The 42,276-nt window shown below is 74.5% G+C and carries 41 protein-coding genes and 3 tRNA genes; 22 read left to right on the forward strand and 22 right to left on the reverse strand.

Annotated features, from left to right (window positions below):
* Nucleotides 1–274: 274 nt before the first annotated feature.
* Nucleotides 275–2,353: a molybdopterin oxidoreductase family protein gene (locus EF903_RS04040; RefSeq protein WP_125541193.1), complete on the forward strand. Its 2,079-nt coding sequence runs from the start codon at nt 275–277 to the stop codon at nt 2,351–2,353.
* Nucleotides 2,354–2,572: 219 nt separating this feature from the next.
* Nucleotides 2,573–3,676: an RNA polymerase sigma factor gene (locus EF903_RS04045; RefSeq protein ID WP_125541225.1), complete on the forward strand. Its 1,104-nt coding sequence runs from the start codon at nt 2,573–2,575 to the stop codon at nt 3,674–3,676.
* A gap of 59 nt (nt 3,677–3,735) precedes the next feature.
* On the opposite strand, the gene EF903_RS04050 is transcribed toward EF903_RS04045, so the two are convergent.
* From EF903_RS04050 to EF903_RS04065, 4 genes are all read right to left on the reverse strand, one after another.
* Nucleotides 3,736–5,658: an ABC transporter ATP-binding protein gene (locus tag EF903_RS04050; protein WP_125541194.1), complete on the reverse strand. Its 1,923-nt coding sequence runs from the start codon at nt 5,656–5,658 to the stop codon at nt 3,736–3,738.
* A complete protein-coding gene (locus tag EF903_RS04055; protein ID WP_125541195.1) occupies nt 5,655–7,388 on the reverse strand; it encodes an ABC transporter ATP-binding protein in 1,734 nt (577 codons plus the stop codon). The genes EF903_RS04050 and EF903_RS04055 overlap by 4 nt, the downstream gene beginning before the upstream one ends.
* Nucleotides 7,389–7,535: 147 nt before the next feature.
* Complete coding sequence (locus EF903_RS04060) at nt 7,536–8,990, reverse strand: FGGY family carbohydrate kinase (RefSeq protein ID WP_125541196.1); 1,455 nt, start codon at nt 8,988–8,990, stop codon at nt 7,536–7,538.
* Between the two features lie 75 nt (nt 8,991–9,065).
* Nucleotides 9,066–9,365, reverse strand: a complete 300-nt coding sequence (locus EF903_RS04065; protein WP_125541197.1) for a YtxH domain-containing protein — start codon at nt 9,363–9,365, stop codon at nt 9,066–9,068.
* A gap of 144 nt (nt 9,366–9,509) precedes the next feature.
* Here EF903_RS04065 and EF903_RS04070 point away from each other — a divergent pair.
* The 3 genes from EF903_RS04070 to EF903_RS04080 all read left to right on the forward strand — a co-directional run bounded on the left by EF903_RS04070 (nt 9,510) and on the right by EF903_RS04080 (nt 9,919).
* Nucleotides 9,510–9,582, forward strand: a tRNA-Asn gene (locus tag EF903_RS04070).
* Nucleotides 9,583–9,587: 5 nt separating this feature from the next.
* Nucleotides 9,588–9,660: transfer RNA gene (locus tag EF903_RS04075), tRNA-Asn, on the forward strand.
* Between the two features lie 185 nt (nt 9,661–9,845).
* Nucleotides 9,846–9,919: transfer RNA gene (locus tag EF903_RS04080), tRNA-Ile, on the forward strand.
* 106 nt (nt 9,920–10,025) lie between these two features.
* Here EF903_RS04080 and EF903_RS04085 read toward each other — a convergent pair.
* Complete coding sequence (locus EF903_RS04085) at nt 10,026–11,213, reverse strand: glutamate--cysteine ligase (RefSeq protein WP_185902511.1); 1,188 nt, start codon at nt 11,211–11,213, stop codon at nt 10,026–10,028.
* Between the two features lie 214 nt (nt 11,214–11,427).
* Here EF903_RS04085 and EF903_RS04090 point away from each other — a divergent pair, with 214 nt between their 5' ends.
* Nucleotides 11,428–12,696, forward strand: a complete 1,269-nt coding sequence (locus EF903_RS04090; protein WP_125541199.1) for an MFS transporter — start codon at nt 11,428–11,430, stop codon at nt 12,694–12,696.
* 24 nt (nt 12,697–12,720) lie between these two features.
* Here EF903_RS04090 and EF903_RS04095 read toward each other — a convergent pair whose 3' ends face one another.
* Nucleotides 12,721–14,073 carry a carboxyl transferase domain-containing protein gene (locus EF903_RS04095; protein WP_125541200.1) on the reverse strand — a complete coding sequence of 451 codons (1,353 nt, stop codon included), beginning with the start codon at nt 14,071–14,073 and terminating at the stop codon, nt 12,721–12,723.
* Nucleotides 14,074–14,416: 343 nt separating this feature from the next.
* Nucleotides 14,417–15,073: a LysE family transporter gene (locus tag EF903_RS04100; RefSeq protein WP_125541201.1), complete on the reverse strand. Its 657-nt coding sequence runs from the start codon at nt 15,071–15,073 to the stop codon at nt 14,417–14,419.
* A gap of 70 nt (nt 15,074–15,143) precedes the next feature.
* On the opposite strand from EF903_RS04100, the gene EF903_RS04105 reads away from it, so the two are divergent.
* Nucleotides 15,144–15,584 (forward strand): Lrp/AsnC family transcriptional regulator, encoded by a 441-nt coding sequence (locus EF903_RS04105; protein WP_125541202.1) that lies wholly within the window; start codon nt 15,144–15,146, stop codon nt 15,582–15,584.
* A gap of 125 nt (nt 15,585–15,709) precedes the next feature.
* Here the strand turns inward: EF903_RS04105 and EF903_RS04110 are convergent, their stop codons facing one another.
* A complete protein-coding gene (locus EF903_RS04110) occupies nt 15,710–16,747 on the reverse strand; it encodes a rod shape-determining protein (RefSeq protein WP_114057456.1) in 1,038 nt (345 codons plus the stop codon).
* Nucleotides 16,748–16,968: 221 nt separating this feature from the next.
* On the opposite strand from EF903_RS04110, the gene EF903_RS04115 reads away from it, so the two are divergent.
* Both EF903_RS04115 and EF903_RS34985 read left to right on the forward strand, forming a co-directional pair.
* On the forward strand, nt 16,969–17,538 hold the full coding sequence (locus tag EF903_RS04115; RefSeq protein ID WP_260614790.1) for a triacylglycerol lipase: 570 nt from the start codon (nt 16,969–16,971) through the stop codon (nt 17,536–17,538).
* Complete coding sequence (locus EF903_RS34985) at nt 17,496–17,663, forward strand: hypothetical protein (protein WP_260614791.1); 168 nt, start codon at nt 17,496–17,498, stop codon at nt 17,661–17,663. The genes EF903_RS04115 and EF903_RS34985 overlap by 43 nt, the downstream gene beginning before the upstream one ends.
* A gap of 21 nt (nt 17,664–17,684) precedes the next feature.
* Here EF903_RS34985 and EF903_RS04120 read toward each other — a convergent pair whose 3' ends face one another.
* Nucleotides 17,685–18,293 carry a hypothetical protein gene (locus EF903_RS04120; protein WP_125541203.1) on the reverse strand — a complete coding sequence of 203 codons (609 nt, stop codon included), beginning with the start codon at nt 18,291–18,293 and terminating at the stop codon, nt 17,685–17,687.
* 78 nt (nt 18,294–18,371) lie between these two features.
* Here EF903_RS04120 and EF903_RS04125 point away from each other — a divergent pair, with 78 nt between their 5' ends.
* Entirely contained in the window at nt 18,372–19,148 is a 777-nt protein-coding gene (locus tag EF903_RS04125) for a hypothetical protein (protein ID WP_125541204.1), read from the forward strand.
* Between the two features lie 35 nt (nt 19,149–19,183).
* Here EF903_RS04125 and EF903_RS04130 read toward each other — a convergent pair whose 3' ends face one another.
* Nucleotides 19,184–19,606: a MarR family winged helix-turn-helix transcriptional regulator gene (locus EF903_RS04130; RefSeq protein WP_125541205.1), complete on the reverse strand. Its 423-nt coding sequence runs from the start codon at nt 19,604–19,606 to the stop codon at nt 19,184–19,186.
* A 94-nt stretch (nt 19,607–19,700) separates the two neighbouring features.
* Between EF903_RS04130 and EF903_RS04135 the strand changes: the two genes are divergently transcribed.
* The 3 genes from EF903_RS04135 (at nt 19,701) to EF903_RS04145 (ending at nt 22,255) form a co-directional block, all read left to right on the forward strand.
* Nucleotides 19,701–20,720, forward strand: coding sequence for an NADP-dependent oxidoreductase (locus EF903_RS04135; RefSeq protein WP_125541206.1), 1,020 nt, complete (start codon nt 19,701–19,703; stop codon nt 20,718–20,720).
* Between the two features lie 63 nt (nt 20,721–20,783).
* Entirely contained in the window at nt 20,784–21,206 is a 423-nt protein-coding gene (locus EF903_RS04140) for an organic hydroperoxide resistance protein (protein WP_125541207.1), read from the forward strand.
* Between the two features lie 68 nt (nt 21,207–21,274).
* Nucleotides 21,275–22,255 carry an EI24 domain-containing protein gene (locus tag EF903_RS04145; protein ID WP_125541208.1) on the forward strand — a complete coding sequence of 327 codons (981 nt, stop codon included), beginning with the start codon at nt 21,275–21,277 and terminating at the stop codon, nt 22,253–22,255.
* Nucleotides 22,256–22,258: 3 nt separating this feature from the next.
* Here the strand turns inward: EF903_RS04145 and EF903_RS04150 are convergent, their stop codons facing one another.
* Nucleotides 22,259–23,143, reverse strand: coding sequence for an NAD(P)-dependent oxidoreductase (locus tag EF903_RS04150; RefSeq protein ID WP_125541209.1), 885 nt, complete (start codon nt 23,141–23,143; stop codon nt 22,259–22,261).
* A 96-nt stretch (nt 23,144–23,239) separates the two neighbouring features.
* Here EF903_RS04150 and EF903_RS04155 point away from each other — a divergent pair, with 96 nt between their 5' ends.
* Complete coding sequence (locus EF903_RS04155) at nt 23,240–23,587, forward strand: helix-turn-helix domain-containing protein (RefSeq protein ID WP_125541210.1); 348 nt, start codon at nt 23,240–23,242, stop codon at nt 23,585–23,587.
* A gap of 76 nt (nt 23,588–23,663) precedes the next feature.
* On the opposite strand, the gene EF903_RS04160 is transcribed toward EF903_RS04155, so the two are convergent.
* Nucleotides 23,664–24,383: a hotdog fold domain-containing protein gene (locus EF903_RS04160; RefSeq protein ID WP_125541211.1), complete on the reverse strand. Its 720-nt coding sequence runs from the start codon at nt 24,381–24,383 to the stop codon at nt 23,664–23,666.
* A 131-nt stretch (nt 24,384–24,514) separates the two neighbouring features.
* On the opposite strand from EF903_RS04160, the gene EF903_RS04165 reads away from it, so the two are divergent.
* The 3 genes from EF903_RS04165 to EF903_RS04175 all read left to right on the forward strand — a co-directional run bounded on the left by EF903_RS04165 (nt 24,515) and on the right by EF903_RS04175 (nt 28,768).
* On the forward strand, nt 24,515–25,120 hold the full coding sequence (locus EF903_RS04165; RefSeq protein WP_312845884.1) for a DUF1707 and DUF4190 domain-containing protein: 606 nt from the start codon (nt 24,515–24,517) through the stop codon (nt 25,118–25,120).
* Nucleotides 25,121–25,506: 386 nt separating this feature from the next.
* Nucleotides 25,507–27,162: a hypothetical protein gene (locus EF903_RS04170; RefSeq protein WP_125541212.1), complete on the forward strand. Its 1,656-nt coding sequence runs from the start codon at nt 25,507–25,509 to the stop codon at nt 27,160–27,162.
* A gap of 13 nt (nt 27,163–27,175) precedes the next feature.
* Nucleotides 27,176–28,768 (forward strand): DUF2142 domain-containing protein, encoded by a 1,593-nt coding sequence (locus EF903_RS04175; RefSeq protein ID WP_125541213.1) that lies wholly within the window; start codon nt 27,176–27,178, stop codon nt 28,766–28,768.
* A 16-nt stretch (nt 28,769–28,784) separates the two neighbouring features.
* Here the strand turns inward: EF903_RS04175 and EF903_RS04180 are convergent, their stop codons facing one another.
* Nucleotides 28,785–29,498: a carbon-nitrogen hydrolase family protein gene (locus EF903_RS04180; protein ID WP_125541214.1), complete on the reverse strand. Its 714-nt coding sequence runs from the start codon at nt 29,496–29,498 to the stop codon at nt 28,785–28,787.
* 139 nt (nt 29,499–29,637) lie between these two features.
* On the opposite strand from EF903_RS04180, the gene EF903_RS04185 reads away from it, so the two are divergent.
* A complete protein-coding gene (locus EF903_RS04185) occupies nt 29,638–30,288 on the forward strand; it encodes a hypothetical protein (RefSeq protein ID WP_125541215.1) in 651 nt (216 codons plus the stop codon).
* A 72-nt stretch (nt 30,289–30,360) separates the two neighbouring features.
* Here the strand turns inward: EF903_RS04185 and EF903_RS04190 are convergent, their stop codons facing one another.
* The gene (locus EF903_RS04190) at nt 30,361–31,260 is read right to left on the reverse strand and encodes an SGNH/GDSL hydrolase family protein (RefSeq protein ID WP_125541216.1); all 900 of its coding nucleotides are present in this window, start codon (nt 31,258–31,260) and stop codon (nt 30,361–30,363) included.
* A gap of 251 nt (nt 31,261–31,511) precedes the next feature.
* Between EF903_RS04190 and EF903_RS04195 the strand changes: the two genes are divergently transcribed.
* Nucleotides 31,512–32,006, forward strand: coding sequence for a DUF3145 domain-containing protein (locus tag EF903_RS04195; protein ID WP_125541217.1), 495 nt, complete (start codon nt 31,512–31,514; stop codon nt 32,004–32,006).
* Between the two features lie 69 nt (nt 32,007–32,075).
* Here the strand turns inward: EF903_RS04195 and fabF are convergent, their stop codons facing one another.
* The 5 genes from fabF to EF903_RS04220 form a co-directional block, all read right to left on the reverse strand.
* Nucleotides 32,076–33,341, reverse strand: a complete 1,266-nt coding sequence (gene fabF, locus EF903_RS04200) for a beta-ketoacyl-ACP synthase II (protein WP_125541218.1) — start codon at nt 33,339–33,341, stop codon at nt 32,076–32,078.
* A 79-nt stretch (nt 33,342–33,420) separates the two neighbouring features.
* Entirely contained in the window at nt 33,421–33,669 is a 249-nt protein-coding gene (locus EF903_RS04205) for an acyl carrier protein (RefSeq protein ID WP_114057440.1), read from the reverse strand.
* 55 nt (nt 33,670–33,724) lie between these two features.
* Nucleotides 33,725–34,729, reverse strand: coding sequence for a ketoacyl-ACP synthase III (locus EF903_RS04210; RefSeq protein WP_125541219.1), 1,005 nt, complete (start codon nt 34,727–34,729; stop codon nt 33,725–33,727).
* A 19-nt stretch (nt 34,730–34,748) separates the two neighbouring features.
* Complete coding sequence (locus EF903_RS04215) at nt 34,749–35,666, reverse strand: ACP S-malonyltransferase (protein WP_125541220.1); 918 nt, start codon at nt 35,664–35,666, stop codon at nt 34,749–34,751.
* 89 nt (nt 35,667–35,755) lie between these two features.
* On the reverse strand, nt 35,756–36,961 hold the full coding sequence (locus EF903_RS04220) for a CdaR family transcriptional regulator (RefSeq protein WP_125541221.1): 1,206 nt from the start codon (nt 36,959–36,961) through the stop codon (nt 35,756–35,758).
* 70 nt (nt 36,962–37,031) lie between these two features.
* Here EF903_RS04220 and EF903_RS04225 point away from each other — a divergent pair, with 70 nt between their 5' ends.
* Entirely contained in the window at nt 37,032–37,691 is a 660-nt protein-coding gene (locus EF903_RS04225; protein ID WP_125541222.1) for a pirin family protein, read from the forward strand.
* A 35-nt stretch (nt 37,692–37,726) separates the two neighbouring features.
* On the opposite strand, the gene EF903_RS04230 is transcribed toward EF903_RS04225, so the two are convergent.
* Complete coding sequence (locus tag EF903_RS04230; protein WP_125541228.1) at nt 37,727–38,554, reverse strand: serine hydrolase; 828 nt, start codon at nt 38,552–38,554, stop codon at nt 37,727–37,729.
* Between the two features lie 70 nt (nt 38,555–38,624).
* On the opposite strand from EF903_RS04230, the gene EF903_RS04235 reads away from it, so the two are divergent.
* Nucleotides 38,625–39,023: a MerR family transcriptional regulator gene (locus EF903_RS04235; protein WP_260614792.1), complete on the forward strand. Its 399-nt coding sequence runs from the start codon at nt 38,625–38,627 to the stop codon at nt 39,021–39,023.
* Nucleotides 39,020–40,036 (forward strand): aldo/keto reductase, encoded by a 1,017-nt coding sequence (locus EF903_RS04240; RefSeq protein WP_125541223.1) that lies wholly within the window; start codon nt 39,020–39,022, stop codon nt 40,034–40,036. Before EF903_RS04235 ends, EF903_RS04240 begins: the two co-directional genes overlap by 4 nt.
* Nucleotides 40,037–40,135: 99 nt before the next feature.
* Here the strand turns inward: EF903_RS04240 and EF903_RS04250 are convergent, their stop codons facing one another.
* Both EF903_RS04250 and EF903_RS04255 read right to left on the reverse strand, forming a co-directional pair.
* The gene (locus EF903_RS04250; RefSeq protein WP_125541224.1) at nt 40,136–41,005 is read right to left on the reverse strand and encodes a DUF4429 domain-containing protein; all 870 of its coding nucleotides are present in this window, start codon (nt 41,003–41,005) and stop codon (nt 40,136–40,138) included.
* Between the two features lie 66 nt (nt 41,006–41,071).
* A partial coding sequence (locus EF903_RS04255; protein WP_399420083.1) for an alpha/beta hydrolase occupies nt 41,072–42,276 on the reverse strand: 1,205 nt, incomplete at its 5' end.

Below are 42,276 nucleotides of genomic sequence, written 5' to 3' on the forward strand. Positions count from 1 at the left end.
CCGCCCGCGTCACCGGCGCCGAGCCGTCCGTCGGCCGGCGGCTGGACCGCCGGCCGACGGACGGCACACCTCGCCGGCGGCCGACCCGGCGGCCGGCACGGCCGATCCGGCGTCCGGCAGGGCCGACCGGGCGGCCGGCCGGCGGGCCGACCGGTCGGTCCGCCGGGGCCGGCGGTGGTCCTCACCGGGGGGCGGCGGGGGCGCTGAGGCGCCCGTACGGGAGGTGTAACCGGAGGCGGCGGCCTGTGTAACACCGCCGCCGCACGCTGGCCGCATGCACACGCCCGCCACCGCCACCGCCACGCACTGCCCCTACTGCGCCCTCCAGTGCGGGATGAACCTGCGCCCCGCGCCGGACGGGGCGGGGGTGGCGGTGGAGGAGCGGACGGAGTTCCCCGTGAACCGGGGCGCCCTGTGCGGCAAGGGCCGCACCGCGCCCGCCGTGCTCTCCTCCCGGGTGCGCCTGACCGAGCCGCTCGTCCGCACCCGCGCCGGGCGGCTGGAGCCGGCCACCTGGGAGGAGGCCCTCGACGCCGTCGCCGAAGGCCTCGCCCGGACCCGCGACGCCCACGGGCCCGACGCCGTCGGCGTGTTCGGCGGGGGCGGGCTCACCAACGAGAAGGCCTACGCGCTCGGGAAGTTCGCCCGCGTCGCCCTGCGCACCTCGCAGATCGACTACAACGGCCGGTTCTGCATGTCCTCGGCCGCGGCCGCCCACCAGCGGGCCTTCGGGCTGGACCGGGGGCTGCCGTTCCCGCTGGAGGACATCCCGCGCACCGGCTGCGTGATCCTCGTCGGCTCCAACCCGGCCGAAACCATGCCGCCGGCCCTGCGCTACTTCACCGAGCTCAAGGCCAACGGCGGCACCCTGATCGTCGTCGACCCCCGCCGCACCCGCACCGCCGAACAGGCCGACCTGCACCTGGCACCCCGCCCCGGCACCGACCTCGCCCTCGCGCTCGGCCTGCTGCACCTGGTCGTCGCCGAAGGCCGCACCGACGACGCGTTCATCGCGGAGCGCACCACCGGCTGGGAAGAGGCGCGGGCCGCGGCCATGGCGCACTGGCCGGAGCTGGTGGAGCGGATCACCGGCGTCCCCGTGCCGAAGCTCCGCGAGGCGGTGTCCCTGTTCTGCGCCCCGTCCTCGGCGATGGTCCTCACCGCCCGCGGCCCCGAGCAGCAGTCGAAGGGGACCGACACCGTCGGTGCCTGGATCAACCTGTGCCTGGCCACCGGCCGGGCCGGCCGCCCCCACTCCGGCTACGGCTGCCTCACCGGCCAGGGCAACGGCCAGGGCGGCCGCGAGCACGGCCAGAAGGCCGACCAGCTCCCCGGCTACCGCAAGCTGACCGACCCGGCGGCCCGCGCCCACGTCGCCTCCGTGTGGGGCGTCGACCCCGACAGCCTGCCCGGCCCCGGCCGCAGCGCGTACGAACTCCTCGACGCACTCGGCACCGACGTGCGGGCCCTGCTCCTGATGGGCTCCAACCCGGTCGTCTCCGCGCCCCGGGCCGCCCACGTCGAGGACCGCATCCGCTCCCTGGACTTCCTCGCCGTCGCGGACGTCGTCCTCTCCGAGACGGCCGCCCTCGCCGACGTCGTCCTCCCCGTCACCCAGTGGGCCGAGGAGACCGGCACCACCACCAACCTCGAAGGCCGCGTCCTGCTGCGCCGCCGCGCCCTGACCCCGCCGCCGGGCGTGCGCAGCGACCTGGAGGTGATGAACGGCCTCGCCGCCCGCCTCGGTGTGGAGAAGGGCTTCCCCACCGCCGCCGAGGAGGTCTTCGAGGAGCTCCGGCGCGCCTCCGCCGGCGGGCCCGCCGACTACTCCGGCATCTCCTACGCCCGCATCGAGGCCGAGCAGGGCGTCTTCTGGCCCTGCCCGGAGGGCTCCGCGGGGCAGCCCCGGCTGTTCCTCGACCGGTTCGCCACCGCGGACGGGCGCGCCCGCTTCGCCGCCGTCTCCCACCGGGACGCGGCCGAACTCCCCGACGCCGACTACCCGGTCCTGCTGACCACCGGCCGTGTCGTCGCCCAGTACCAGTCCGGGGCGCAGACCCGCCGCGTCGACGAGCTGAACGCCGCGGCCCCCGGCCCGTTCGTGGAGCTGCACCCGCGCCTCGCGGCCCGCCTGGGCGCCGTCGAGGGCACCCCGCTCGCCGTCACCTCCCGCCGCGGCAGGGCCGTCGCCCCCGCCCGCATCACGGACGCCATCCGCGCCGACACGGTCTTCATGCCGTTCCACTGGCCGGGAGAGGGCCGCGCCAACACGCTGACCAACCCGGCGCTCGATCCGACCTCCCGGATGCCCGAGTTCAAGGTGTGCGCGGTCCGCGTCGAGCCGCTCGGCTGACCCCGGTCCGGGGCCGGGGCCTGGCCTGGACGGCACAGGGGGCCGACGGGCGAGCGGGTCGGACATCAGTCCGATCCGCATCGGTGTTCCCCGCAGCGGGTAACCATCCGGTCACGCACCGGACTCAGAAAGTGCCCGCACGCCCCTCGTGGCGGCGATGTGCCGTACCCCACACTGAGGTGCGGTGCCACCGTCCTCGGAGCCCTGGAGGTCGCCCCCGTGCAGACCCGGATCCCGACCGTCAACGCGAGCCCGCCCGCCGGACAGACCGGGGCCCCCGCGGCCGAGGAGCCCGACAAGGAGCCGGCAGCCGGACCCGGCACCGGGTTCGAGGAAGCGGACGACGAGCCCGAGGTCCCCGACATCATCGAGCACGTCCCGGACCGGCGGCGCGCCGAGAGCGCCTCGACCGGGCCCTCCGCGGACCTGTTCCGCCAGTACCTCCGCGAGATCGGCAGGATCCCGCTGCTCACCGCGGCCGAGGAGGTCGAGCTGGCCCGGCGCGTCGAAGCCGGCCTGTTCGCCGAGGAGAAGCTCGCCGGCGACCCCGACCTCGACCTCCGGCTCGCCCTCGACCTGGACAAGCTCGTCGTCATGGGCCGCATGGCCAAGCGCCGCCTCATCGAGTCGAACCTGAGGCTCGTCGTCTCCGTCGCCAAGCGCTACGTCGGCCGCGGGCTCACCATGCTCGACCTCGTCCAGGAGGGGAACCTCGGCCTGATCCGGGCCGTGGAGAAATTCGACTACACCCGCGGCTACAAGTTCTCCACGTACGCCACGTGGTGGATCCGGCAGGCCATGTCGCGCGCCCTCGCCGACCAGGCGCGCACCATCCGCGTCCCCGTCCACGTCGTGGAGCTGATCAACCGCGTCGTCCGCGTGCAGCGGCGCATGCTCCAGGAGCGCGGCTACGAGCCCACCGCCGAAGAGGTCGCCGTCCACCTGGAGCTGACGCCCGAGCGGGTCGTGGAGGTGCTGCGGCTCGCCCAGGAGCCGGTGTCCCTGCACTCCCCGGTCGGCGAGGAGGACGACGTCGCCCTGGGCGACCTCATCGAGGACGGCGACGCCGCCTCGCCGATGGAGTCCGCGGCGTTCTTCCTGCTGCGCGAGCACCTGGAAGCCGTCCTGTCGACCCTCGGCGAACGCGAGCGCAAGGTCGTCCAGTTGCGGTACGGCCTCGCCGACGGGCGGCCGCGCACCCTGGAGGAGATCGGGCGCATCTTCGGCGTGACCCGTGAGCGCATCCGGCAGATCGAGTCCAAGACCCTCTGCAAGCTCCGCGACCACGCCTTCGCCGACCAGCTGCGCGGCTACCTCGACTGACGTCGGCGGGGGGCGCACGCAGCCGCGTACGCCCCCCGCCGTCTCAACGTTCCGCCCTGCTAGTCGACTTCGGCCACCGCCTGGGCGAACTGCGCCGCGTACAGCCGGGCGTAGGCGCCGTCCGCCGCGAGCAGCTCCTCGTGCGTGCCCTGTTCGACGATCGAGCCGTTCTCCATCACCAGGATCACGTCCGCGTCCCGGATGGTGGAGAGCCGGTGCGCGATCACGAACGAGGTGCGGCCGTGCGCCAGCCGCGCCATCGCCTTCTGGATCAGCACCTCCGTACGGGTGTCGACCGAGCTCGTCGCCTCGTCGAGGACCAGGATCACCGGGTCGGACAGGAACGCCCGCGCGATCGTGATCAGCTGCTTCTCGCCGGCGCTGACGCCCGAGCCCTCGTCGTCCAGCACCGTGTCGTAGCCGTCCGGCAGGGTGCGCACGAACCGGTCGGCGTGCGCGGCCCGCGCGGCCTCCTCGATCTCGGCGCGCGTGACCTCGCGGGAGGCGCCGTACGCGATGTTCTCCGCGATCGTCCCGCCGAACAGCCAGGTGTCCTGGAGCACCATGCCGATGCCGCCGCGCAGGTCCTCGCGGGTCATCTTCGCGATGTCCGCCCCGTCCAGGGCGATACGGCCGCCGGTGACCTCGTAGAACCGCATCAGCAGGTTCACCAGCGTCGTCTTGCCGGCGCCGGTGGGGCCGACGATCGCGACCGTCTGGCCGGGCTCCACCGCCAGCGACAGGTCCTCGATCAGCGGCTTGTCCGGCTCGTACCGGAAGGACACCTTCTCCAGCACGACCCGGCCGCGGACCTCCTGCGGACGCTCCGGCACCGCAGCGTCCGGCTCCTGCTCCTCCGCGTCCAGCACCTCGTACACGCGCTCCGCCGACGCAACACCCGACTGCACCAGGTTCGCCATCGACGCGACCTGCGTCAGCGGCATCGAGAACTGCCGCGAATACTGGATGAACGCCTGCACGTCGCCGATCGACAGGCTGCCCGAGGCCACCCGCAGACCGCCGACCACCGCCACCAGCACGTAGTTGATGTTCGAGATGAAGAACATCACCGGCTGCATGATGCCGCTGACCAGCTGCGCCTTGAACGAGGCCCGGAACAGCGCCTCGTTCTGCTCGGCGAAGACCGCCGCGGACTCCTCCTGCCGGCCGAAGACCTTCACCAGCGCGTGCCCCGAGTACATCTCCTCGACGTGCGCGTTCAGCGAGCCGGTCGACTTCCACTGCGCCACGAACTGAGGCTGAGACCTCTTGCCGATCTTCGCCGCCACGACCACCGACACCGGGATCGTCACCAGCGCGACCAGCGCCAGCAGGGGCGAGATCCAGACCATCATCGCCAGCACGCCGACGATCGTCAGCAGCGAGTTCAGCAGCTGCCCCATCGTCTGCTGGAGCGTCTGCCCGATGTTGTCGATGTCGTTCGTCGCCCGGCTGAGGACCTCGCCCCGCTTCTGCCGGTCGAAGTACGACAGCGGCAGCCGCGACAGCTTGTCCTGCAGCTCCTCGCGCATCCGGTACACGGTGCCGTTCATGATGTGGTTCGACAGCCGCGTCGCGACCAGCATCAGCAGCCCGGCCAGCACGAACACCACCAGCGCCCACACCGCGACGACGCCGACCGCGCCGAAGTCGATGCCCTCGCCCGGCGTGAAGTCCGTCCCCGACAGCATGTCGGCGGTACCGTCCTCGCCGCGGGCGCGCATCGCGTCGAGCGCCTGCTCCTTGGTGAGGCCCGCCGGCATCTCCCGGCCGACGATCCCCGCGAAGACGAGGTCCGTCGCATGCCCGAGGATCTTCGGGCCGATCACCGTGCAGACGACGCTGCCGAACACGGCGGCGACCATCCCCCACAGCTTCGCCCGGTCGTACGCGATCTGCCGCAGCAGCCGCTTCCCCGAGCCCTTGAAGTCCAGGGACCGCTGCCCGGGCCCCATCATCATCCGTCCTCCGGGCCCGCTCATGCGGCCTCCGCCTCCGTCAGCTGGGAGAGCACGATCTCCCGGTAGGTCTCGTTCCCGGCCATCAGCTCGTGGTGGCGGCCCTCGCCGACGACCTGCCCCTCGTCGAGCACGATGATCCGGTCGGCGTCGCGGATCGTCGCGACCCGCTGCGCGACGATGACCACCGTCGCGTCCCCGGTCTCCCGGCCCAGCGCCGCGCGCAGCGCCGCGTCCGTCGCGTAGTCCAGGGCCGAGAAGGAGTCGTCGAACAGGTAGATCTCCGGGCGCTGCACCAGGGTGCGGGCGATGGCCAGGCGCTGGCGCTGGCCGCCGGAGACGTTCGTCCCGCCCTGGGTGATCGGTGCGTCCAGACCGCCTTCGAGCGCGGCGACGAACTCCCGCGCCTGCGCCACCTCCAGGGCGTGCCACAGCTCCTCGTCCGTGGCGTCCGGGCGCCCGTAGCGCAGGTTGGAGGCCACCGTTCCGGAGAACAGGTACGGCTTCTGCGGCACCAGGCCCACCGTGCGGGCCAGCAGCTTCGGGTCCAGGCGGCGCACGTCCTCGCCGTCCACGAGGACATCGCCGCCGGTCGCGTCGAACAGCCGAGGCACCAGCCCCAGCAGCGTCGACTTGCCGCTGCCGGTGGATCCGATGACCGCCGTCGTCTCCCCGGGTCGGGCCACCAGGTCCACCCCGCGCAGCACGGGCGCCTCCGCGCCCGGGTAGCGGAAGTCGGCGCCGCGCAGCTCCAGCACCCCGCGCCGGGACAGCTCGCGCACCGGGTCCGCGGGCGGGACGACGCTGGACTCGGTGTCCAGCACCTCCTGCACGCGCTCCGCGCACACCTCGGCGCGCGGCACCATCATGAACATGAACGTGGCCATCATGACGGCCATGACGATCTGCATCAGGTAGGCGAGGAACGCCGTCAGCTGGCCGATCTCCATGCCGCCGCTGTCGATCCGCATCGCGCCGAACCAGATGACGGCGACGCTGGAGATGTTCACGACCACGATGACCGTGGGGAACATCAGCGCCAGGAGCCGCCCCGAGGCCAGCGACACGTCGGTCAGCGAGGTGTTCGCCCCGCGGAAGCGCTCCTTCTCGTAGCCGTCGCGGACGAACGCGCGGATCACCCGGTTGCCGGTGATCTGCTCGCGCAGCACCCGGTTCACCACGTCCAGCCGCTCCTGCATCTGCCGGAACAGCGGGCGCGTCCGCCACACGATCGCGCCGACGGACAGGCCCAGGACGGGCACCACGGCCAGCAGCACGCCCGACAGCGCCACGTCCAGCGACAGGGCCATCGCAATGCCGCCGATGCACATGATCGGCGCCGAGACCATCAGCGTGAAGGTCATCAGCACCAGCATCTGGATCTGCTGCACGTCGTTCGTCGTGCGGGTGATCAGCGACGGCGCCCCGAACTGGCCCAGTTCGCGCGCGGAGAAGCTCTGCACCCGGTCGAAGACGGCGGCACGGACGTCGCGGCCCAGCGCCGCGGAAGTACGGGCGCCGTAGTACACGGCGCCGATGTTGCAGCCCAGCTGGACGAGCGAGACGGCCAGCATCAGCGCCCCGAAGCGCAGGATGTAGCCGGTGTCGCCGCTCACGACGCCCTTGTCGATGATGTCGGCGTTCAGCGTGGGCAGGTAGAGGCTCGCGCTGGTCTGCAGCAGTTGCAGCAGCACCAGCAGGGCGATCGGTTTCCGGTACGGACCCAGATGGGTCCGCAGAAGTCGTATGAGCACGCGCAGGCTCCGGTCGGGGATCGAGGGGGGTCACCCCATCTTCGGCCAACCCCGCGCCCGGACCCACCCGTTTTTGCAAAGGACGGTCAAAAGGAGCAGACCGGCCCCGCGCGCCCCGGCCCTGCCGCTCCCCGCGGCGCCGCGCCCCTACGCCTGGAACGCGCCCGGGTGTATCTGCTCGCGCGTCGCGATGTACTGCTGGCGCACCGCCTGCCAGGCCGGGTAGTCCTCCCCCGGCTCGAAGACCTGCGCCGCCGGCCCCGGCCACACCGGGGGCGTGTGCGGGGCCAGCGTCCCCTGCTGCACCCCCAGCGCCCACGCCGCCTGCCGCGCCGCGCCCACCGCCGCGTAGTCCGCGGGCGCAGGAACGACGATCTGCGTCCCGAACAGCCCGGGCGCTGCCGCCTGCACGGCCGGCAGCCCGGCCGCGGCGCCCAGGAGGAACACCCGCCGGATGTCGACGCCGCGCATCCGCAGCACGTCGATGGCGTCCGCCAGCCCGCACAGCATGCCCTCGAACGCGGCCCGCGCCAGGTGCTCCGGCTTCATGGAGTCGCGCCGCAGCCCGGACAGGGTGCCCGCCGTGTGCGGCAGGTTCGGGGTGCGCTCGCCCTCCAGGTACGGCAGGAGGACCAGGCCGTGCGCGCCGGGCGTCGACTTCAGCGCCAGGTCGGACAGCCCGTCGAGATCGGTGCCGAGCAGCTCGGCGGTGCCCCGCAGGGCCCGTACCGCATTGGCGGTGTTCACGACCGGCAGGTGCATCCCGCCCGCGTCGGCGAGGGAGGTGATCAGCCCGTTCGGCTCGGTCAGCGCCTCGTGGTGGACGGCCATCACCGAACCCGAGGCGCCCAGGGAGACCACCGCGTCGCCGGGGCCCAGGCCGAGCCCGAGCGCCGCGGCCATGGTCTCGCCGGTGCCGGCGGAGATCAGCAGCCCCTCCGGGGTCATCCCGGCGGCCTCGGCCGGCGCGAGGACCTCCGGCAGCAGCGCCATGTGCCCGAGGGCGAGCTCCACCAGGTCGGGGCGGTAGGAACCGGTCCGGGCCGACCAGTAGCCGGTGCCGGAGGCGCCGCCCCGGTCGGTGGTGCGCCGGGCGGGGCGGCCCAGCAGCTGCCAGACGAGCCAGTCGTGCGGCGACATCAGCACCGCCGTGCGGCGCGCCGCGTCCGGCTCCGTGCGGGCCAGCCAGGCGAGCTTCGCGACGGGCTGCGCCGAGTGCGGGACGCAGCCGACGGCCTCGGCCCAGGCGTGCCGGCCGCCCAGCGCCTCGGTCAGGTCGGCCGCGGCGACCTGGCCGCGCTTGTCGTTGCCGACGAGGGCGGGGCGGACGAGCGCGCCCTGCGCGTCCAGCGCCAGCAGGCCGTGCTGCTGGGCGGAGACGCCGATGGCCTGGACCCCTTCGAGGAGCCCCCCGCCGGCCGCCTCGCCCAGGGACAGCAGCCAGGCCTGCGGATCGGCCTCATGGGGGTGGAAGCCCTCCGGATCACCCGCGGGCTGGGGATGGGGCGCGTACCCCTGGCGCAGTACGGCACCCGTGTCGGTGTCGCAGACGACGATGCGAGTGAAGGCGGAAGAGCTGTCCAGCCCGGCGACTATCCCCATGCGGAGAATTCTGCCGCACGGCAGTGCGGAATCCGCCGCCCCGGGAGGCAGCGGATCCCGCGGGGAGCCGGCGTCTCAGGTGTTGCTGGTGCCCCACTCGTCGTCGTAGCCGCCGCCCCGGCCGCGCAGGGCGCGCACCCGCTCGGCCAGCGGGGCCGGGAGGACGCCGCCGACCTTGTCGCCCAGCACGGTGACGGCCTTGCCCGCGTACTGCCGGCCGGCCTGGCCGGCGGTCTCGGCCGCGTTCCGCACGGCCGGGTTCTGCGCGACCTCGCGCGCGGACTTCTTCAGCTGCTCGTAGCGCTCGCGCCCGGCCCGGGAGCCGAGGACGTACCCGAGGCCCAGTCCGACCGCGAACGCGACCTTGTACCGCATGCCTGCCACCTCTCGTCGTGTGTGCCCGGCCGGCGCTCGATACCGATTGGCGGAGCACCCCCCTGCTTGCGCTAATCTATGTCTCGCGACGGGCGCTCGCCCCCCGGCTCGGCCGGAGGTGGGCCGTTCGGCGCAACGCAGCAATCCCCTGTAGCTCAATTGGCAGAGCAGCCGGCTGTTAACCGGCAGGTTACTGGTTCGAGTCCAGTCGGGGGAGCGCGGTCCCCTGTAGCTCAATTGGCAGAGCATTCGGCTGTTAACCGGAGGGTTGCTGGTTCGAGTCCAGCCGGGGGAGCAGAGGGAAGAGGGCCCCGGTCGGGGTCCTCTTCTTTTTTTGCCCCGCGGAGGGAACCGATCGGCCCGGGAAGCGGTCTCCCACGTCAGGTGAAGCCGATCACGCGGAGCATCCGGAGCAGGAGATCGTATGAGCGGCTATGCTGCGGCAGACGGCGCGCACACATGTACGCGCCACGCCGAGAAGGGGCGGTAGCTCAGCCGGTTAGAGCAGCGGACTCATAATCCGTCGGCCGTGGGTTCGAGTCCCACCCGCCCCACCGCAAGCCGCAGGTGCAGAAACGATCGCACCTGCGGCTTCGGCATGTCCGGGACGGGGGGCTCCGAGCCGGGGCGGTGTGGCGGCCGTCACTTGCGGGTGGGCGGTCAGACGTCTTCCGTTTCGTCCGCCAAGTGGCGTAGGACGTCCGCCAGGTCGCCGCGGCGGGTGTACACCGCGCGTTGGCGGTGGGCGCCCGAGCCGTCGCGGAGGAGGCCGCCCAGGGTCTTGGCGGCGTGGTCGAGTTCGTCCGCGGCCGCCAGTTCCGGGGCGACCAGTTCCAGGAGCGCCTCCGCGAGGTCCGCCGCCGGGAGTTCGGCCCCGGTGTACGGGTCGAGGCCGAAGCCCTCCAGGCCGTCGTGGGCGGCCCGCCAGCGCGCCAGGCGCAGCACGTCGTCGCGGACTGCCGGCTCGGGGCGGTCCTCCGCGATCTCCCGCAGGGCGGTCGCCACGAGGGCGCGGACCAGTTCGGCCTGGAGGACGGCCGTGTCGATGTCCGAGGACATGTCGGGTGCCCGGATCTCGAGCGTCGGCCAGTGTCCGGACGGGCGGAGGTCCCAGTAGACCATCTTGGTGTCGAGGGCCGCGCCGGAGCCGAGCAGGGTCTGCACGGAGCTCCGGAAGTGGGCGGTGGACGTGAAGTGCGGGGGCAGCCCCGCCGAGGGCCAGCCCGACCAGGCCATCGCCCGCCAGCTGGCGTGACCGGTGTCTCGGCCGCCCCAGAACGGCGAGTTGGCGGCCAGCGCGATCAGCGTCGGCAGCCACGGCCGGACCCGGTTGGACACCGCGACCGCCGTGTCCACGTCGAGGGTGCCGACGTGGATGTGGCGGCCGCAGCTGACCAGGGTGTCGGTGAGGGCGCCGAAGCGGCGGTGCTGCTCGCGCTGGCGCGGCTCGTCGTCCGTCAGGTGCAGCGGCGTGTCCACGGCCACGACCGGCGAGGGCGCGGCCAGCAGCCGGCAGCCGTGGGCGCGGGCGGCCCGGGAGAGGGTGCGCCGCAAGGCGGCCAGCTCCCTGCGCAGTTCGAGGGCGGACTCGGAGACCGGGGTGGAGATCTCCACCTGGTAGCGGGTGCCCTCGGGGTGCACTTCGTGGGGCAGGCCCGCGGCGGTCTCCAGGACGCGGGGGGCGGCCGGGACCACCCGGAAGGTGCGGGCGTCGACGAGGAGGAACTCCTCCTCCACGCCGACCGTGAGCGGTGCCGTGCCGGGAACGGGGGCGGGAACGGCGGAGACGGCGGGGGCGCCGTCGTCCGCCGTGTCGGTGCTCGTCGTGCTGGTGCCAGGTTCGATCACTACGCCTCCCTGGACATTACGAGTCTTTTCATCATGAGCGGGAGACAGGCGGCGAGCGCGCGCCGATTCGGTCAAATGTCCCTCTCCCATGGCGCGTTAGCGGCAAGGTCCCGCCGGGGGTGGGGCCGCGGATCCGGGTGGGGCGGCTGTTGCGGCTGCGTGAAACCGGCCACGGCCCCTGCGGCGCGCCGCGGGCCGCCGGTTAGCATCCCGTGTGACCGGTACGAGCACCCCCGCCCCCGCGGGCCGTCCGCCGCGCGTGTTCGCCGACCTGACCCCGCTGCGGACCTCGCCCGACTACCGGCGGCTGTGGATCGGCAACACCGTCTCCTGGACGGGCCAGACGATGACGGCCCTCGCCATCTCGCTCCAGGTGTACGACATCACCGGCTCCAGCTTCTCCGTGGGGCTCGTCGGGCTGTTCTCCCTCGTCCCGCTCGTCGTCTTCGGCCTCTACGGCGGTGCCGTCGCCGACACCGTGGACCGCCGCAGGCTCGGCCTGTACAGCTCGCTCGGCATGGCCGTCCTGTCGGTGGTCCTGGCCGGCGCCGCGCTGCTCGGCTTCCACCGGGTGTGGCTGCTGTATGCCGTCGTCGCCCTGCAGGCCGTGTGCGGCGCCCTCGCCGGGCCGGCCCGCTCCGCGATGATCCCGCGGCTGCTGCCGCCCGAGCAGCTGCCCGCCGCGAACGCGCTGAACTCCGTCACCATGACGTCCGGCACGATGGCCGGCCCGGTGCTCGGCGGCTTCGCCGTCGGCCTGTTCGGCTTCCAGGCCGCCTACCTGATCGACGCCGTCACCTTCTGCGCCGCCCTGTACGCGATGTGGCGGCTGCCGGCGATGCTGCCCGACCGGGAGGGCGGCGGGCGGGGCCGGGCGTCCGTCCTGGACGGGCTGCGCTTCCTCGGGAGGTGCCCGAACATCCGGATGACCTTCTTCTCCGACCTGGCGGCGATGGTGCTGGCGCAGCCGAAGGCGCTGTTCCCGGCCGTCGCCGCCGTCTGGTTCGGCGGCGACGCGAAGACCACCGGCCTGCTGGTGGCCGCCCCGGCCGCGGGGGCGCTGCTCGGCGGGCTGTTCTCCGGGTGGCAGGGCCGGATCCGGCGCCACGGACTGGCGGTCCTGCTGGCCGTCGCCGCGTGGGGGACGGCCGTCGCCGTGTTCGGGCTGACGCGGAACCTGTGGCTCGGGGTGCTGTTCCTGGCGCTGGCCGGCTGGGCGGACACCGTCTCCATGGTGTTCCGCTCGACGATGATGCAGGCCGCCACCCCGGACGAGATGCGGGGCCGGCTCCAGGGCGTGTTCATCGTGGTCGTCGCGGGCGGGCCGCGGCTCGGCGACTTCCTCGCCGGGACCGTCGCCGACGCCGCCTCCCCGGCCGTGGCCATCACGGGCGGCGGCCTCGCCTGCGTGCTGGCCGTGGCCGTTTTGGCCGCGTCCCGGCCCGGCTTCGCCCGCTACGACGCCCGCTCGCCGCAGCCCTGAGCCGGGCCGGCCGCAGGGCGGCGGTCAGGGCCGCGGCTGCGGGGCGACGACGCCGCGGGCCACGCCCAGCGCCACGAGGTCCTGCGGGCGGATGCGCAGCTGGCCGGCCGTGGCGGGGGCCTCCGCCGCCGGGCGCTTGAGGATGGCCGCGGCCATCTCGGGCGCGATCACGGAGAAGTAGGAGTCCGGGGTCACCCACGTGTTGCCGGGCGCGGCCAGCGCCAGCGCCCCGCCCGAGCCGCCCTCGCCGATCAGGAGGGTGGTGACGGGGACGGAGGCCTCCGCGACCGCCGCGAACGTGTCGGCGATGGCCGCGCCGGCGCCCTCCCGCTCGGCGGCGGCGTCGTTGGCCGCCCCCGGGGTGTCGACCAGCGTCAGGACGGGGATGCCCAGCCGGTCCGCGAGGCGGATCACGCGGGCCGCGGTGCGGTACCCGGCCGGGCGGGTGGCCGTGCCGCACTGGGCGGCGTACGCGACGGCCCGCCCGGCGCGCAGTCCGATGCCGCACAGCATGCCCGGGTCGGTGCCCCCGGCCCGGTCACCGGACAGCGCGAGCCGCAGCGGGAAGTACGCGTCCAGGTAGGCGGCGGCGTGCGGCCGGTCCGGGCGGCGGGCCTGCCGTACGGCGTCCCAGCCGCCGGCCGGGGGCGGTACGTCGGACAGGGCCGCCGGGGGCTCGGCCGGCTCGGGCGAGCGGGGCGCGGCGAGGACGCGCAGCCAGTCGGCGAGGACGCCGGGCAGCTCGGCGGGCGGCACGACCGCGTCGACGTGCCCGGCGGCGTACTGGGCCTCGGCGGTGTAGGCCGCCGGGTCGGCGTCGGCGGGCCGCACCCGCGAGCCGGCGAAGCCGACCTGGGCGCCGGGCAGCGCGAGGACGACGTCCGCCCCGGCGCCGAGGGTGGCCCAGCCGCCGCCGGTGGTGGGATCGCGGAGCACGGCGATCTGCGGGAGGCCCGCGGCCCGGGTGAGGACGCACTGGCGGGCCACGCGCTGGAGCTGCGCCAGCGCGAGCATGCCCTCCTGCATCCGGGAGCCCCCGGTGGCGATCAGGGACACCAGCGGCAGGCGGTGCGCGCGGGCGTGCTCGTACGCGGCTTCGAGCCGGTCCCCGGTGCGTTCGCCGAGGGAGCCGCCGAGGAAGCCGAACTCGAAGGCGATCAGGACGGCCCGGCTCCCGCCGATCGAGGCGGCCCCGACCACCACGGACTCCTCCTCGCCGGTGCGGTCGGCGGCGCGGGCGCGGGAGGCGTCGTAGCCGGTCCAGCCCAGCGGCCCGTCCGGCGCGGACGTCCGGGCCGGCGCGGGGAGTTCGGCGAAGCTGCCGGGGTCGGTCACGGAGGCGAGGGCCGCACGGGCCGAGAGGCGGGTCGTGGTCACGCTGCCACCCTAGGGTCTGTCCGGCGGCGGGGGCGGCCGGTTCGAGCCGCTCTCGGGCGGCCGCCCGGCGGGCCTTCCGGGGGTGGCGCGGCAGCGGGCGGCGGCGCCGGCAGCGCGCCCCGGCGGGCACGGACGTACCCGGCCTGCGCGGACGTCTCCCGGCGGGCACGGACGTCCGCGGGCGGGCACGGCCCTCCCCGGCATGCACGGACGTCCCCCCGGCGGGCACGGACGTCCCCCGGCGGGCACGGACGTCCCCCGGCGGGCACGGCCCTCACCGGCCTGCGCGGTCGGCGCGTGTGCCGCCACCGGGCCGCTGACGGCCCTGCCCGGCCCCGGCGGCCTACCAGGGCAGGGGGAAGGCGATCTTCACGGCATATGCGGCGACCAGGCCGTAGCCGAGGCGGAACGTCCATATCCGGGTGGTCGGGGAGATCCGCCGCCCGGCGAGCGAGCCGAGCACGACCAGCGTCTGCTGCCACAGCAGGGAGGCCGCGGCGACGCCGGTGAGGAACGCGGTCGCGGCGGCGCCGCTGCTCAGCGCTGCCCCCTGGGCGGTCGTCAGCGCGGCGAAGTACAGGGCGGTGGTGGGGTTCACGGCGGTGAGGGCGACGTACCGGGCGAACACCGCCCCGCGGCTGAGCCCGGGCCCGGGGGCCTTCTCGGCTGCGGCCGCGGGGCCGCCCGCGGCCGGCGCCGGCTCCCGTACCCGCGCCGCCCCGGCCAGGCCGTGCGCGGCGATGGCCAGCAGTACCGCCGCCGCGGCCAGCCGGATCCACGCCTCGACCGGCGCCACGTGGGAGGCGACCCACGGGCCCAGCGCGGTGGCCAGGGCCGCGTATCCGAGGTCGACCGCGGCGACGCCGGACGCCGCGGCGACGGCCGTGCGGCGGTCGCGCACCGCCTCCTGGAGCAGCAGGACGCTCATCGCCCCCATCGGCATCGCCACGCCCAGGCCCGCGGCCGTCCCCGCCAGCGCGGGACTCAGTAGTTCCGTCATGTGGGGAAGAGTGGGGCGGGCCCAGCCGACCGCGGCAGCCGATATCGGCCTGTGCTGCGAGAATCGCGGCATGGACCGCCTCGACAGGGAAATCCTCGGCATCCTGCAGCAGGATGCGCGGATCTCGTACCGGGACCTCGGCGTCCGCGTCGGCCTCAGCGCCAACGCGGCGGCGGACCGGGTGCGCCGGATGCGGCGCGACGGGGTGATCCGAGGTTTCACCGTCATCGTCGACCCGGCCGCCGACACGCGCGGCGGGCTGGTGGTCTTCATCGACCTCACGCTGCGGCAGGACACCACGAACGAGGAGTTCGAGCAGCGGGTCGCCGGACTGCCGGGGATCACGGAGGTGGTGCACGTGACGGGGGACTACGACTACCTCGTACGGGCCCGCGCCGCCGACCCGGCGGCCCTCGACACCCTGCTGCGCAGACTGAAGCGGGAGGCGGGCGTGGCCCAGTCCAGCACCCGTCTGGCCCTGCGCGCCGCCACCCGGCCCGGGGCCGGGTAGACCGCCCCTGCGCCGGTCCGCGGACGGGAACGCCGGACGGGAACGCCGGACGGGAACGCCGGACGGGCCGCAGCGCCCGGTGCGGGCGGCTCCGGGCGCTGCGGCCTCGCGGGAGGCGGCGGGTCTCAGCCGGCCAGGGGGTTGAGGACCATCGGCGCGACCTTGCCTTCCAGCATGGCGCCCAGGCCCAGCACGGCGCAGACGTCGGGCCGTTCCGCGATGGCCACGGGCATGCCGGTGGCGTCGCGGAGCATCTGGTCCAGGCCGGGGAGCAGCGCGCTGCCGCCCACCATCATGATCCCGCGGTCGGTGAGGTCGGCGACCAGGTCGGGCGGGCAGTCGCGGAGGACCTTGCCGATGCCGTCGAGGACCGCGGTGAGCGGGGTGTGGATGGCGTCGCGGACCGCGGCGGTGTCGACGTGGACGGAGCGGGCGAGTCCGGTGGCGACGTCCCGGCCGTGGATCAGGGTGGAGGCGGGGCCGTCGGGGGTGAGGCCGTTGCCGTGCAGGGCCAGCTGGAGCGGGCGGACGGCCTGGCTGGGCAGCATCAGCTCGTGGGCGTGGCGCAGGTGCTGCACCACGGCGTGGTCGATGGCCTCGCCGCCGACGGGGATCCGCTGCGCGGTGACGATCGAGCCGAGGGAGAGGACGGCGACCTGCGTGGCCGCGGCTCCGCACACCATGATCATCGTCGCGGTCGGCTGCTCCACGGGCAGGCCGCAGCCGACGGCCGCCGCGATCAGGGTGTCGACGAGCTCGACGCGCCGGGCGCCGAGCCCGACCATCGTCTCCACCGCCGCCCGCTGGGCGAGGGGGTCGGCGTCGTGCGGGGTGCAGGCGGCGGCGCGCAGCCGCGGCTTGCGGCGCAGCGCGCGGCGGAGCTTCTCGCCGAGGAGGTGGCGCAGCATCCGCTGGGCCATCTCGATGTCGACGACCGTGCCGCCGGAGACGGGGCGCACGACGCGGATGTAGTCCGGGGTGCGGCCGGTCATCCGCTCGGCGAACGTGCCGACCGCGATGAGCGCGCCGGTGCGGGTGTTGACGGCGGCGGCGCTGGGCTCGTCGACGACGAGGCCGGCGCCCTTGACGTAGACGCGGGTCCGGGCCGCCCCGAGGTCGACGGCGACGTGGCAGCGGCGCAACTGCTCAAGACTGACGGTCACGGCAGGTCCTCCCGAGAGCGCTGACGCAAGAAGCCCGGCGGATGCCGGTTGCATTTCATATCTTCTCGGGTGAAAGGTGCATGTCGCCCGTTGAAGTGCTCCGGCCGGGGAGCGGCCGACGGGTCGCCGGGTGCTGCACGGGGGTGGATTTCCGTACCGACAGGCACGACGATGCGCGCACCGTCCGCGCTACTGGCGCGTAACCAGGTAAAGGGGGCCCGATGCTGACGTCCCGCCAGGGCGCGGCGGCGGCCGCGGCGCTCTGCGCCGCCCTCCTCGCGCCCGCCCCGGCCCGAGCCGCCGTCCCGGCGCCGTCGCCGCACCGCCCCGTGGTGCTCGTCCACGGCTACAACGCCGACCCCGGAGTGTGGGGTCCGCTGCGCGCACACCTTCGGGCCGCCGGGTACGCGGACTCCGAGCTGTTCTCCTTCGGCTACGACACGCACCGGTCCGTCAACGAGGTCCTGGCCGGGCGGCTCGGCGCGTACGTCGAGGAGGTGCGCCGGGCGACAGGCGCCGACCGCGTCGACGTGGTCTCGCACTCCTTCGGATCGCTCGTCAGCCGCTGGTACGTCAAGTTCGGCGGCGGCGAGGGAGCCGTGGACCGCTGGGTCTCGCTGGCCGGGCCCAACCGGGGCACCACCACCGCGTGGGCCTGCGCCCTGTGGGACCAGGCCTGCCGCGACATGACGCCCGGGGTTCGTACGTCGTGCGGAACCTGGCCGGGGGCGACGAGACGCCGGGCGCCGTGCGGTACGCGACGTTCTGGTCGCAGTGCGACGAGACGGTGAACCCCGACTCCAGCGTGCCCCTCGAGGGGGCTGCCAACACGCCGGTCGGCTGTCTGCGCCACAACGCCCTGCCGGGCGACCCGGCCACGGCGGCCGGCGTACGGGCGTTTCTGGCGGAGGACTGAACGGGAGAGGCGGACGCCGCCTCACGTTTCGAGTTCGACCCCGTCCGCGAGGACCCGCTGGAGCAGGCCGTAGGTGAACTCCGCGACGCAGCCCCGCCCCGCGGCCGTGAACGCCAGCCGCCACCGCGTCGGTGCACTGCCCTCCACGGGCCGGACCGGCGCGAAGGCGCGCGCCACCTCGTCCACCGTCGCCGACCACGGCCGCAGGTCCTGCGGCGTCAGCAGGACGGGCCCCGCGGCTCCCGGCGCGCGCACCAGCCACTCGTTCCACACCGCCCCGTCCGGGGCGGCCAGCACCTCGAAGCGCAGGTCCGGCCAGAGCGGCAGCGCCCACTGGAGGGCCTCGCACCGCAGGTCGCCGACGGTGCGCGGGGCGGCCGACTCCGGCGGGCCGAGCACCGACCGGTAGCGGGCCAGGGCGCCGCGGGCGCGCGGCGAGCGGACCATCGCCTGCCAGCGCCGGTTGGCCTCCCGCTGGTCGGCGGCCGTGGCACCGAGCCGCCGTCTGGCCTCCTGTGCCAGCTCGGGCCGGAAGTCCGCCATGCGGCGCAGCAGCACGAGCTGGAAGGCGGCCGGCCCGAAGGGCCCGCCGCCCGCGCCGGGACGGCCTGCGGCAGGAGGAATTGTCATGGAGTCAACGATTCCACACAGGACCTCCACGAACTCGCGATGCGGTTGTTGCACGCGACCACGTAGCGTCGAGGCGCCATGGACTACTGCCACGCCTGCCGGAGGCACCTCAACGGCGCACTGGCGTGCGCCGGGTGCGGAACCCCGGCCGAGTACCTGCCCCCCGCGGCCCCAGCCGCCCCCGCACCCCCCTACGGGGCCGCCGCGCCGCATCCGGCGCCGGCCGGGCCGCACGGGCCCGCCCGGACGGACGCGGGCGGGCCGGAGGCGGGGGAGGGGGATCCGTTCGCCGACTCCGTCGTGGAGCTGGCCGGGCCGTACGAGCGCCGGGCCGGTGCGCGCCGCCGGGCCGAGAACCGCCGGCGCCGGCGGGTGCTGCTGAGCGTCGGGCTCGGGCTGTCGCTCGCGGTCGGCGGATCGGTGGCGGTGGCCCGCATGATCGCCGACGGGGAGAGCGCGGACCGCGCCGCCAACGTGGTGCTGACCGACGAGGACGGCCCCGGCGAGCCGGCGCCGCTGCCGAGCCGCTCCGGAGGGCCGGGCGCTCCCGCCACGCCGAAGCCGGCGAAGGCCGCCGGGGCGGCGAAGGCCTCGGCCGGGGCTTCGCAGCCGGGCGGGCCCGCGGGCGGCGCGTCGGGCTCCGCGCAGCCAGGAACAGGGGCGTCCGCCTCCGCCTCGGGAGGGTCCGGAGCGCCCGGCGGATCCGGCAAGGGGCCCTCCGTAAAGCCGGGTGGATCGGGGCAGCCCTCGCCCAGCGCCTCCGGCAGCACGCAGCCGCCGACGGGGGCGCCGAGCCCGAGCCCGTCGCCGACGAAGCCGCCGAAGACCTGCGTGCTGTGGTTCTTCTGCTCCTGACGGGCGCCCGGGGTGCTGCCTGAGGCGCCCCCGGCTCAGCCCAGCATGCGCCGGAGCAGGTCCCGCAGGGCCGTCCGCTCCTCTTCCGACAGCCCGGCCAGCGGCTCCCGCGCGAAGCCGAGCGAGTCGCGCAGCCGGTCCGCGGTGCGCAGGCCCTCCTCGGTCGCCGCGGCCAGCTTGACCCGCCGGTCGGCCGGGTCGGGACGGCGCTCGACGAGGCCGCGCGACTCCAGCCGGTCGACGATGCCGGTGATGTTGGACGGCTCGCACTTGAGCTTCTGCGCGATCCGGCGCATCGGCGTCGGCTCGACGGACAGCAGGTGCAGGACGCGGGCCTGCGCGCCGGTCAGCTGGTGGCTGGCGGCAGCCTGCTCGTACTCCTCGTGGTAGCGGGCCACGACGGTGCCGATGAGCTCGACGACCTCGACGGTCAGGGGATCCACACGACGACTGGGCATGGCACAAGCCTACCCATTTACTTGACAACATGAAATATCGAGGCGCATGGTTGTTTCACGTCCTGAAGTATTTCCGACCGGAGGTGTGCCCCCCATGTCCCAGATCCCCGCCGTCAGCCGCGAGTGGCACCTGATCCGCCGCCCCCAGGGCTGGCCCGTCGCCGAGGACTTCGCGCTGCGCGAGGCCCCCGTCGCCGCCCCCGCCCCCGGCCGGATCCTGGTACGCAACCTCCACATGTCCGTGGACCCGTACATGCGCGGCCGGATGAACGACGTGAAGTCGTACGTGCCGCCCTTCCGCCTCGACCACCCGATGGACGGCGGAGCCGTCGGCGAGGTCGTCGCCTCCGCCGCCGAGGGCTTCGAGGCCGGCGACCACGTCCTGCACGGCCTGGGCTGGCGCGAGTACGCCGACGTGGACGCCGCGCACGCCACCAAGGTCGACGCCTCCCTCGCCCCGCTCTCCGCCTACCTCGGCGTCCTCGGCATGCCGGGCCTCACCGCCTACGCGGGCCTCTTCGAGGTGGCCTCCTTCAAGGAGGGCGACTCCGTCTTCGTCTCCGGCGCGGCCGGCGCCGTCGGCAGCCTCGTCGGCCAGTTCGCCAAGATCAAGGGCGCCGCCCGCGTCATCGGCTCCGCCGGCTCCGACGGCAAGGTGGAACTCCTCAAGGACAAGTACGGCTTCGACGCCGCCTTCAACTACAAGAACGGCCCCGTCGCGCAGGCCCTCAAGGAAGCCGCCCCGGAAGGCATCGACGTCTACTTCGACAACGTCGGCGGCGACCACCTCGAAGCCGCGATCTCCTCGCTGAACGTCCACGGCCGCGCCACGCTGTGCGGGGCGATCGCCCAGTACAACAACACCGAGCCGGCCCCCGGCCCGCGCAACCTCGCCCTCGCCATCGGCAAGCGGCTGCGCCTCCAGGGCGTCCTCGTCGGCGACCACGCCGGACTCCAGCCGCAGTTCGTCGAGGACGTCGCAGGCTGGCTGCGCTCCGGGCGGCTCGTGGCCGACGAGACGGTCGTCGAGGGCATCGAGAACGCCACCGGCGCCTTCCTCGGAATGCTGCGCGGCGAGAACACCGGAAAGATGATCGTTTCCTTCACCGGTTAGGCTCCTTGCAAGCCGCCGCGATCGTGGGCGCGAGTCGCGGCGATACCAGAAGGATCGAACCGCATGTCCATCCAGCAGTCCGATGTCCTCTACACCGCCGTCGCCACCGCGGAGAACGGCCGTGACGGCCGCGTCGCCACGAACGACGGCCGGCTCGACGTCGTGGTGAACCCGCCGAAGGAACTCGGCGGCAACGGCGCCGGCACCAACCCGGAGCAGCTGTTCGCCGCCGGGTACAGCGCCTGCTTCCAGGGCGCCCTCGGCGTCGTCGCACGCAACGAGAACGCCGACGTCTCCGGCGCCACCGTCACCGCGGAGGTCGGCATCGGCAAGAACGACGACGGCTTCGGCCTGATCGTGAAGATCTCCGCCGCGATCCCGAACGTCGACGAGGCCAAGGCCAAGGAGCTCATCGAGAAGGCCCACCAGGTCTGCCCGTACTCCAAGGCCACCGCCGGCAACATCACCGTCGAGCTCGCCGTCTGACCCGGCTCCCGCTCGCACAGGGCCGTCCCCCGGCACAGGGGGGCGGCCCTCGCCGTAAGCTGGACCCCATGCGCGATCTTGCGGGGGGATTCGGCCATCTGCTGGCCGGACAGAAGTGGGTGTTCCGTCACGGCCGCTGGCTGGGCTTCGGCCTGCTGCCCGGCCTCGTCACGCTGGTGCTGTACGCCGGCGCTCTCGTCGGCCTGGGCTACGGCGCCGACGACCTGACGGCCTGGGCGACGCCGTTCGCCGACGGCTGGGGCTCGCCGTGGCTGGGCCTCTTCCGGGGCTTCCTCACCGGCCTCGTCTTCGCGCTCGGCCTGTTCCTCGCGGTGATCACCTTCACCGCCGTGACGCTCCTCATCGGCCAGCCCTTCTACGAGTCCCTCTCGGAAGAGGTCGACCGCAGCATCGACGGCGACGCCCCCGAATCCGGGCTGCCGCTCGCGCGCGAGCTGTGGATCTCCGCCCGGGACAGCGTGAAGGTGCTCCTGCGCGTCGCGCTCTTCGGGATCCTGCTCTTCGCCCTCGGCTTCATCCCCGTGATCGGGCAGACCGTCGTCCCGGTGATCGGCTTCTGCGTGTCCGGCTTCTTCCTCGCCGAGGAGCTCACCGCGGTCGCCCTCCAGCGGCGCCGCGTCGAGTTCAAGGAGCGGCTCGCGCTGCTCCGCGGCCGGCGCGCCATGGCCCTCGGCTTCGGCGTCCCGCTGGTGCTGCTCTTCCTGGTGCCGGTGGTGGCCGTGTTCCTGATGCCGGGCGCGGTGGCCGGGGCCACGCTGATGGCACGCGAGCTGCGGGGCGAGGACGCCGAGGGCGCGGAGTCCGCCGGGGACGCCGCGGGCGGAGCTCCCGCCGGGCAGCCGGCGCCGCAGGCCCCGAACCCGTACGCGCAGCCGTACCCGCAGCAGCCGGCCGCGCCGCAGGGGAACCCGTACGGGCAGGCCCCGGCCCCCGCGCCGCAGGCCAACCCGTACCGGCAGGAGCCGCCCGCCCCGCACAACCCGTACCGGCAGGAGCCGCCCGCCCCGCACAACCCGTACCGGCAGTAGCCCCTACCGCTTCAGCAGGGTGATCGCGCCCGCCGTGTCCTCGCCGGCGTGCGCGCCCCCGCCGGCGGCGAGGCGGCGGCGCATCAGCTCCACGTACGGCAGGATCAGCTCCGTGCTGACCCCCTGCTCCTCGGCGGTCCGCAGCAGCGTCCCGGTCGCGGCGACCTGCATCGCGAGGTTCGAGACCACCCCGGTGGTGAAGTCCCGCGAGGCCAGGCGCTCGGCGGCGTTGCCGACGAAGAAGCCCATCGCGCCCAGCCACTCCGACAGCAGCGGGGCCAGCTCCTTCGGGGCGATGTCCTCGCCCTCGATCAGCGCGAAGGCGTGCGAGATGCCGCCGAACATTCCGTACATGGCGCTGAGCAGGGCCACGTCGTACAGGGCGGCGTGCCCGGGGTCCTCACCGACGTAGCGGACGGCGGCCGGGACCTCCAGCGTCGACCGGTGCGCGTCGATCAGCGCGCGCGAGCCGCTGTAGAGGACGTACGCCCCCGGGTTCCCGATCATCACCGGGGTCGCCATGATGCCGGCGTCGACGAAGCGGGCTCCGCGCTCGGCCGCCCACGCCGCCCGGGCCCGGCCCTCGGAGGGCCGGCCGGTGGTGAGGTTGACGACGTCCTTGCCGGCCAGGTCGACGCCGTCGAGGGCCGCGCCGACGCTGGCGTCGTCGAGGAGGCACACCACGACGAGGCCGTTCGCCGCGACGGCCTCAGCGGCGGACGAGGCGACGGCGGCGCCCTCGGCGGCGAGGGCCTCCGCCTTGGCGGCGGTGCGGTTCCAGACGGTCAGGGGGTGGCCGGCGGCCAGCCAGGTGCGGGCCAGGGCGGTGCCCATGTCGCCGAGGCCGAGGAGGGTGAGGGGGCGCTGTGCGGAAGTCGTTGCGGTCATGGCGACCAGCCTCGGCGCGAACTGACGGACGCTCAAGTACGCACTTCGAGGTGGGTGGTTACCCTGAGGTGAGCGAACAGGTGGGAGGGGAGTGCGATGGCGGGCGGGCGCAGGCCGGGCGCGGACCACTGCGGCATCGCCGCGGCGATGTCCGTGATCGACGGGAAGTGGAAGGTGTCGCTGCTGTGGGAGCTGGAGCAGCGGCCGCGCCGCTTCGGCGAGCTGCGGCGGCTGGTCCCCGGGGTGTCGGAGAAGGTCCTCGCGGCGCAGCTGCGCGAGCTGGAGGCCGACGGCCTCGTCCACCGGCAGGCCTACGACGAGGTCCCGCCGAGGGTGGAGTACTCCCTGACCCCGCGGGGCCGCCTGCTGAACGCCGCCCTGGAGCCCCTGGGCGAATGGGGCGCCCTGAACCTCCTGCCCGCCGCCGGCGCCGCCACCGCCTGACCGCCCCGGCGCCCTGCCCACAGGGCCGGGAACGGGGGCGGACGGACGAAACTCCTAGGCGCGCGGCTCACCACTCCTAAGCGCGCGGTTCCACCCAGAGGGCCTCGGCCAGGGCGCAGAGGTCGCCGTCAGCGGTGGCCAGGGCCGTGCCCACGCGGTACTTGCGGCCCTCGCTGCCCAGCAGCCAGGCGTACGAGACCAGCTGCGAGCCGATCGGGACCGGGCGCAGCAGTTGTGCGGTCAGGGAGGCCGTGACCGCGCCGGCGCGGCGGTCGTCCAGGAGGCGGCCCGCGGCGTTGCCGGGGCAGTCCAGGGCGCCCCACACCAGCTCCGGCGGCAGCATCCCCTCGGCGTCGCCGACCCCCGGCCCCGGCGTCCAGGCCGCGGCCACGAGGCCGGTGCCGGGGATCCGGCCGCAGTGGAGGCGGAGCCCTGTGTCCGGGGTGCGGTGCAGGCCGCAGCCGAAGCAGTCGACCATGCCGTCCGGCGGGGCCGCCCGGTAGGCGTCAGCGGCCGCCGACGCCTGCTCCCACGGCGGGGCCGGCGGCGCCTCGACCGCCGGCTCGGCGGGGGTCGCCGCGGCCAGCAGCGCGTCACCCCCGGTCAGCTCGGCGCCGCCCGCCGCGGTGGGGGCCAGCCGCACGGGGGAGTCGGTGGGCACGGGCCTGCGGAAGTCCACCCGTACGGTCTTCGCGGCGGCCCGCGAGGCCAGCACCCCGGCGACGTATCCGCCGAAGGCCACCCCCGGGTAGCCGCACAGCCGGGCCGGAACCGTGATCGTCTCGAAGTCGGTCATGCGCGACACCCCATCACACGGGGCGGGCGCCGCGGGAGGGGCGGCAACCTTTGCCGCGGCCCGATCGTCCTCCATTCTGGAGCGACGCGCGCCGCACGGCGCGCACAGCAGGTGGTCTCGGAGGTGGCCGAATGGCCCAGCAGCAGCCGTGGGGGCAGCAGTACCCGGCGCACCCGCAGAAGTACGGCCCGCCCGCGGCCTGGCAGCCGGCGCCCGCCCCCGTCCCGGCGGCGGAGCCCTTCCCCGCGTCGGCGATGCGGGCCTCCCACACCGACCGCGACCGCACCGTGGACGTGCTGAAGGCCGCCTTCGCCGAGGGCCGCCTCTCCCACGAGGAGTACGGGCAGCGCTTCGACGCCGCCGCCCGGGCCCAGACGTACGGGGAGCTGGCCCGCCTGGTCGCGGACCTCCCCGCCGGGCCCATGCAGGGGCCGTTCGGCGCCCTGCCGGCCGCGGTGCCGCCCGCCTTCGCCCCGCACCCCGCACCGCTGGTGATGCCGCCGCCGCAGCGGCGGGTCAACGGGCTGGCCATCGCGTCACTCGTCATGGGGGTGATGAGCCTGCCGACCTTCGGGGTCTCCGCACCCGGGGCCGTGATCACCGGCCACATCGCGAAGGCGCAGGTCCGGGCGCGGGGCGAGGAGGGCGCCGGGATGGCGACCGTCGGGCTCGTCCTCGGGTGGCTCGCCATGGGCGGCTGGGTGCTGCTGATCCTGCTCGCAGCCGGCGGCGCCTGACCCGGCTGGGCGCTGCTGACCCTGCTCGCAGCCGGCGCCTGACCCAGCCGCCCGCCGCCGACCGCCGCCCGTACCGCCACCGCAGGCTCCCGCCCGCTGCCGCCCGTACGGCCCGCCCGTACGGCCGCCCCCGAGGTGCCCGCGACCCTCCGGGGCGGACCGATAAGATGCACGGCAGCACAAGCCGAGGCTGTCCCCTGCCGTCCCCGGTCCGCCGCCCGAGCCCGGAGCACCGGACACAGGGCCCGGAGCCGGGCAGTGGCTCGCCCGGCAACGACGGCCGGCCGCCGGGCCGCTCACGGCCGCGCACCGACCGAGCAGTAGGGACACCGTCAGTGACAGTCAGTACCGAGGGACCGGCGTCCGTGCGCCCGGATCACCCGCCCGTGCCGTCCGCCGCGCCCGCTGCCCCGACCGCCGCCGCGTCCGCTCCGGCGCCGCGGCGCGGCCTCCGCTCCCGCGGCGCGCTCCTGCTGCTGGAAGCGGCCGTCGCCTTCGCCGCGGCCCTCGTGCTCCCCCTGCTCGCCCGCGGCTTCAAGCTCGACCCGCTGAACAGGATCGCCCAGGTCAGCGGCCTGGCCGCGCTGCAGCTGCGGTTCGCGCTGCTCGGCCTGGTCCTCGTCGCCGCCGTCGTCCTCGCGATGCGGCTGCGCCGCGGCCGCCACTTCGACCTGGCCGCCCGGCTGGCCTCCGCCGGGATCGCCGGCCTCGCCGGCGGCTTCGTCGCGGCCGGCGCCGTCGTGTCCCTCCTCGGCACGCCGTGGCCGATGTTCGGCCTCAACGGCGACAGCGGCCGCATCGTCGAATGGGCCCACGCCGTCGCGAACGGGCGCCCGTCCGGCTCGCCGGTCTACCCGCCGCTGCCGCTGTACACGCTCGGCTACTACGCCGAGTGGTTCCACGGCGGAAACACCGCCTACGCCTTCAAGGACCTCCAGATCCTCGGCGCGGCCGCGTTCGGCCCCCTCGTCTACCTGGCGTGGCGCCTCCTGCTGAGCCCGGTCAGGGCGCTCGCCTTCGGCGTCGTCCCCGCGTTCGCGCTGATCGACGCGTACAAGCCGTACAGCCAGACCGTGCTCGTGCTGCTCGTGCCCGTCCTCGTCGCCATGGTCGTCTCGCTGCGCCGCAGCGGCACCGAGGGCTGGCGGCCGCTGCTGCTGAAGGGCGCCGGCTTCGGCGCGCTGCTGGGCGTCCTCTTCCTCACGTACTCGGGCTGGTTCCTGTGGAGCGCGGGCGGCGTGTTCTTCGCCGCGCTGCTGTACTTCCCGTGGAAGACCGGCCGCCTCAAGGGCGCCGCGTTCATGGGCGCCGCACTGGGCGCCTTCCTGGTGGTGGCCGGGCGCTACCTGGCTGTCATGCTGACCGAGGGGCAGACCACCAAGGACTACAACTTCCGGTTCGACAACTTCACCGACCCGGCCTACTACCTGATGTGGCGCACCGACATGCCCGGCAAGGTCGGCGACTGGCCGCCGCCCGGCGAGTACGGCGGCGTCGGGCTGTTCGCGCTGGTGACCTTCGTCTGCCTGGGCGCGGCGATCTGGCTGGGCCTGCGCAAGCCGATGGTCGTGACCATCGCCGCCATGTTCCTCAGCGCGTGGGTGATGCGCATGTACATCGCCTCGCACATGTACGAGACGCAGACCGTCCAGCTGTACACGCGCACCAACAACCAGCTGCTCTACTGCGGTCTGATCCTGTGCGCCCTGGTGGCCCACCTGGTGTCGCTGCGGCTCGCCGACCGGCGCCCCGCCGGCGCCGGCGGAGCCGACCCGGCCGCCGCCTCCGCCCCGCGGCCCGCCGCCGGGCTCCCCGGCCGAGAGGGCGCCGTCATCGGCACCCTGTGCGCGCTCCTGCTGCTGCTCGGCACGGTCTCCTCGTCGATGGCCGACCGCTACATGCCCGCCCAGGACGGCACCTACCGGATCCTGCCGTACGTGTCGCACACGATCCGGCAGCAGGACGGGAAGTGCCCCCGGTTCGCCCCGAAGGGCGAGTGCTCCGAGGACGGCGACCAGACCTGGCTGAGCTACGTCCGATGACCCGAGGGAAGCGATGATCTCCGCACTGACGCGGCTGGCCGACCGTGCGGCCCGGAGCCCCAAGCGGCTCTGGGCCGTCTCCTTCGCGCTGTTCTTCACGCTCGCCGCCTCCTGGTCGGCGGCCACCCCGCTCGGCGGCTCGCCCGACGAGCACGCGCACCTCATCCGCGCGGCGGCCGTCGCCCGGGGCCAGATCAACGGCCCCGAGGTGATGGTCCCGCACGTCGTCGGCGGCATCGAGGGCAAGTTCTCCGAGACGGCCGTCCGCCTCCCCGACTGGTACCGGCAGCTGCCCACGCAGCACGAGTGCTACTCGTGGGACCAGGAGAAGCCCGCCTCCTGCGCCCCGCCGCTCAAGGGCACGGGGCAGACCGCCCAGGCCACGACCGCGGCAGGCCGCTACCACCCCGCCTACTACCTGGCGACGGGCTGGCCGAGCCTGTTCGCCGACGGCAAGGCCGGGCTGTACCTGATGCGGCTGCTGTCGGCGGCGCTGTGCTCCGCCCTGCTCGCGAGCGCCGTCGTGACGGCCGCCGAGTGGCGCCGCCGCCGCGGCGCGGTCCTGCTCGGCGTGTTCGCCGCGGCCACCCCGATGTCGCTGTACATGACGGGCATGGTCAACCCCAGCGGCGGCGAGATCGCCGCCGGCATGCTGGTGTGGACGGCCCTCCTGGCCGTCATGGCCTCCCCCGATCCGCACCTGCTGAACCGGCGCCTGGCCCGGATCGGCATCGGCGGGGCCGTCCTCGTCAACATCCGCCCGCTCGGCCTGATCTGGTTCGCCGGAGCGGTGTTCTTCGCGCTCTTCCTCCAGGAGCGCGGCGTGCTGCGCTCGCTGCTGCGCCGCAAGGCGACGTGGCTGTGGTCGGCGCTGCTCGGCGCGTCCACGGCCGGCGCGATGCTGTGGGCGGCCGCCCACCCCGACCACTCGGTGATCTCCGTGCCGGAGTCGCTGACGTGGAAGGAAGCGGTCCGGCAGACCCTCGGCAACACCATGGACTACGTCCACCAGATGCTCGGCTACTTCGGCTGGCTGGACACCCCCGCCCCGGCCTTCACCTGGCTGGCCTGGCTCGGCGTCCTCGCCGTGCTGACCGCCCTCGGCCTGCTGTACGGGCGCCCCCTGGAGGTCCTCGCCCTGCTCGGCATGCTGGCGGCGGTCGTCGTCGTACCGGTCCTCGGCCAGGCCTCGCAGGCCGAGAAGCTCGGCATGATCTGGCAGGGCCGCTACCTGCTGCCCTTCGCCGTGGGCCTGCCGCTGATGGCCGTGGTCATCGCCGCTCGCCGGGCCCCCGAGGGCGGGCTCCCCTGGCGCCGGCTGACCGGCTTCGCCGTCGCGGCCCTGGCCGTCGCCGACGCGGCCGCGTTCTTCTGGACGCTGCGGCGCTTCGCCGTCGGCACCGCCGGGCCGTGGATCCCGTACGCCGCGCACTGGGCGCCGCCCGGCGGCTGGGTGCTGTGGGTCGGCGTGCACACGGCCGCGGCGTTCGCGATCGTGCTGCTCGCCCTCGTACGCGACCCCGAGCCGGCGGCTCGCGGCCGCATCCCGGAGCAGGGCGGCGTGCCGCGGTCCGGGCAGCGCGAGCGGGTCCCGGTCGCGGGCTGAGTGCCCGCGCCCGCCGTCAGGCGGGCACGTCGGCCAAGGCGAAGGAGGGCGTGCCGTCGTCCGCCTCGGCCAGCAGTGCGCCGCCGGGCGCCCACACCGCGGCCCGCCCGCAGCCGGTCCACGGGCCGGCCGGGCCCACGTGGTTGGCGAGGACGACGTACAGCCCGTGCTCCTCGGCGATGCGCGGGTGGATCGCCGCCCGCTCGGCGGCGCCGTCCCCGGTGCCGTACAGGGACGAGGCCAGGTGCACGCGGCAGCCGGCGGCCGCCGCGCGCTCGGTGAGCTCCGGGAAGTGGTTGTCGAAGCAGATGCCGAGGGAGAAGCGGATCCCGCCGAGCTCGACGCGCCCGTCCTGCCGGCCCGCCGCGAAGACGGCCCGCTCGTGCCCGTACAGGTGCTGCTTCGCGTACGCCGCCGCGTGCGCGCCGTCCGCGCCGTAGACCAGGGTCGCGATGGCGGGCAGCGGGCCGTCCGTGCGCACGGCGGCGTTGACCGCGACGGCCGTGCCGGTGGCGCGCAGGGCGTCGAGGCGGGCGTCGTCCGGGCCGGCCAGCCACAGGGCGGGATCGGCCGCCAGGGCCTCCGTCTCATAGCCGGTGAGGGCGAGCTCGGGGAACACGACGAGTTCGGCGCCCGCCTCCCGGGCCCGCTGCGCGAGGGCCGCCGCGCGGGCCGTGTTCGCGGCGATGTCGGCGGGGACGCAGGCCAACTGCGCTGCGGCGATCTTCATGGGCGCCAGCATGCCGGAGCGCGCCCGGCGCCCCGAGACCGGGTCCCGGCGCACACCGCACCGGGGGGTCGACGCGCGGGCGCGGCGCCGCGATGCTGTAACGGTCCGTGCACGCTTCGGAGTTGACGGAGGCCGGCCGATGCCCGACTGGATCCACCCGGTGCTGACCGGGGCCTTCCTGGCGGTGTCCTACCGCGTGGTGCGCAGCAGCGGCGTCGGGCTGCGGGTGGCCGTGCTCGTCCTGGCCGTCCTGAACGCGTGCCTGCTGTGGGTCGTCGCCGTGGCCGGGCCGCCGTGGGGCGTCCCCGTGGTCGCGGTCGTGTCCCTCGCCGCCGCGGTGTACCACCTGGTCGGGGCGGCGCGAGATGCCGTGGCCCGGCTCCGGGTCGTCGGCCCGCCCGAGTTCCGGGAGCTGGTGCGCCGGGTCGCGGAGGCCTCCGGGCCGCAGGTGATGGGGGTGTGCGTGCTCTTCACCGGGGCGGTGGCGCTGACCGCCTTCGCGGACGACTCCCGGCCCGAGGGGCGCCAGTTCCGCCTCCTGCCCGGCCCGGAGTGCCCGTTCTGCCTGGTCGAGGAGCAGATACGGGACTTCCTCGGCGCCGGGGACCCGCTGCTCGGCGAGTACCGCACGCACCTGGCGGCGGGGAGCAGCCGCCACCTCCTCGTCAGACGCCCCTCGGAGCAGGACCCGTGGACCGGGCGGCTGCGCGACCGGACCGTCTACCGGGTGCCGCCGGCCTTCCGCCGCCCGCCGTGCACCGTCCACGACCCGCTTCTGGGCCGGCCCTGACCCCGCAGGCGGTCGCCGCACGGCACGGCGGCCGGATACCGCCGCCCGCCGCCCGCTGCCCGCCGCCCGCCGTCAGCGCGGGGGCTCGGCCGACGTCACCTGTCCGTGGGCGAGCTCGGCGAGCCGCGCCTGGCCCGCCTTGCCCGGGTGGAACCAGTCCCATCGGCTCAACTGCCCGGCCTCGAAGGGGTACCGGAAGACCGCCCCGCCGTCGTAGCGGCACAGAGGATCCTTTCCGCACACCTCGCGGAGCACGTCGTTGTACTCGACGACCCGCGCCCGGACCTGCTCCCGCCGGGCGGTCGCCTCCGCCGCCGAGGACAGCGGGTCCGCGAGCATCGACTGGCAGATCCCCAGCCGCCACACCTGCCGGACCACGGGGAGGTCCTTGCCCTGCTGCCACAGCCGCTGGAGGTCCGGGATGCTGGAGACGTACACCTGCGAGGCGGGCGAGCCGGCCCGCAGCGCGGCGAGGGCCTTCTCGAAGCCCTCGCGGAATTCGGCCGTGGGCGTCATCGACGCGGCCGTCGCCCGGCAGGCGTCGTTCGAGCCGATCATGACCGTGACCAGGTCGGGCTTGTTCTCGGCGGCCGCGGAGAGCTGGCCCGCCAGGTCCGACATCCGGGAGCCGGTGGCGGCGTGGTTCCAACTGCGCGTCGCCAGCGCCCCCTCGCCGAGCAGCCGCGCGGCCAGCGAGCGGACGGCCGGGTCGCCGCCGGTGGCCCAGGAGGCCTCGGGGCAGTCCGCGAGGACCGAACACGCGTCGAAGCCGCGGGTGATGGAGTCGCCGGCGGCCGCGACCGACGCGGGGGCGGTGTTCCAGCGCGGGCGGGCCTCCGCCTGCGCCCCGCGCTCGCCCGCCTTGCCGCCGTCCGACGCCTGACACCCGGTCAGCACCGCCGCGAGCGCCGCGGCGGCGGCCGTACGGGCGAGGGTGCGGCACGCCCGGCTGCGGTGGGCGGTGGTGCGCATCGGGCGGGTCCCTCCTCCTCGCCGCCCGCCGTCGCGGGGGCGTCCTGCTGAGTGAAAGCTGTGTACGGGGCGGTTACGGACCGACCGTACGTCACACCGCGGCCCCCGCCGCACGGTAGCTTTTCCCCCGTGGCGTTTCGGCCGCAGGTCCCGCAGCGCAATGTCGGTTGATGTCCGCTAAATTACATCGCGTCACGTTCTGTCCGTTTTCAGGAGTTTATTCCCGACCTCGTCCCACCCTGGAGGTCCCGGTGACGACACGTGGAGTTCTGTACGTGCATTCCGCGCCGCGCGCGCTCTGCCCGCACGTGGAATGGGCCGTGGGGGGCGTGCTCGGAGTGCGGGTGAACCTCGACTGGATCCGGCAGCCCGCCTCACCGGGCACATGGAGAGCCGAGTTCTCCTTCGTGGCCGAGCCGGGGACGGCCTCCAGACTCGCCTCCGCCCTGCGCGGCTGGCACCTGCTCCGCTTCGAGGTCACGGCCGAGCCCTGCGCCACCGCCGAGGGCGAGCGCTACAGCTCCACCCCCGACCTCGGCATCTTCCACGCCGTCACCGGCCTGCACGGCGACATCCTCGTCCCCGAGGACCGGCTGCGCGCCGCCCTGGCCCGCTCCGCGCGCGGCGAGAGCGACCTGGAGGCGGAGGTCGCCGCACTGCTCGGCAAGCCCTGGGACGACGAGTTGGAGCCCTTCCGCTACGCCGGCGAGGGCGCACCCGTGCGCTGGCTCCACCAGGTCGTCTGAGGCCGCCCGTACGAGAAGGGGCCCTGCCCGGCACGCGCCGGGCAGGGCCCCTTTCCGGGTGCTGCGGGATCAGACGCTGCGGAACGCCAGCGTCACGTTGTGGCCGCCGAAGCCGAACGAGTTGTTGATCGCGGCGATCGGGCCGTCGACCGGCAGCTTGCGCGGCTCGCCGCGGACGATGTCCGCGTCGATGTCCTCGTCCAGGTCGTCGAGGTTGATCGTCGGCGGGGCGATCCGGTGGTACAGCGCCAGCACGGTCGCGACCGTCTCGATGCCGCCGGCGCCGCCCAGCAGGTGGCCCGTCATCGACTTGGTCGCGGAGACCGCGATGTGGTCGAGGTCGTCGCCGAGGACCTTGCGCAGGGCCTTGATCTCCGCCGTGTCACCCTGCGGGGTCGACGTGGCGTGGGCGTTGACGTGGACCAGCTCGGCCGGGTCCAGGCCCGTGTTGTCGAGCAGGTTCTGCACGGCGGCGGCGACACCGCGGCCGGTCGGCTCGGGCTGCGCGATGTGATGGCTGTCCGCGGACAGGCCCTGGCCGAGCACCTCGCAGTAGACGCGGGCGCCGCGCGAGGCGGCGTGCTCGGCGGACTCCAGGATGACGACACCCGCGCCCTCGCCCAGCACGAAGCCGTCGCGGGCCTTGTCGTACGGACGGGAGGCCTGCTCCGGGTTCTCGTTGTTCTTCGACATCGCCATCATGTTGGCGAACGCGGCGATCGGCAGCGGGTGGATCGCCGCCTCGGTGCCGCCGGCGACGACCACGTCGGCGCGGCCGCTGCGGATCATCTCGACGGCGTAGCCGATGGCCTCGGCGCCGGAGGCACAGGCGCTGACCGGGGTGTGCACGCCAGCCTGGGCGTTGACCTCCAGGCCGACGTTGGCCGACGGGCCGTTCGGCATGAGCATGGGAACGGTGTGCGGGGAGACCCGGCGCACACCCTTGTCCTTCAGGACGTCGTACTGGTCGAGCAGGGTGGTGACGCCGCCGATGCCGGAGGCGATCACGGCGCCCAGGCGGTCCGGGGCGACGGAGCCGTCCTCACCCGCCGGGGCCGTGTAGCCGGCGTCGGCCCACGCCTCGCGGGCGGCGATGACGGCGAACTGGGCCGAGCGGTCCAGCTTGCGGGCCAGCGGCCGCGGCAGGACCTCGCTCGGGTCCACGGCGACCGGGGCGGCGATGCGGACCGGGAGGTCGGCGAAGCGCTCGCCCTCCAGGGGCTTCACGCCGGAACGGCCGGCGAGCATGCCTTCCCACGTCGAAGCGCTGTCGCCACCCAGCGGAGTGGTTGCGCCGATACCGGTGACGACCACGGTGCGATTGGTCGGGCTCACAGGAATTCTTTCTCCACGTCTCAGAGGGTGCTGAATGTCACGGCGCCACCGCCGGGTGGCGACAAACGCTCGTCCGGGCTCAGCCCTGGTGCTTCAGGATGTAGTCGGCGGCGTCGCCGACCGTCTTCAGGTTCTTGACGTCCTCGTCCGGGATCTTGACGTCGAAGCGCTCTTCGGCGGCGACGACGACCTCGACCATGGAGAGCGAGTCGACGTCCAGGTCGTCGGTGAAGGACTTGTCGATCTCGACGTCCTCGACCGGGATGCCGGCGATCTCGTTCACGATCTCCGCGAGACCCTCGACGATCTCTTCCTGCGTGGCGGCCATGTGGCGCTCCTTCTCTAGCTACTGGGTGAAACGGGGCGGGAGGGTGTCCCGGGCCCTAGGGGAGGGTAACGACCGTGGCGGCGTACACGAGACCCGCCCCGAAGCCGATGACGAGCGCGGTGTCACCGCTCTTCGCCGCGCCGGTCGCCAGGAGCCGCTCCATCGCGAGCGGGATCGAGGCGGCCGACGTGTTGCCGGTGGTCTCCACGTCACGGGCGACCGTGACGTGCTCCGGCAGCTTGAGGGTCTTCACCATCGAGTCGATGATCCGCATGTTCGCCTGGTGCGGGATGAAGACGTCCAGGTCATCCGCGGTGATCCCGGCGGCGTCGAGCGCCTGCTGGGCCACCTTGGCCATCTCGAAGACGGCCCAGCGGAACACCGCCTGGCCCTCCTGCGTGATGGCGGGGAACTTCTCGCCGGCGTCCTTGCCGAGGTACTCGTCCCACGGCACGGTCTGCTTGATCGTCTCGGACTTGTCGCCTTCGGAACCCCACACCGTGGGCCCTATGGCCGGAACGTCCGAGGGGCCGACGACCACGGCACCGGCGCCGTCGCCGAACAGGAAGGCCGTCGCCCGGTCCTCCAGGTCGGTCAGGTCCGAGAGCCGCTCGACACCGATGACCAGCACGTACTCGGCCGACCCCTCGACGACGAGGCCCTTGGCCAGGGTCAGGCCGTAGCCGAACCCGGCGCAGCCCGCGGAGATGTCGAACGCGGCCGGCCTGACCGCGCCGACCCGGTGCGCGATCTCCGTCGCGATGGCGGGGGTCTGCCGGAAGTGCGAGACCGTCGAGACGATCACGGCGCCGATCTGCTCGGGCGTCACGCCGGCGTCGGCGAGCGCCTTGCCGGCGGCCTCCACCGACATCGCGGCGACCGTCTCCTCGGGCGAGGCCCAGTGCCGGGTCGCGATGCCCGAGCGGGAGCGGATCCACTCGTCCGAGGAGTCGATCTTCTCCAGGATGACGTCGTTGGACACGACCCGGCTCGGACGGTAGCCGCCGACGCCGAGGATGCGGGCGTACGGGGAGCCCTTGGCAGGCTTGATCTTCGACATGCTGTGTGGGCTCCTTCTCTCAGGCCCCGTGCGCGGCGACGAGCTCGGCGGCCTTGGCGAGGTCGTCCGGCGTCTTCAGGGCCACCGTGGGCACACCCTTGAGCGCACGCTTGGCCAGACCCGTCAGGGTGCCGCCGGGGCACAGCTCGATGATCCCCGTGACGCCCAGCTCGGCGAACGCCTCCATGCACAGGTCCCAGCGGACCGGGTTCGCGACCTGGCCGACCAGGCGGGCGACGACGTCGGCGCCCGTGGCGACGGTGAGGCCGTCCTTGTTCGAGACGTACTTCAGCTCCGGGTCGGCCGGGGTGAGGGCCTTCGCGGCCTCCTCCAGCGTCGCGACCGCGGGGGCCATGTGGTGCGTGTGGAAGGCGCCCGCGACCTTCAGGGGGACGACCCGCGTCGAGCCCTCGGGCTTGTCGGCGGCCAGGGCCTCGATCTGGGCCTCGGTGCCGGCGGCCACGATCTGGCCCGCGCCGTTGATGTTCGCGGGCGTCAGGCCGAGCTTCTCCAGGTGCGCGACGACGGTGTCGCGGTCCCCGCCGAGCACGGCGGCCATGCCCGTCGGGGCGACCGCGGCCGCCTCGGCCATGGCCAGGCCGCGGGTCCGTACGAACGCCAGGGCGTCCGCGTCCGACAGCACGCCCGCGTACGCGGCGGCCGTGATCTCACCGACGCTGTGGCCCGCGACGGCGCCGAACGCCGAACGGGAGCCCAGCGCGGAAGCGGACAGCAGGCCGGCGGCCACCAGCAGCGGCTGCGCCACGGCGGTGTCGCGGATCTCGTCCGCGTCGGCCTTCGTGCCGTAGTGGGCGAGGTCGAGCCCGATGGCGTCCGACCACGCGGCGACGCGGTCGGCGGCGCCGGGCAGTTCGAGCCAGGGAGTCAGGAAGCCGGGCGTCTGTGCGCCTTGGCCGGGAGCGACGAGTACGAGCACCCTCACACTCTCTCTTGTGGGTGGTCCCCGCCGCCCGTGGGGACAGGGACCAAGAACCGTCAGGGTAATTGTTGATGTCCGACAAAAGCCTAGGGCTGCTGATCCCCGTCGGCCAAGCGCCCGAGGATCAGCGCGATCCGCAGGGTGAACGCCGAGCGGACATCGGAGGGTGACCAGCCGGTGACGTCGGTCACACGTCGCAGCCGGTAGCGCACCGTGTTGGGGTGCACGAACAGCATCCGCGCCGCCCCCTCCAGACTGCTCGCCTGCTCCAGGTACACGCTCAGCGTCTCCAGGAGCGCCGACCCCGCCTCCTCCAGCGGTCTGTAGATCTCCTCCACCAGCTGTTCGCGCGCCGACGGATCCGAGGCGATCGCGCGCTCCGGCAGCAGATCGTCCGCCAGCACCGGCCGCGGCGCGTCCTGCCACGCCGTGCACGCCTTCAGTCCGGCCGCCGCGGCCTGCGCGGACTTCGTCGCGTTCAGCAGGTCCGGCACCACCGGGCCGGCCACCACCGGGCCCGCCGCGAACGGCCCGATCAGCGACTTCGCGACCTGGAGCGGATTGTCGCTGCCGCCCGCGATGACGACGAGGCGGTCGCCGAGCACCCCGGTCAGCACCTGCAGCTTGTGGTGGCGGGCCGCCCGCCGGATCGCCTCCACCGTCAGCTCGCTGTCCCCGTCGGGCGCCGTGCCGAGCACCACGCACACGTGCTCCGGCGAGTTCCAGCCGAGCGCAGCCGCCCGCGACAGCGCGCCCTCGTCCGCCTCGCCCGACAGCACCGCGTTGACCACGAGCGACTCCAGGCGGGCGTCCCACGCCCCGCGCGCCTCGGCGGCCTGCGCGTACACCTGGGCCGTCGCGAAGGCGATCTCCCGCGCGTAGACGAGCAGCGCCTCCCGCAGGATCGACTCGTCGCCCGGCGCCGCGACCTCCTCGATCGCGGCCTCCATCACCTCGATCGTCGTACGGACCATCTCCACCGTCTGGCGCAGCGTGATGGCGCGGGTCAGCTCCCGCGGCGCCGTCCCGAACACGTCGGTCGAGATCGCCTGCGGGGTTTCGGGGTGCCGGAACCACTCCGTGAACGCGGCGATGCCGGCCTGGGCGACCAGGCCGATCCAGGACCGGTTCTCCGGGGGCATCGCCCGGTACCACGGCAGGGTCTCGTCCATCCGGGCGATCGCGTTGGCGGCGAGCCGGCCGGAGGACTTCTCCAGCCGCCGCAGCGTCGCGTGGTGCGGATGGGCGGGAGCGGGATGCGCGGGGGAATGCTCACGTTCGGGATGGGGCACGGGGACAAGAGTGCCTTATCGGGGCGCCTGCGCCGAGAGCGGCCTCACGCCCAGGGTCTACGGTGGGTCCATGATTGATGTACGCCGCGGCACCGACCGGTACCCGGGCGGCGACCCGGAGAGCGGGATCACGACCCGGCACGCCTTCTCCTTCGACCGGTTCTACGACCCGGACAACCTCCGCTTCGGGCCCGTCCTGGCCTGCAACGAGGAGCACCTCGCGCCCGGCGCCGGCTTCGAGGAGCACCCCCACAGCCACACGGAGATCGTCACCTGGGTCGTCGAGGGCGAGCTGACCCACAAGGGCAGCACCGGCGAGGCCACCGAGGTGCGGCCCGGCGACGTCCAGCACTTCGGCGCAGGCTCGGGCGCCCGGCACGTCGAACGCAACGACGGCACCGCTCCGCTGTGCTTCGTGCAGACCTGGCTCGCGCCGCTGGAGCCCGGCGGAGAGCCCTCGTACCGGCTGGTCCGCGGCCTCCCCGACGGCACCCCGTACGAGGTCCCCGCGGCCGGCGCCCGCCTGCACGTGCGGCGGCCGGCCGCCGGGGAGCACGTCCCCGTCCCCGCGGCGCCCCGCGTCTACCTGCACGTCGTCCGCGGCGACCTGCGCCTGGACGGGGTGGAGCTCGGGCCCGGCGACGCGGCCCGGATCACCGGCGAGGAGGGCCTGGAGGCCGTCGCCGGATCCCCGGGCGAGCTGCTGATCTGGGAGCTGCCGGCCGGCTGAGCGGCACCGGCGGCGGCATGGGCGGCAGCGGAGGGTCAGCGGGCGGGACGGCCCGACAGCTCGGCGAGGACGGCGTCCGTGAACGGGGGCCACGCCTCGACCGCCCACGGGCCGAACGGGCGGTCCGTCAGCGCCACGCACGCCGCGCGCGCCTGCGGGTCCACCCACAGGAACGTGCCCGCCTGCCCGAAGTGGCCGAACGTACGGGGCGAGGAGCCCGCGCCCGTCCAGTGCGGGGACTTCTCCCCGCGGATCTCCAGGCCCAGCCCGAAGTCGTTGGGGGACTGGTGGCCGTACCCGGGGAGCACGCCCTTGAGGCCCGGGTGGACGACCGTCGTCGCCTCGGCGACCGTCCGCACGTCCAGCAGGCGCGGCGCCTGGAGCTCCGCGGCGAAGCGGACCAGGTCGGACACGGTGGAGACGCCGTCCTTCGCGGGCGAGCCCTCCAGCGTGGTCGACGCCATGCCGAGCGGCTCGAAGACGGCCTGGTGCACGTACTCCGCGAACGGGATGCCGGTGGCCTTCGCGATGTGGTCGCCGAGGACCTCGAAGCCGGCGTTCGAATACAGCCGGCGCGTCCCCGGAGGGGCCATGACGCGGTGCTCGTCGAAGGCGAGACCGCTGGTGTGCGCGAGCAGGTGACGGACCGTCGACCCCTCCGGGCCGGCCGGCTCGTCCAGCTCGACCGCCCCCTCCTCGTACGCGACGAGCGCGGCGTACGCGGCGAGCGGCTTGGTCACGGACGCCAGCGCGAAGCGGTGGTCGACCGGCCCGTGGGAGCCCGCCAGGCCGCCGTCGGCGCGCACCACCGCGGCGGCGGCGGTGGGAACCGGCCAGTTCTCGATGATCTGGAGGCTTTCCAGCCTCTCCACGCTCTCCATGCCGCCGAGCCTACTTGCTTGGAGTGCACTCAAGGGTCCTAGCGTGGTCGCCATGAGCCTGACGCAGACGCAGACGCAGATGCCGCCGCGCTACACGATCAGCGAGGTCGAGGCGCGCACCGGTCTGTCCCAGCACACGCTGCGCTGGTACGAGCGCATCGGCCTCATGCGGCAGGTGGACCGCTCCCACTCGGGGCAGCGGCGCTTCAGCGACAGCGACCTGCAGTGGCTGGCCTTCGTGGGCAAGCTGCGCACCACCGGGATGTCGGTGGCCGACATGGTCAGGTACGCGGAGCTGGTCCGCGAAGGGGAGCACACCGTCGACCAGCGGCGTGAGCTGCTGGAGCGGACGAGGAACGAGGTGCGGGCGCGGATCTCGGAACTGAACGACGCGCTCGCCGTACTGGACTTCAAGATCGATCTCTACACGGGGAAGGCCGCACGGCAATGACGCAGAGCACCACCATCGAGCAGGTAGAACTCGGCAAGGGCGGCCCCCTGGTCGGCATCCAGGGCCTGGGCTGCATGGGCATGAGCGAGTTCTACGGGGAGACGGACGAGGCGGCGGCCCGCGCCACGCTGGAGGCGGCCCTCGCCGCCGGGGTCACCCTGATCGACACCGCCGACGCCTACGGGCGCGGCCGGAACGAGGAATTCCTCGCCCCGTTCGTGGCGGCCCACCGCGAGGAGATCACCCTCGCCACCAAGTTCGGGCTCGTCCGCAGCGACGACCCGCGCCACCGGGGCATCCGCAACGACCGCGCCTACATCCGCCAGGCCGTCGAGGACAGCCTGCGCCGGCTCGGCACCGACGTGATCGACCTCTACTACATGCACCGCTACGACCCGGCGGTGCCCTTCGCCGAATCGGTCGGCGAGATGGCGCAGCTGGTCCAGGAGGGCAAGGTGCGCCACCTCGGCCTCAGCGAGGTCACGGGAGCGGAGCTGCGGGAGGCCTGCGCGGTCCACCCCATCGCGGCGGTCCAGTCGGAGTGGTCGCTGTTCAGCCGCGACGTGGAGCGCAGCGCGGTGCCCGCGGCTGCGGAGCTCGGGGTGGCCTTCGTGCCGTACTCGCCGCTCGGCCGCGGCTTCCTGACCGGCACGTTCGCCTCCGCCGAGGAGCTGTCCGAGGGCGACTTCCGCTCCCAGCAGCCCCGCTTCACCGGCGACAACGCCAAGGCCAACGCGGCGCTCCTGGAGCCGGTGCGGGAGATCGCGAGGGCGCACGGGGCGACACCGGCGCAGATCGCGCTGGCCTGGGCGCAGCAGCGGGCGCAGGTGCACGGCCTGCCGGTGGTCCCGATCCCGGGCACCCGCAAGCCGGAGCGGCTCGCCGAGAACACCGCGGCGACCCGGATCACGCTGGGGGAGCAGGAGCTGGCCGCGCTGGAGCCGCTCGCGGCCGGGGTCGCGGGAGACCGCTACCCGAACATGGCCTTCACATCGGCCGCCCGCGAGGCGTAACCGCGCGGCCGCGGCCGCGGGGTTGCGGGCCGGGAGGCGGGGGCGGGCGTCCGCGACGGGGCGCCGCGCCTTCCGGCGCGGGCCGAGGGGCGGGGGCGGCTACGCCTCGGTGGCGAGCCGGCCGTCGGCCGCCGTGAAGCGGTCGCACAGGGCCGTGTACTCGGCGTCCGTCAGCAGGCCGGCGCTGTGCAGCTCGCCGAGTCGGTGCAGGCGCTCCTGCGACCTCGGGCCCGGGACGGCCGCCACCGGGGTGCGCGAGCGGAGCGCGGCCAGGACGGCCGCCGCGAAGGGCAGCGAATCCTGGACCGCCCCGTAGCCCGTCCCGAAGACGGCGCTGGCCAGGTCGTGGTCCGGGCGGGGGTCGCCGTCGGTGTCGCGGCGCAGCAGCCGCAGGTGCCCGCCGGGCCCCTCCGGGGAGCGCCATTCGACGCCGGCCAGCTCGGAGAGCGCGTAACTCTGGTCGCCGGCCTTCCACTTGGTGCCCGTGGCGCCGGTGCGCGACCACTGGAAGGTGACGCGCAGGCCGTCGAAGGAGACGCGGGCGTCGTACGCCTTCAGCTGGATCGGCGGCTCCGCGACGGGCACCAGGAACCGCCCGGCCGGCTCGTCGCCGCCGGGTCCGATCCGCTCGCGCAGCGCCTCGGCGAACGCGGCCGCCTGTGCGCCCCGGTCCGCCGGCACGACCAGCCGGTACGGGTCGCACGCCTCGCGCAGCTGCCCCGCGGCGGCTTCCGCCAGGGGGTCCGCGCCCGGCCTCGGTATGGCGCGCAGCACCACCGCATCGCGTCTGCCGCCCCCGCGGGCGGAGAGTTCCACCGCGGCGAGCGCCTCGAAGGGGATCCGCCGCGCCCCGAGGGCGTGCCAGAGCCTCGGCGTTCGCATCCCCCGTGCGAAGCGGATGAGCACCGAGTCCGAGTCGAACTCCCAGACGGCATGATTTCCGGCCAGTACGTCACCCATGCGGCACATGGTAAGGGGAGGGGACCTTGCGCGTCCCCCTCGGCGCAGGGCCCGATTTTCGAGGCTCTACGCGTGTCAGTCCGCGTCTGTCCCGGAAATTCCGCGGCGGCAGGCATCGCCGCCGGTGGCGCAGGCAACAGAACCGAACGCGCCGGTTCCGATTTTGGCGAAGTTGTCCAGGGAGTCCGTACCTGGCTCGAAATAGCCGGTGTGCAGGCGGGCCCCGGCCGAGGACAGCAGCCGCGCGCCGAACTCGGGGGAGACCGGGTCTGCGCCGTGCCCCAGGCCGCCGACCTCCAGGTGCGGCACGTCGGCGATCCAGTCCCCGGCGTCCCGCATGGCCCACACCCGGGCCGAGGTGCGCAGCTCGGCCACCGAGCCGGCACGCATGCCGGGGCTGCCCGCCGCGACCACGTCCGTCACCCGCTCCGGCAGTGCGTGCGCGGCGACCCCGCAGACGACGGAGCCGTAGCTGTGGCAGAACAGCGCGACCGTCGCGTCTCCGGGCAGCGCCGCGGCCAGGGCCTCCAGGCGCGCGGCGCCGTCGACGGCCATGTGCCCGGTCGCGGCGTCCACGCCGACGCCTGCGGGCGCGGTGTAGTCGGCCCAGGCGATGACCGCGGTCCGGGTTGCGGGCGCGGCCGCGCGCTGGGCCGCGTACAGGGATTCGGCCATGCCCACGGGGGAGGTGAGGCGGCGCTGCGTGCGCTCGAAGGTGACCGCGTCGGTGTCGACGCCGGGGACGATGACGGAGATCCGCTCGGCGCGGTCGAGGTCGCCGAACACCTCCGCGACCCGGCCGCCGCCGGTGGGGTCGAAGGCGAGGACCTGCCGACCGGGCTCGGCCAGCGAGGCGAAGCGGTGGGCGCGCCGGCCGGCCGCGGTGCGGTCGGCGGGGGTGAGGGAGACGTCCCGGCTGCGGGCGAGCTCCACCTGCTCGGCGAGGAGGAGCGCCTGCGCGTTGGCGCGGTAGCGCAGCTCCGCGGGGGCGCCGGCGAGGTTGCCGACGACGAAGGGGTGGGCGTCCGCGAGGTGGGTGCGGGCGCCGGCGTCGAGGCCCGCGAAGAAGCGGGCGACGGTCCGCACGGGGGCGTCGGCGGGCGGCACGGCGCGGCCCCCGATGCGCGTCGCGGACCAGGCGGCGAGGCCCGCCGCCCGCAGCGAGGTGCCGGCGTCCGGCCGGTGCACGGCGGTCCAGCCCGTGGTGGCCAGCATGAGGAAGACGACCCCCAACGCCAGCAGGACGCGCAGGGCGGCGGGGCGCGGGTCGGTACCGGGGG

The sequence above is a fragment of the Streptomyces sp. WAC05292 genome, from assembly GCF_003949955.1.
In the GTDB taxonomy this organism is placed as follows: domain Bacteria; phylum Actinomycetota; class Actinomycetes; order Streptomycetales; family Streptomycetaceae; genus Streptomyces; species Streptomyces globosus.

Coding starts and splice junctions, on each gene's coding strand:
- EF903_RS04235 (WP_260614792.1), top strand. CDS start 38,625: ATGAGCCTGACGCAGACGCAGACGCAGATGCCGCCGCGCTACACGATC.
- EF903_RS04140 (WP_125541207.1), top strand. CDS start 20,784: ATGTCCATCCAGCAGTCCGATGTCCTCTACACCGCCGTCGCCACCGCG.
- EF903_RS04210 (WP_125541219.1), bottom strand. CDS start 34,729: ATGTCGAAGATCAAGCCTGCCAAGGGCTCCCCGTACGCCCGCATCCTC.
- EF903_RS04150 (WP_125541209.1), bottom strand. CDS start 23,143: ATGACCGCAACGACTTCCGCACAGCGCCCCCTCACCCTCCTCGGCCTC.
- EF903_RS04185 (WP_125541215.1), top strand. CDS start 29,638: ATGCCCGACTGGATCCACCCGGTGCTGACCGGGGCCTTCCTGGCGGTG.
- EF903_RS04120 (WP_125541203.1), bottom strand. CDS start 18,293: ATGACAATTCCTCCTGCCGCAGGCCGTCCCGGCGCGGGCGGCGGGCCC.
- EF903_RS04225 (WP_125541222.1), top strand. CDS start 37,032: ATGATTGATGTACGCCGCGGCACCGACCGGTACCCGGGCGGCGACCCG.
- EF903_RS04160 (WP_125541211.1), bottom strand. CDS start 24,383: ATGACCGACTTCGAGACGATCACGGTTCCGGCCCGGCTGTGCGGCTAC.
- EF903_RS04105 (WP_125541202.1), top strand. CDS start 15,144: ATGGACCGCCTCGACAGGGAAATCCTCGGCATCCTGCAGCAGGATGCG.
- EF903_RS04050 (WP_125541194.1), bottom strand. CDS start 5,658: ATGAGCGGGCCCGGAGGACGGATGATGATGGGGCCCGGGCAGCGGTCC.
- EF903_RS04130 (WP_125541205.1), bottom strand. CDS start 19,606: ATGCCCAGTCGTCGTGTGGATCCCCTGACCGTCGAGGTCGTCGAGCTC.
- EF903_RS04100 (WP_125541201.1), bottom strand. CDS start 15,073: ATGACGGAACTACTGAGTCCCGCGCTGGCGGGGACGGCCGCGGGCCTG.
- EF903_RS04065 (WP_125541197.1), bottom strand. CDS start 9,365: ATGCGGTACAAGGTCGCGTTCGCGGTCGGACTGGGCCTCGGGTACGTC.
- EF903_RS04060 (WP_125541196.1), bottom strand. CDS start 8,990: ATGGGGATAGTCGCCGGGCTGGACAGCTCTTCCGCCTTCACTCGCATC.
- EF903_RS04175 (WP_125541213.1), top strand. CDS start 27,176: ATGATCTCCGCACTGACGCGGCTGGCCGACCGTGCGGCCCGGAGCCCC.
- EF903_RS04205 (WP_114057440.1), bottom strand. CDS start 33,669: ATGGCCGCCACGCAGGAAGAGATCGTCGAGGGTCTCGCGGAGATCGTG.
- EF903_RS04115 (WP_260614790.1), top strand. CDS start 16,969: ATGCTGACGTCCCGCCAGGGCGCGGCGGCGGCCGCGGCGCTCTGCGCC.
- EF903_RS04125 (WP_125541204.1), top strand. CDS start 18,372: ATGGACTACTGCCACGCCTGCCGGAGGCACCTCAACGGCGCACTGGCG.
- EF903_RS04240 (WP_125541223.1), top strand. CDS start 39,020: ATGACGCAGAGCACCACCATCGAGCAGGTAGAACTCGGCAAGGGCGGC.
- EF903_RS04190 (WP_125541216.1), bottom strand. CDS start 31,260: ATGCGCACCACCGCCCACCGCAGCCGGGCGTGCCGCACCCTCGCCCGT.
- EF903_RS04165 (WP_312845884.1), top strand. CDS start 24,515: ATGGCCCAGCAGCAGCCGTGGGGGCAGCAGTACCCGGCGCACCCGCAG.
- EF903_RS04145 (WP_125541208.1), top strand. CDS start 21,275: ATGCGCGATCTTGCGGGGGGATTCGGCCATCTGCTGGCCGGACAGAAG.
- EF903_RS04155 (WP_125541210.1), top strand. CDS start 23,240: ATGGCGGGCGGGCGCAGGCCGGGCGCGGACCACTGCGGCATCGCCGCG.
- EF903_RS04135 (WP_125541206.1), top strand. CDS start 19,701: ATGTCCCAGATCCCCGCCGTCAGCCGCGAGTGGCACCTGATCCGCCGC.
- EF903_RS04180 (WP_125541214.1), bottom strand. CDS start 29,498: ATGAAGATCGCCGCAGCGCAGTTGGCCTGCGTCCCCGCCGACATCGCC.
- EF903_RS04250 (WP_125541224.1), bottom strand. CDS start 41,005: ATGTGCCGCATGGGTGACGTACTGGCCGGAAATCATGCCGTCTGGGAG.
- EF903_RS04040 (WP_125541193.1), top strand. CDS start 275: ATGCACACGCCCGCCACCGCCACCGCCACGCACTGCCCCTACTGCGCC.